54 protein-coding genes and 2 tRNA genes (2 of these 56 only partly in view) are annotated in these 56,629 nt (G+C 62.9%); 26 read left to right on the top strand and 30 right to left on the bottom strand.

Translation table 11 applies throughout. From position 1 onward, the window contains the following. Nucleotides 1-365, top strand: partial view of an Lrp/AsnC family transcriptional regulator gene (locus tag CK222_RS13885; RefSeq protein ID WP_067319982.1) — the 3' portion only. It extends 127 nt beyond the left edge of the window; 365 of the gene's 492 nt are visible here — the last part of the coding sequence; its start codon lies beyond the left edge, outside the window; the stop codon is at nt 363-365. Nucleotides 366-407: 42 nt separating this feature from the next. Here CK222_RS13885 and CK222_RS13880 read toward each other — a convergent pair whose 3' ends face one another. From CK222_RS13880 to moaA, 12 genes are all read right to left on the bottom strand, one after another. After that, nucleotides 408-980, bottom strand: a complete 573-nt coding sequence (locus tag CK222_RS13880) for a DUF3299 domain-containing protein (RefSeq protein ID WP_066992741.1) — start codon at nt 978-980, stop codon at nt 408-410. 67 nt (nt 981-1,047) lie between these two features. Continuing rightward, nucleotides 1,048-1,752: a DNA alkylation repair protein gene (locus CK222_RS13875; RefSeq protein ID WP_067319986.1), complete on the bottom strand. Its 705-nt coding sequence runs from the start codon at nt 1,750-1,752 to the stop codon at nt 1,048-1,050. Between the two features lie 6 nt (nt 1,753-1,758). Next, nucleotides 1,759-2,628: an NAD(P)-dependent oxidoreductase gene (locus tag CK222_RS13870; protein ID WP_095800736.1), complete on the bottom strand. Its 870-nt coding sequence runs from the start codon at nt 2,626-2,628 to the stop codon at nt 1,759-1,761. Nucleotides 2,629-2,741: 113 nt separating this feature from the next. Then, complete coding sequence (locus CK222_RS13865) at nt 2,742-3,566, bottom strand: ABC transporter permease (protein ID WP_067319992.1); 825 nt, start codon at nt 3,564-3,566, stop codon at nt 2,742-2,744. Next, nucleotides 3,563-4,279: an ABC transporter permease gene (locus CK222_RS13860; protein ID WP_066992752.1), complete on the bottom strand. Its 717-nt coding sequence runs from the start codon at nt 4,277-4,279 to the stop codon at nt 3,563-3,565. Before CK222_RS13860 ends, CK222_RS13865 begins: the two co-directional genes overlap by 4 nt. A gap of 79 nt (nt 4,280-4,358) precedes the next feature. Beyond that, nucleotides 4,359-5,144 (bottom strand): ABC transporter substrate-binding protein, encoded by a 786-nt coding sequence (locus CK222_RS13855; RefSeq protein WP_067319995.1) that lies wholly within the window; start codon nt 5,142-5,144, stop codon nt 4,359-4,361. 152 nt (nt 5,145-5,296) lie between these two features. After that, on the bottom strand, nt 5,297-5,812 hold the full coding sequence (gene mobB / locus CK222_RS13850; RefSeq protein ID WP_067319999.1) for a molybdopterin-guanine dinucleotide biosynthesis protein B: 516 nt from the start codon (nt 5,810-5,812) through the stop codon (nt 5,297-5,299). After that, nucleotides 5,809-6,441: a molybdenum cofactor guanylyltransferase MobA gene (gene mobA, locus CK222_RS13845; RefSeq protein WP_067320002.1), complete on the bottom strand. Its 633-nt coding sequence runs from the start codon at nt 6,439-6,441 to the stop codon at nt 5,809-5,811. The genes mobB and mobA overlap by 4 nt, the downstream gene beginning before the upstream one ends. A 5-nt stretch (nt 6,442-6,446) precedes the next feature. Continuing rightward, complete coding sequence (locus tag CK222_RS13840; RefSeq protein WP_095800735.1) at nt 6,447-7,367, bottom strand: DMT family transporter; 921 nt, start codon at nt 7,365-7,367, stop codon at nt 6,447-6,449. A 121-nt stretch (nt 7,368-7,488) separates the two neighbouring features. Next, nucleotides 7,489-7,845 carry a hypothetical protein gene (locus CK222_RS13835; protein WP_067320009.1) on the bottom strand — a complete coding sequence of 119 codons (357 nt, stop codon included), beginning with the start codon at nt 7,843-7,845 and terminating at the stop codon, nt 7,489-7,491. 112 nt (nt 7,846-7,957) lie between these two features. After that, complete coding sequence (locus CK222_RS13830; RefSeq protein WP_245433033.1) at nt 7,958-8,350, bottom strand: hypothetical protein; 393 nt, start codon at nt 8,348-8,350, stop codon at nt 7,958-7,960. 157 nt (nt 8,351-8,507) lie between these two features. Next, entirely contained in the window at nt 8,508-9,503 is a 996-nt protein-coding gene (gene moaA / locus CK222_RS13825; RefSeq protein WP_095800734.1) for a GTP 3',8-cyclase MoaA, read from the bottom strand. Nucleotides 9,504-9,696: 193 nt separating this feature from the next. Here moaA and CK222_RS13820 point away from each other — a divergent pair, with 193 nt between their 5' ends. Both CK222_RS13820 and CK222_RS13815 read left to right on the top strand, forming a co-directional pair. After that, nucleotides 9,697-10,050, top strand: coding sequence for a DUF971 domain-containing protein (locus CK222_RS13820; RefSeq protein ID WP_066989863.1), 354 nt, complete (start codon nt 9,697-9,699; stop codon nt 10,048-10,050). An 83-nt stretch (nt 10,051-10,133) separates the two neighbouring features. Further along, entirely contained in the window at nt 10,134-10,745 is a 612-nt protein-coding gene (locus tag CK222_RS13815) for a pyridoxamine 5'-phosphate oxidase family protein (RefSeq protein WP_067320176.1), read from the top strand. 18 nt (nt 10,746-10,763) lie between these two features. Here CK222_RS13815 and CK222_RS13810 read toward each other — a convergent pair whose 3' ends face one another. Next, nucleotides 10,764-11,216 carry a MarR family transcriptional regulator gene (locus CK222_RS13810; RefSeq protein WP_067320018.1) on the bottom strand — a complete coding sequence of 151 codons (453 nt, stop codon included), beginning with the start codon at nt 11,214-11,216 and terminating at the stop codon, nt 10,764-10,766. Between the two features lie 47 nt (nt 11,217-11,263). Between CK222_RS13810 and CK222_RS13805 the strand changes: the two genes are divergently transcribed. Beyond that, nucleotides 11,264-12,172: an alpha/beta hydrolase gene (locus tag CK222_RS13805; RefSeq protein WP_095800733.1), complete on the top strand. Its 909-nt coding sequence runs from the start codon at nt 11,264-11,266 to the stop codon at nt 12,170-12,172. 53 nt (nt 12,173-12,225) lie between these two features. On the opposite strand, the gene CK222_RS13800 is transcribed toward CK222_RS13805, so the two are convergent. Then, on the bottom strand, nt 12,226-12,627 hold the full coding sequence (locus tag CK222_RS13800) for a rhodanese-like domain-containing protein (protein ID WP_066989852.1): 402 nt from the start codon (nt 12,625-12,627) through the stop codon (nt 12,226-12,228). A gap of 344 nt (nt 12,628-12,971) precedes the next feature. Between CK222_RS13800 and CK222_RS13795 the strand changes: the two genes are divergently transcribed. Continuing rightward, nucleotides 12,972-14,846 (top strand): murein L,D-transpeptidase, encoded by a 1,875-nt coding sequence (locus CK222_RS13795; protein WP_095800732.1) that lies wholly within the window; start codon nt 12,972-12,974, stop codon nt 14,844-14,846. Here the strand turns inward: CK222_RS13795 and CK222_RS13790 are convergent. Continuing rightward, nucleotides 14,838-15,302, bottom strand: coding sequence for a hypothetical protein (locus CK222_RS13790; protein WP_095800731.1), 465 nt, complete (start codon nt 15,300-15,302; stop codon nt 14,838-14,840). The two genes, CK222_RS13795 and CK222_RS13790, sit on opposite strands and share 9 nt — an antisense overlap. Before the next feature lie 112 nt (nt 15,303-15,414). Beyond that, complete coding sequence (locus CK222_RS32885) at nt 15,415-15,906, bottom strand: PepSY domain-containing protein (protein ID WP_245433031.1); 492 nt, start codon at nt 15,904-15,906, stop codon at nt 15,415-15,417. A 167-nt stretch (nt 15,907-16,073) separates the two neighbouring features. Between CK222_RS32885 and CK222_RS13780 the strand changes: the two genes are divergently transcribed. Together CK222_RS13780 and CK222_RS13775 are read left to right on the top strand one after the other, a co-directional pair. Continuing rightward, entirely contained in the window at nt 16,074-17,858 is a 1,785-nt protein-coding gene (locus CK222_RS13780; RefSeq protein WP_095800730.1) for an adenylate/guanylate cyclase domain-containing protein, read from the top strand. Nucleotides 17,859-17,977: 119 nt separating this feature from the next. Next, entirely contained in the window at nt 17,978-22,252 is a 4,275-nt protein-coding gene (locus CK222_RS13775; protein ID WP_095800729.1) for a cytochrome P450, read from the top strand. Between the two features lie 16 nt (nt 22,253-22,268). On the opposite strand, the gene CK222_RS13770 is transcribed toward CK222_RS13775, so the two are convergent. After that, nucleotides 22,269-22,955, bottom strand: a complete 687-nt coding sequence (locus tag CK222_RS13770) for a Crp/Fnr family transcriptional regulator (protein WP_067320180.1) — start codon at nt 22,953-22,955, stop codon at nt 22,269-22,271. A 351-nt stretch (nt 22,956-23,306) separates the two neighbouring features. On the opposite strand from CK222_RS13770, the gene CK222_RS13765 reads away from it, so the two are divergent. After that, the gene (locus tag CK222_RS13765; protein WP_095800728.1) at nt 23,307-23,558 is read left to right on the top strand and encodes a hypothetical protein; all 252 of its coding nucleotides are present in this window, start codon (nt 23,307-23,309) and stop codon (nt 23,556-23,558) included. 42 nt (nt 23,559-23,600) lie between these two features. Then, nucleotides 23,601-23,771, top strand: a complete 171-nt coding sequence (locus CK222_RS32270; protein WP_164746760.1) for a hypothetical protein — start codon at nt 23,601-23,603, stop codon at nt 23,769-23,771. Nucleotides 23,772-23,856: 85 nt separating this feature from the next. Here CK222_RS32270 and CK222_RS13760 read toward each other — a convergent pair. Next, nucleotides 23,857-23,931: transfer RNA gene (locus CK222_RS13760), tRNA-Val, on the bottom strand. 126 nt (nt 23,932-24,057) lie between these two features. Continuing rightward, nucleotides 24,058-24,738: a phosphoglycolate phosphatase gene (locus CK222_RS13755; protein ID WP_095800727.1), complete on the bottom strand. Its 681-nt coding sequence runs from the start codon at nt 24,736-24,738 to the stop codon at nt 24,058-24,060. A gap of 153 nt (nt 24,739-24,891) precedes the next feature. Between CK222_RS13755 and rpiA the strand changes: the two genes are divergently transcribed. From rpiA to gor, 3 genes are all read left to right on the top strand, one after another. Then, a complete protein-coding gene (gene rpiA, locus CK222_RS13750; RefSeq protein WP_095800869.1) occupies nt 24,892-25,623 on the top strand; it encodes a ribose-5-phosphate isomerase RpiA in 732 nt (243 codons plus the stop codon). After that, nucleotides 25,610-26,245 carry a DUF2059 domain-containing protein gene (locus CK222_RS13745; protein ID WP_095777683.1) on the top strand — a complete coding sequence of 212 codons (636 nt, stop codon included), beginning with the start codon at nt 25,610-25,612 and terminating at the stop codon, nt 26,243-26,245. The genes rpiA and CK222_RS13745 overlap by 14 nt, the downstream gene beginning before the upstream one ends. A 115-nt stretch (nt 26,246-26,360) precedes the next feature. Then, nucleotides 26,361-27,749 carry a glutathione-disulfide reductase gene (gene gor / locus CK222_RS13740; protein ID WP_067320039.1) on the top strand — a complete coding sequence of 463 codons (1,389 nt, stop codon included), beginning with the start codon at nt 26,361-26,363 and terminating at the stop codon, nt 27,747-27,749. 52 nt (nt 27,750-27,801) lie between these two features. Here gor and mgtE read toward each other — a convergent pair whose 3' ends face one another. The 4 genes from mgtE to CK222_RS13720 form a co-directional block, all read right to left on the bottom strand. Continuing rightward, the gene (gene mgtE, locus CK222_RS13735; protein ID WP_095800726.1) at nt 27,802-29,166 is read right to left on the bottom strand and encodes a magnesium transporter; all 1,365 of its coding nucleotides are present in this window, start codon (nt 29,164-29,166) and stop codon (nt 27,802-27,804) included. A 376-nt stretch (nt 29,167-29,542) separates the two neighbouring features. Further along, the gene (locus tag CK222_RS13730) at nt 29,543-31,432 is read right to left on the bottom strand and encodes an ABC transporter ATP-binding protein/permease (RefSeq protein ID WP_164746761.1); all 1,890 of its coding nucleotides are present in this window, start codon (nt 31,430-31,432) and stop codon (nt 29,543-29,545) included. Nucleotides 31,433-31,927: 495 nt separating this feature from the next. Next, on the bottom strand, nt 31,928-32,608 hold the full coding sequence (locus tag CK222_RS13725; RefSeq protein ID WP_095800724.1) for a DsbA family protein: 681 nt from the start codon (nt 32,606-32,608) through the stop codon (nt 31,928-31,930). Between the two features lie 41 nt (nt 32,609-32,649). Beyond that, nucleotides 32,650-34,470 carry an extracellular solute-binding protein gene (locus CK222_RS13720; protein WP_095800723.1) on the bottom strand — a complete coding sequence of 607 codons (1,821 nt, stop codon included), beginning with the start codon at nt 34,468-34,470 and terminating at the stop codon, nt 32,650-32,652. A gap of 285 nt (nt 34,471-34,755) precedes the next feature. Here CK222_RS13720 and CK222_RS13715 point away from each other — a divergent pair, with 285 nt between their 5' ends. Next, on the top strand, nt 34,756-35,385 hold the full coding sequence (locus tag CK222_RS13715; RefSeq protein WP_095777677.1) for an invasion associated locus B family protein: 630 nt from the start codon (nt 34,756-34,758) through the stop codon (nt 35,383-35,385). Nucleotides 35,386-35,463: 78 nt separating this feature from the next. On the opposite strand, the gene hspQ is transcribed toward CK222_RS13715, so the two are convergent. Both hspQ and CK222_RS13705 read right to left on the bottom strand, forming a co-directional pair. Beyond that, a complete protein-coding gene (hspQ, locus tag CK222_RS13710; RefSeq protein ID WP_066989816.1) occupies nt 35,464-35,787 on the bottom strand; it encodes a heat shock protein HspQ in 324 nt (107 codons plus the stop codon). Nucleotides 35,788-36,012: 225 nt separating this feature from the next. Then, nucleotides 36,013-37,224: a UbiH/UbiF family hydroxylase gene (locus CK222_RS13705; RefSeq protein WP_245322432.1), complete on the bottom strand. Its 1,212-nt coding sequence runs from the start codon at nt 37,222-37,224 to the stop codon at nt 36,013-36,015. A 98-nt stretch (nt 37,225-37,322) separates the two neighbouring features. Here CK222_RS13705 and CK222_RS13700 point away from each other — a divergent pair, with 98 nt between their 5' ends. The 8 genes from CK222_RS13700 to CK222_RS13665 all read left to right on the top strand — a co-directional run bounded on the left by CK222_RS13700 (nt 37,323) and on the right by CK222_RS13665 (nt 45,612). Continuing rightward, entirely contained in the window at nt 37,323-38,210 is an 888-nt protein-coding gene (locus CK222_RS13700) for a DUF2182 domain-containing protein (protein ID WP_095800721.1), read from the top strand. Between the two features lie 11 nt (nt 38,211-38,221). After that, nucleotides 38,222-38,836 carry a DUF1326 domain-containing protein gene (locus CK222_RS13695; RefSeq protein ID WP_095800720.1) on the top strand — a complete coding sequence of 205 codons (615 nt, stop codon included), beginning with the start codon at nt 38,222-38,224 and terminating at the stop codon, nt 38,834-38,836. Beyond that, nucleotides 38,833-39,651, top strand: coding sequence for a phosphatidylcholine synthase (pcsA, locus tag CK222_RS13690; RefSeq protein ID WP_066989933.1), 819 nt, complete (start codon nt 38,833-38,835; stop codon nt 39,649-39,651). Before CK222_RS13695 ends, pcsA begins: the two co-directional genes overlap by 4 nt. A 41-nt stretch (nt 39,652-39,692) precedes the next feature. Then, the gene (locus CK222_RS13685) at nt 39,693-40,670 is read left to right on the top strand and encodes a quinone oxidoreductase (protein ID WP_095800719.1); all 978 of its coding nucleotides are present in this window, start codon (nt 39,693-39,695) and stop codon (nt 40,668-40,670) included. Between the two features lie 216 nt (nt 40,671-40,886). Then, the gene (locus CK222_RS13680; protein WP_176477636.1) at nt 40,887-42,464 is read left to right on the top strand and encodes an ABC transporter ATP-binding protein; all 1,578 of its coding nucleotides are present in this window, start codon (nt 40,887-40,889) and stop codon (nt 42,462-42,464) included. Further along, nucleotides 42,461-43,573: an ABC transporter permease gene (locus tag CK222_RS13675; protein WP_067320065.1), complete on the top strand. Its 1,113-nt coding sequence runs from the start codon at nt 42,461-42,463 to the stop codon at nt 43,571-43,573. The genes CK222_RS13680 and CK222_RS13675 overlap by 4 nt, the downstream gene beginning before the upstream one ends. Continuing rightward, a complete protein-coding gene (locus CK222_RS13670; protein ID WP_095800718.1) occupies nt 43,573-44,493 on the top strand; it encodes an ABC transporter permease in 921 nt (306 codons plus the stop codon). The genes CK222_RS13675 and CK222_RS13670 overlap by 1 nt, the downstream gene beginning before the upstream one ends. A 51-nt stretch (nt 44,494-44,544) precedes the next feature. Then, entirely contained in the window at nt 44,545-45,612 is a 1,068-nt protein-coding gene (locus tag CK222_RS13665; protein ID WP_066989795.1) for a BMP family ABC transporter substrate-binding protein, read from the top strand. Between the two features lie 70 nt (nt 45,613-45,682). On the opposite strand, the gene rimO is transcribed toward CK222_RS13665, so the two are convergent. The 5 genes from rimO to CK222_RS13640 all read right to left on the bottom strand — a co-directional run bounded on the left by rimO (nt 45,683) and on the right by CK222_RS13640 (nt 50,767). Further along, the gene (gene rimO, locus CK222_RS13660) at nt 45,683-46,996 is read right to left on the bottom strand and encodes a 30S ribosomal protein S12 methylthiotransferase RimO (RefSeq protein WP_095800867.1); all 1,314 of its coding nucleotides are present in this window, start codon (nt 46,994-46,996) and stop codon (nt 45,683-45,685) included. 139 nt (nt 46,997-47,135) lie between these two features. After that, a complete protein-coding gene (locus tag CK222_RS13655) occupies nt 47,136-47,795 on the bottom strand; it encodes a TerC family protein (RefSeq protein WP_067320072.1) in 660 nt (219 codons plus the stop codon). 275 nt (nt 47,796-48,070) lie between these two features. Continuing rightward, nucleotides 48,071-48,478 (bottom strand): DUF930 domain-containing protein, encoded by a 408-nt coding sequence (locus CK222_RS13650; protein WP_066989790.1) that lies wholly within the window; start codon nt 48,476-48,478, stop codon nt 48,071-48,073. A gap of 1,642 nt (nt 48,479-50,120) precedes the next feature. After that, nucleotides 50,121-50,519 (bottom strand): hypothetical protein, encoded by a 399-nt coding sequence (locus CK222_RS13645; RefSeq protein ID WP_095800717.1) that lies wholly within the window; start codon nt 50,517-50,519, stop codon nt 50,121-50,123. A gap of 158 nt (nt 50,520-50,677) precedes the next feature. Next, nucleotides 50,678-50,767, bottom strand: a tRNA-Ser gene (locus CK222_RS13640). Between the two features lie 779 nt (nt 50,768-51,546). Here CK222_RS13640 and CK222_RS13635 point away from each other — a divergent pair. From CK222_RS13635 to metG, 5 genes are all read left to right on the top strand, one after another. Continuing rightward, nucleotides 51,547-52,815 carry a septal ring lytic transglycosylase RlpA family protein gene (locus CK222_RS13635; protein ID WP_095800716.1) on the top strand — a complete coding sequence of 423 codons (1,269 nt, stop codon included), beginning with the start codon at nt 51,547-51,549 and terminating at the stop codon, nt 52,813-52,815. 83 nt (nt 52,816-52,898) lie between these two features. After that, nucleotides 52,899-54,077 (top strand): D-alanyl-D-alanine carboxypeptidase family protein, encoded by a 1,179-nt coding sequence (locus CK222_RS13630; RefSeq protein WP_095800866.1) that lies wholly within the window; start codon nt 52,899-52,901, stop codon nt 54,075-54,077. A gap of 72 nt (nt 54,078-54,149) precedes the next feature. After that, nucleotides 54,150-54,824, top strand: coding sequence for a dTMP kinase (tmk, locus tag CK222_RS13625; protein ID WP_095800715.1), 675 nt, complete (start codon nt 54,150-54,152; stop codon nt 54,822-54,824). Then, nucleotides 54,821-55,876 (top strand): DNA polymerase III subunit delta', encoded by a 1,056-nt coding sequence (locus CK222_RS13620; RefSeq protein WP_095800714.1) that lies wholly within the window; start codon nt 54,821-54,823, stop codon nt 55,874-55,876. Before tmk ends, CK222_RS13620 begins: the two co-directional genes overlap by 4 nt. A gap of 134 nt (nt 55,877-56,010) precedes the next feature. Beyond that, nucleotides 56,011-56,629, top strand: the start of a protein-coding gene (gene metG, locus CK222_RS13615; protein WP_095800713.1) for a methionine--tRNA ligase. Its footprint extends 929 nt past the window's final position; only the first 619 of its 1,548 coding nucleotides appear in the window; it begins with the start codon at nt 56,011-56,013; the stop codon falls past the right edge of the window.

The following is a 56,629-nucleotide window of genomic DNA, read 5'->3' as shown; positions in this document are numbered from 1 at the left end:
AAGAGGGCGTCATCCAGCGGCGCGTGGCCATTCTCGACCATGAGAAGGTCAATGTGCGCGTCACCGTCTTCGTTTCGATCCGCACCAATTCGCACAGCCATGAATGGCTGCGGCGCTTCTCCGAGGTCATCCAGGAATTTCCGGAGGTGGTCGAGTTCTACCGCATGAGCGGCGACGTCGATTACCTCTTGCGCGTCGTGGTGCCCGACATTGCCGCCTACGACGCCTTCTACAAGCGGCTGATCGCCAAGATCGAGATCCGCGACGTGTCGTCCTCGTTTGCCATGGAGCAGATCAAGTACACGACCGAGATCCCGCTCGACTACATGATCCTGGACAAGGAGTCGGGGGCCAACGCGGCCTGAGCACGGCGCTCGCGCTTCCCGCTATGCGCGAAGTTGCGAGACCTAGTTCTTCTTTTTGTTGAGGAAATTCCACGGCGAGTTGACCGGGAGCGTGACGGCGTCCGGCACGCTGTCGACATCAGCCACCTCGGCCTTGCGCACGGTATAGCCGGACTGCACGATCAAGACGCCGTCCAGGATGAAGAGTTGGCTCTTCTCCATGCCGGGCTTCAGCACGCCGGTGACGGAGACCGGCTGGTATGCCTCCGCCATCCTGTAAGGATGCGCCGGCGTTACCAGCACGATCTGGTTCGGCGGCGGCGTCGGCATGTGGCTGCAGGCGCCGGTCCAAGGCACCAGCAGGAACTGGTAGACGAGGTCGCCCTCGCGATCGACCGGCAAGGCGTAGCCGGACAATTGAACGGTCTTGTCCTGCAGATTGAGCGACAGTGTCTCACCGTGATCGGGCAGTTTTGCCGCGATCATCGGCAGGTTGGCGTCCTCGGCGACCGCCTGCGTCGCCGGGCGCAAGTCTTTCCAGAAGATATGCGCGACGTCGGCCGCGGCGTCGGCTCTCGCGGTGGCGAGCATAAGCACGATCGCCAGCGTCGCGCTTGATCTGAAACGCCTGCTCATGGTGGTCATCCTCCGCCAGTCCCATTTCGGAAGCGAGTAAAAGCGTCGTGAGCTTACTTCGCTGAGATCACAGTCGTGTGGTCGCGAGCCGTTCGAGCTGTTTGACGTCGGAAAGCTCCTTCACCGCGTCCTTGCCGATCCAGCGTGCCGTCTTGTCGGACGACGCCGCCAGTTTCTCGGCCAGCGCAAGGGCAGGGGCGTGCAGCGCCCTCGACCGCTTGCCGATCTGCCGCAGTGCCCAGTTCACCGCCTTGCGCACGAAGTTGCGCGGATCGCCCGCATGCCTCTCGATCAGCGGCAGAGCAGCGAGGAAGCTCGCGTCCGGCTCCTTCTTCAGATGCACCGCCGCCCAGGCCAGCATGGCAAAGGCGGTGCGGCGGACAAACTCGCGCTCGTCCTTGGCGAATTCCTCGACCAGCTCACGCCAGAACGGTGTTTCGGCGAACAGGTCGGCAACGGTATCGACAATCTCCCAACTGTCGAAATCGGCGGCCCAGCGCCGGCATTGACCGATGTCGAGCTTCTTCGGCTCGCCGGTGAAAGCGGCCATCAATCGCGCTTCGCGAATGTCGGTGTCCCACAAGAGCAGCGACCGTTCCTGGTTCTTCTTCAGCTTGCGCGCCAGCGGCCGCAGATCGGAATTGCCGACGCCCAGCGCGGTTCTCGTGTTGATGCCGAATCGCGCCATGCCGGCGCGGTTTTTCTCGCTGCCGATCGAACGCAGATGGGCGACGATCTCGTCGGCGCTCCAGCTCGGATCGGGCAGGACCATCGCCGTCTATTTTTCCAGGCGGGCGAGCAGCGAGGACGTGTCCCAGCGCCTGCCGCCCATGTCCTGCACGTCCTTGTAGAACTGGTCGACCAGCGCGGTCACTGGCAGCTTGGCGCCGTTGCGGTTGGCCTCGGCGAGGCAGATGCCGAGATCCTTGCGCATCCAGTCGACGGCGAAGCCGAAATCATATTTTCCGGCGTTCATCGTCTTGTGGCGGTTCTCCATCTGCCAGGAGCCGGCAGCGCCCTTGGAGATCACCTCGATGACCTTCTCAATGTCGAGCCCGGCCTTCTTGCCGAAATGGATGCCTTCGGCCAGCCCTTGGACGAGGCCGGCAATGGCAATCTGGTTGATCATCTTGGTGAGCTGGCCGGCGCCCGCGGGTCCCATCAGCCCGACCATGCGGGCATAGGCATCGATGACTGGCCTGGCCTTGTCGAAGGCGGCCTGCTCGCCGCCAACCATGACGGTCAGCACGCCATTCTCGGCGCCCGCCTGGCCGCCCGACACCGGCGCGTCGAGGAAGGAAAAGCCGGCCTTTCCGGCGGCTTCGGCCAGTTCGCGCGCGACTTCGGCCGAGGCTGTCGTGTTGTCGATGAAGACCGAGCCCTTCTTCATCGCGGCGAAGGCGCCGCTGGCGCCGGTCGTCACCGAGCGCAGGTCGTCGTCATTGCCGACGCAGGAGAAGACGAAATCCTTGCCTTCGGCCGCCTCGGCCGGTGTCAGCGCCAGGCTGCCGCCATGCTGGGCGACCCATTGCTCTGCCTTGGCGGTCGTGCGGTTATAGACGGTGATGTCGTGGTGGCCCTTGTTCCTGAGGTGCCCGGCCATCGGATAGCCCATGACGCCAAGACCGAGAAATGCAACCGATGCCATAAGCCTGCCTTCCAACAAGAGACTTCAGTGGCGGAAGGTCTAGGCTATGCGAAAAATTCGTCAAGGCGCGCAAAGCCGCATCGACTGGTGCAGGCCCGTCCGCTGACGACGCTCTATCGTTTGAGGTGAATGGTGATCCGGCGTTCGATCCATTCGACGCCGTGACGCAGGATCTCGACCAGCACTAGGTAGACGATCGCCACCCAGATATAGGCCTGGATGTCGAAAGATTTTGCGTAGGCGAGCTTCGCGTTGCCCATCAGGTCGTAGACGGTGATGATGGCGACAATCGCGGAAGCCTTGATCATCAGGATGAGCTCGTTGCCGTAAGGCCGCAGCGCCACGATGATCGCCTGCGGCATGATCACCTTGCGCAGCGTCTGCAGCTTGTGCAGGCCGAGCGAGGCCGCGCCTTCCCACTGGCCCCGCGGAACGCTTTCGATGGCGCCGCGCAGGATCTCTGCCTGATAGGCGGCGGTGTTGAGCGAAAAGGCAAAGACGCCGCAGTAGAACGCCTCGCGGAAGAACCACCATAGTCCGACGGTTTGCAGCTCGGGGCGGAACGAGCCGATGCCGTAATAGACGAGGTAGGTCTGCACGAGCAGCGGGGTGCCGCGGAAGAAGTAGACGTAGCAATAAGCCAATCCGGAAAGGATGCGGTTCTTGGACATCCGGCCGTAGGCAACCGGCAACGAGAGAATAGCGCCCGCCACCATCGAAACGGAGACCAGCGACAGGGTGGTTGCGAGCCCCTGCAGATAGGCCGGCGCGTATCTGGCGAAGAAATCGGCGTTCCAGGCGTGGACCAGATAGGCCACGATGCCGATGCCGAAAAGGCCCCAGAGGCAGACCAGCGCGTAGCCTATGATGCGCACGCGCGGCCAGCCGCGAGCCCGGGGCGGTGGCCTGTCAACCGCAATAGCCTGGCTGACGCTCATCGAGCCTCCCTCCGCCCGAGCGAGCGCTGGATATAGCCGGTGGCGACCGAGGACAGGATGGCCAGCACAAGGAAGACCAGCGCCGCGACACTGTAAAAGAGGAAGGAATGCTTGGTGACGCGCGCCGCGACACCGGCATTGCGCAGGGTTTCCGCTAGGTTGACGACGGACACCAGCGAGGTGTCCTTGAGCAGGCTGAGCCAGCAATTCTCCAGACCGGGGAAGGCGATGCGCAGCAGTTGCGGCAGGATCACCAGGCGCATCGTCTGCCATTTCGAAAGGCCAATGGCGTAGCCGCCCTCATACTGGCCCTTGGGAATGGCGCGAAAGGCGGAGAGAAAGACTTCGCTGGCGTAGGAGGAGAAGATCAGCGCCAGCACGATCATGCCGGCAATGAAGCTGTTCACGTCAATTGTCGCCTCGGGCTCGAACAGGCGGACGACATATTGCAGCAGCAGCGGCATGCCGAAGAAGAACAGGAACAGCGTCACCAGCTCGGGCAGGCCGCGAAAAACAGTGGTGTAGATGTTGGCTGCGAGCCGGAGCGCGGGCTCTTCGTGTTGCTTGGCGAAGGCGACGAAGAACCCGATCGCCAGGCCTATCGGCAATGTCGCAAGCGCCAGCGCGACCGTGACCAGCACACCAGACGCAATGTCGTCACTCCAGCCATCCGGTCCCCAACTGAGAAGTGTCCAAATGCTTTGGGCTGGCATTGGCGGGGCGTGTCTCCGTGGCGATCCCGGAATGGAGGCAGGGCGGCGAGGTGATCCTCACCGCCCTGGGCGCAAATGATCAGGACTCGGCGCCGTAGACGTCGAACTTGAAGTACTTGTCGTTGATTTCCTTGTACTTTCCGCTCTTGCGGATAGCGTCGATAGCGGAATTCAGCTTGTTGACCAGGTCGGTCTCGCCCTTGCGCACGGCAATGCCGGCGCCCGGTCCGAAGATCTCGACCGGCTGCGGCGAGGGCTGGCCGAGGATCTTGCAGCAGGCGCCGTCGGGCGAATCCAGCCACTGCTGCAGCACGACGATGTCGTCCTCGATGGCGTCGAGACGGCCATTGGCGAGATCGGCCTGTTCCTCGGGGCTGCTCGGATAGCCCTTGATCGTGCTGTCGGTGTAGGTCTTCGAGGCATAGTTGAAGTGGGTTGTCGTGGTGGCGACGCCGATCGTCTTGCCGGCGAGGTCCTCCTTGGTGACGCCCTTGAGCGGCGAATCCTTCGGCACGGCGATCGCCGACGGCGTGTTGTAATATTTGTGGGTGAAGTCGACCTTTTCCTGGCGCTCTGGCGTGATCGACATGGAAGCGACGATGGCGTCGAACTTGCCGGCCTGGAGCGCCGGGATGATGCCGTCCCAATCCTGCGCGACGAAGGTGCACTTCACCTTCATTTCGTCGCAGAGGGCCTTGGCGATGTCGATGTCGAAGCCGACCAGCTGGCCGTCCGAGGTCAGGTTGTTGAAGGGCGGGTACGCGCCTTCGGTGCCGATCCTCAGGGTCTTTTCCTGAGCCTGGGCAACGCCAAGTGTCAGCAGCGCGGCCGAAGCGGCAAGCGCGATACGCAGTGCAATACGCATGATAATCCTCTCATATTGTCATGGCCGCTGTCCCGTGCGGCTCTTGTGGGCGGAGCCTTTTTGACCGCCCGCTGCGCGGGATACTCCCACTCTTTGCAAGAAAAAAGCAACTGCAAAACAACAGCAAACGGCAATCGCCGTGTGCCGCTGCGTTACTTGGCTGGACTGACGAGACCGGTCGCGCGCTCGATAAAATCGGCTATCGATTTCGTATCGTCGAGGTTGAAGACGGGCAGCTTTTCGCCTTCGACCGGAAAGTCGGCGGCGACAGCCACGATGTTCGGGTCGTTGATCGAAAGCGGCGTCCGGTCCTTGGCCTCCAGCCGTCTCGCTTCGATCTTTTGGTGTGCTTCGCGCTTGTAGCCTTCGACCAGCACGATGTCCGAGGGCGCCAGCCGCGCCAGGATGTCGTCCAGCGTCGGCTCGTCCTCGTTGCGCAGTTCGTGCATCAATGCCCAGCGCCGGCCGGAGACGACCGCGACCTCCATCGCGCCGGCCTGGCGGTGGCGGAAACTGTCTGTGCCGGGCTTGTCGATGTCGAAGTCATGATGGGCATGCTTGACCGTCGAGACCGTCCAGCCGCGCCGAACCAGTTCGGCGACCAGCTTCTCGGTCAGGGTCGTCTTGCCGGAGTTCTTCCAGCCGGTGATGCCGAACACGCGTCTCATGGCTCAAGTCTTTGCAACAGACGCTCGGCCTCCGCAAGATCGTCGGGCGTGTTGATATTGAAGAACGGGTCGATCCGCTCGCCTCCGGCTTCGAGCATCGGAAACTCCACCTCGACAAAACCATGCCGATCCATGAAGGCCGAGACCCGTCGATTGTCCTCCTCAACCAGGAAATGGCGCAGGGCATCGCGCAGGCCGAGCGGCCAGAGTGCGAAGGTCGGGTGCCACCTGCCGTCGGAACTGGCGACCGCGATCGCGCCCGGCCGTGCCCGAGCGGCAACGGCCAATCGCTCGACGAGATCACCAGGGAAGAACGGCGTGTCGCCGGCCGCGCTGACCAGCGACCGGTAGCCCGTGTCCGCTGCCGCCCATTCGAGGCCGGTGAGGATGCCGGCGAGCGGGCCGGCATGGTCCTCTATCGTATCGGCAAGCACCGGAAGGTTGGTGCCGGCAAACCGTGCCGGATCGCCGTTGGCGTTGAGCACCAGCGTGGCGACCTGCAGTGTGAGACGCGCGGCGACATGCTCGATCAGCCTGACCTTGCCCAGCGAAAGCAGCGTCTTGTCGCCGCCGCCCATGCGGCGCGATTGGCCTCCCGCCAGGATGATGCCTGCAACGCTTCGATCCATCGGGCCTATATGCCGTCCGGCGCCATGTCGGGTCCAGCGCTTTCGGCGGCAGGCTGGCGCCTGCCGACGAGGCGCTCGCGGTAGAGCGCGTAGAGGCCGGAGCCGATGATGATCGCGGCGCCGACGATCATCGGCAGGTCGGGGATATCGCCGAAGATGACGAGGCCGAGCACTATCGACCACAGCAGCGCCGTATAGCGGAAGGGCGCGATGAAGGAGATGTCGCCCGAGCGCATCGCCATGATGATGAACTGATAGCCGATGAGCACGAGCACGGCGGCCAGCGCCAGCAGCGCCGTCGCCTTGGCGGTCATGGGCGTCCAGCCGCCCATCGGCGGGAGCAGCAGCGCACCCAGGATCGTCATGGCCAGCGCAGTCGCGGTCGATACCAGCATGGTCGGGATCGCTTGCGGGATGCGCTTGGTGGCGAGATCGCGCACCGCGCAGCAGCCGACGCTCGCCAGCGCCAGCAACGAATAGGCGCTGAAACCCTCGAAGCCCGGCCGCACGATGATCAGCACGCCGGCAAAGCCGACGGCAATGGCGAGCCAGCGGCGCCAGCCGACGCCCTCGCCGAAGAACAGTGCGGCGCCCATCGTCACGGCCAGCGGCAGCGCCTGCAGAACGGCGGAGACGTTGGCGATCGGCAAATGGGCAAGGGCGATCAGGAACGACACGGTCGCGCCGGCTTCGCCGGCGACACGCAGCGCGACCATCGGCTGCAGCATGGCGCGCGGATCAGCAAGCGCGCCGCGCCGCCAGGCGAGCAGACCGACGAAGAGCGAGGCGAAGGCGCCACGCACCAGCATGACCTGCGCCATGTTCATCGATTCGGAGGAGAATTTGGTGATCGCGTCGTTCAAGGTGAAGCCGATCATGGCCACGACCATGAACAGTGCGCCGCGAAGATTTGGCGAAAGAGGCAAGGGCGCTTCCGGTTATGTTCTCTCGCAAGCGTCTAACAGCCAGCGGCAAGACAGCAACGTCAAAGAAATGGGCCACAGGAGGTTCCTGCGGCCCTCAAGATCGGCTGCGTTACTGGAGCGATTATTTCGGCGTCAGCGTCTCGGTGCCGTTGCCGTTCTGGCCGGCGATGGTCCACAGGCCGTGCAACGAGCCGTCCTTCTCCACTTTGTAGACGACGAGGCCGATTTCCTTGCCCATGACGTAGCCGGCGGAAAAGGCATCGTCATTGCGCATGCAGATGCCGTCGGAGGACGAGCCGCCGGTTTCCCAATGGATCGTGCAGGTTGTGTCGCTGGTCAGCGTGATGGTTGCCTCGCCGCCATATTTCGATCCGTCGAAATTGGTGCCGGCGACAGTGTAGGTGCCACCGATCGACTGAGCGGCCGCAGGCACCAAGGCAATCCCGAGCATTGCAAGCGAAGCCAAGAATTTGCGCATGAGAATTCCCCCTGAATGCGAAAATCGCTTCATGAGGCTAGGCCGGAACAAGTCGGCGGTAAATCGGGTGGAAGTCGGCGCGGTGGTTTATTTCCAGTGCGCCGAGCGCAGCTCAAGGGCCGCGCAGGCTGGCGGCGATCGCCCCGGTCAGCGGATCGTATTTCGCCTTAAGCGAGGAAGGATACTCGATCCAGACGGTGCGGATGACACCATCCTTTCCGAACAGGCGCCGTTCGTAGAAGACCTTGTCGCCCTTGATGCCGGAAACCACCGCCCAATTCTTCCCGGTCTTGCTGTAAGTGATCTTGTAGCCCGGCCCGGTGTTTGCCTTTTCGTCGGCGACGAAGCCCTTCGGAGTGTCGCTGTCGATGTTATAATTGCCCGAGCAGGTCAGGCTGGCGCCGTCGGGCACGCTCCATTGCTGCCCATCGCCGTTTTCTGGCTCGGGCAAGCGGTCGCTGAAAATCTCGTCGGGAAAGGTGCAGGACGTGCCGAAGGCGCGCATTGACGTAGGTGAACGGCTTTGCGATTGCCGCTGTCGTCGCAATCGTCAGCAACGAGAAGGCGATCACCAAAGGCGCGCCCTGGACGAGATGAACACACTTCATGATGCCCCCAAGGTCCGTGACCGAGGGTGATCCTGCACCAAATCGGAGAAAAAATCAGCCGCCGGTGACGCTCATATGGCGCGATACCGAGGGTCGGCTGGTGCGGCGGTCGATGACGAAATCATGGCCCTTCGGCTTGCGCCCGATCGCCTCGTCTATGGCCTCGCCGAGCAGCTCATTGCCTTCGGAGGCGCGCAGCGGCGCTCTCAGGTCGGCGGCGTCCTCCTGGCCGAGGCACATATAGAGCGTGCCGGTGCAAGTCAGCCGGACGCGGTTGCAGCTTTCGCAGAAATTATGCGTCATCGGGGTGATGAAACCGAGCCGACCGCCGGTCTCGGCGACCTGGACATAGCGGGCAGGGCCGCCGGTCTTATAAGGAATGTCGGTCAGCGTGAACTGGCGCTCAAGCGAGTCGCGCAGCAGCGACAGCGGCAGATACTGGTCCGTGCGGTCGGCGTCGATCTCGCCCATCGGCATGGTCTCGATGACCGTCAGATCCATGCCGCGACCATGCGCCCAGCGCAGCATCTCCGGTATTTCAGCGTCGTTGAAGTCGCGCAGCGCCACGGCATTGAGCTTGACCTTCAGGCCTGCCGCTTGCGCGGCGTCGATGCCTTCCATGACCTTGCCGAGATTGCCCCAGCGGGTGATCTGGCGGAATTTGTCGGCATCGAGCGTGTCGAGCGAGACATTGATGCGCTTCACGCCGCAGTCGGCGAGCTCGGCGGCAAAGCGCGACAGCTGCGAGCCGTTGGTGGTGAGCGTCAGCTCTTCCAGCGCGCCGCTCTCAAGATGCCGCGACAGCTGGCGAACCAGATGCATGATGTTCTTGCGCACCAGCGGCTCGCCGCCGGTGAGCCTGAGTTTCCTGACGCCCTTTTCGATGAAGACGCTGCAGAGCCGGTCGAGCTCCTCGAGCGAGAGCAGATCCTTCTTGGGCAAAAAGGTCATGTCCTCGGCCATGCAATAGGTGCAACGGAAATCGCAGCGGTCGGTAACCGACACGCGCAGATAGCTGATCGTGCGACCGAAAGGGTCGATCATGTCCATTGCAAGCGCTTCCGTGGCCTGAGCAGCGTCGTTATATACGGCTATGTGATACGATCCAACCGCGCATTCAAGATAGAAGCTCTCGATCTTTGGTAACATTCCCCGACCGACATTCTCTGTCGGCTGCCTTCTATAACCTTTTCGCACTGCGCGAACCGGCGTAGGGAAGGGCGCAACGCATATAGGAAGAAACATGACGGCGCCGAAGGAACTCAGGGTCTCGAAGGACCGCAAGCTGCTCACCGTCACCTTTGCCGGGCATCAGCCGTTCGAACTGCCGGCGGAGTTCTTGCGCGTGGCCTCGCCTTCTGCCGAGGTGCAGGGCCATTCGCCGGATCAGCGCGTGACTGTGCCCGGCAAGCGCAATGTCGCGATTCTTAAGATCGAGCCGGTCGGCAATTACGCGGTGCGCATCACCTTCGACGATTTCCACGACACCGGCATCTTCACCTGGAACTATCTTCACACGCTCGGGCATGAAAAGGACGAGCGCTGGAACGCCTACCTCGCCGAGCTGGCCGAGAAGGGGCTCAGCCGCGACCGCTAGCCTGGCGCCAAGACGTTTGACTGGGTGTCGTCAAAGCGTCATGGACATAGAGTAGCGCCGGCAAAAGGTCAGGAGGCGAAAAGATGTCGCTCATCACATCGGTCGAACAGCTCGAAGCCCTCTACGGCCTGCCTGGCGAGGCCTCGGTCGTCAAGGAGCTCGACCATGTGATCCCCGAATATGCAGCCTTCATTGAAGCCTCGCCTTTCGTGGCGCTGGCGACCTGCGGGCCGGAGGGGCTGGACTGCTCGCCGCGCGGCGATCTCGCCGGCTTCGTGCGCCTCCTGGACGAAAAAACGCTGATGATGCCCGACAGGCGCGGCAACAACCGCGCCGATTCGCTGAAGAACATTATTCGCGATCCGCGCGTCGGGCTGCTCTTCCTTGTGCCGGGCTCCGGCACGACGCTGCGCGTCAACGGCCGCGCCCATATCACAGCCGATGCCGAGCTTTGCGCGTCCTTCATGGTCGATGGCAAGCCGGCACGGTCGATCACCGTTGTCGCGGTCGACGCGGTCTATTTCCAGTGCGCACGCGCCATCGTGCGCTCGGAGCTCTGGAACCCGGCAAAGCATGCCGACCCGAAGTCGCTGCCGACGCCCGGCCAGATCCTCGAGCTCACCAGCCGCAGGAATATCAATGGCGCCGCATATGACAAGGAATGGCCGGAGCGGGCAAAGAAGACCATGTGGTAGCGGCATCGAGAGCGCCGGTCAGGCCTCCTTCAGGACATCGGCGATCTTGCGCATCTGCTCGCCGATCATGTCGCACTGCTCCGGCGTCGACTGGCTCATCGCCTTCTCGATGAGCGCCATATGTACTTTCAGCGCCCGCATCAGCAGGGCCTCGCCGGCTTCGGTGAGGTTCAACCGCAGCACGCGTTTGTCCTTTTCGTCGCCTTCGCGCCGCAACAGGCCGCGGGCTTCCAGTTGCGGCAACAGCATCGTGATGTTCGAGCGGCCGACCAAGAGCTTGCGGGCAAGGTCGTGCTGCGACATCCCGGGATGACGGTAGAGGTTCATCAGCACGTCGAGCTGCGCCGGTTTGAGATCGAGCGGCGCGAGCTTCACCGCCAGCGTGCGCTCCAGCACATGGCAGGCGCGCGCCACCGCAACCCAGTTGCGGAAGCGCGGATTGTCCCAGGGCAGCTCTTGCTTAATGTTCATGTTTGAACTATTATGTTCATGCTTGAACGAATGGTTGGACCGACACTATGGCATCATTTGGATTGAAGGTCATCCGAGGCGTCTTCGGCGCGGCCGAGCATGTCGCGCCGCGTCTCAGTGGCCGCGCCGCGTTCGAATTGTTCTGCCGGACGCCAAACGTCAAGGCCTTGAGCGATGGCGAGCGCCGCGCAGTCGAGCGCGCTGCGGGTTTCATGGCCGAGGCGCGCCATCACCGGCTGAAGACGAAGGCGGATTGCGTTGCGGTGCATGAGTTCCGGCCGGGGCCGAGCAGGGGCTCCCGCGGCACCGTGCTTGTCATCCATGGCTGGCGCTCGCGCACCGAATATATGCGAACTCTGATCGATGGGTTTCGCGACGCCGGCTACAAGGTGGTCTCGCTTGACCTGCCGGGCCACGGCCATTCGCTCGGGCGACATCTCAATATGGTGACCGCGGTCGACGCCGTGCGAGTCGCAGGCGAATGGTTCGGCCCGTTTGCCGCCGCCGTCGGCCATTCCTTCGGCGGCGCCGTCGCCGCCAATGCGGTTGCCGCTTCGGTGAAAGGCATGCCGCCGCTTGCGGCCGAGAAACTGGTTCTAATCGCAGCGCCGAGCTCGCTGCCGGCGATCTTCGACGATTTCAGCCACCGGCTCAATGTCGGGCCGCGCTCCCGGGTCGCCATGGCGGATCGGGTGAAGCATTTGTCGGGACGGCCGCTCAGCGATTTCACGGGCGACCGCCAGCTCGCCGAGGCTCCGGTGCCGACGCTGATCATCCATGCGCCGGACGACCGCGAAGTCCATGCCGATCACGCAAAACGATATGCGGGAGCCGGCGATCATGTGAGCTTGCATTGGGCCGAAGGGCTTGGCCACCGCCGCATCCTTGCCGACAAGGATGTCGTCGCGCGCGCCGTGGGCTTCGTCGCCGAGGAACGGCAACCGGCGCTGCATTGAAAATGACTGCGGGAGACGCCTGCTGGCGTCTTCCGTCCGTAGTTGCGAATGGCTCAGTCGGCCTTCTTCTTCTGCCCTGGCTCGACCGGCAGGCCGGCAGCCTTCCAGGCTGTGTAGCCGCCAAGGATGTGTTTGACCGGGGCGAGACCCATGTCCTGCGCCGTCTTGGTCGCCAGCGCCGACCGCCAGCCGCCGGCGCAGAAGAAGACGAAGGTCTTGCCGGAGGCGAAGAACGGCTTGTGGTAAGGGCTTTCGGGGTCGATCCAGAATTCGAGCATACCGCGCGTCACATGCTTGGCGCCGGGAATCTTGCCGTCGCGCTCGACCTCGCGGGGGTCACGTAGGTCGACGAAGATGGTGCCGTCATCCTCCAGCAGCCCGGCAGCTTCCTCAGGCGAAACCACCTCGATCTCGGCATTCGCTTCGTCGAGAAGTTCGCGATATCCCTTCTTCACTGCGCATCCTCCAGGCCATGGCTCGCGCCCGCCGGAATTTCGATCACAAAGACTGCTGTTTGTCACGGGCCGATGTTTGTCAGGAGGGAAGGTCGGCCATGGTCGCCAAGGCCGCACAGCGCCAACGCCTGATTGTTACCGAGGCGTCTGAAACCGGGAGCCGCCCTGCCGCATTGTGTCTCACACGGATGTGAAACTGTTCTGCAACACGGTCGCGAAAATTTATGGAAGCTTAACGGAATCAGTATGAATCGGTACAGTCGCGCATTACATCCGCCATGCGGAGGGCGGGACCGTCTAGCGGCGCGGAACGGGAAACCGGTTTCAACCGGTGCGGGTGAAGCATGAAAATCCTCGGGAACAAAATGGCCGTCATGCCGATCGCGATCGCGACGGCGCTTGCCTTCGGCCAGCAGCCGGCGAGCGCGCAGGGGCTGTTCGACATGCTGTTCGGCGGCGGCATCCGGCACAATTCCCAAGGAGAATTTCCGCCGCCGCCGAAGCCGCGCAAGGTGCAGCCTGGCACAGGCGGTAGCGTCAGGATCAGCAGCCCGACCTACAATACCTACAGGGCCGACAAGCTTGTGCGCGTCGACTTCAAGTCGCTGCTGCCCGCTCCGCCGCCCGCGACCGCGCAAGATGCTGCCTTTGTGCCCTCCGTAACCGGAAGCGCGTTCCGCGACGCGCTGGCGGGCCTGAGCGATTATGAACTCTTTGCCGAGCCCGATATCGCCAAGGCGCTCATCGCCTACTATTCGGCCAATCCGGATTTCATCTGGGTGACAGGGGATGCACCCAACAGCAGGGCGCAGGATGCCGTGCGGGTGCTTGGCGGAGCGGCGAGCTATGGCCTGACGCCTGCCGATTATTCCGTCGATGTTCCTGCGGCGGCCACGAATGCCGCCTTGCCCGAAGCGCGGACCAAGGAACTGGTTCGCTTCGAGATGGCGCTATCGGCGCGCGTGCTGCGCTACGCCCATGACGCCCAGAGCGGCCGAGTCGATCCGAACCGCATGACCGGCTATTACGATTTTCCGGGCAAGCCGCTCGATCTCGAAGGCGTGCTGAAGACGCTGGCGCACACGCGAGAGGTGCGCACCTATCTCGAATCGCGGCACCCGCAGAACCCTGAATATCAGGCGCTGCGCGTCGAGTTGGAGTCGCTCCAGGCAAGCGAGGAGAACGAGATCGTCGTCGATCCGAAGCTGCTCCTGAAGCCCGGTGAAAGCAGCCCGGAACTGCCCAAGCTTTTGACTTTGATCGCGCGCAACCTCGATGACGAGATGGGCGGTGACTTTGGCGAGACCCTCGCCCGGCTCGGCAAGAGCGAGGTTTACGATCCTGAACTGGTGCCAGTGATCAAGGCGGTGCAGAAGCGGGCCGGCATGAAGGGCGACGGCGTCATCGGCCCGCGCACCGTCGCCTCGCTCGCCGGAACGTCCAAGGCCGACAAGGTCGAGAAGGTCATGGCGGCGCTTGAAGAGCTGCGCTGGCTCCCCTCCGATCTTGGCAGCCCGCGCGTCTTCATCAACCAGCCGGCCTTCACCGCAAGCTACATCGACAACGGCGAGGAGAAGCTGAAGACCCGCGTGGTCATCGGCAAGGTCACCAACCAGACCGCATTTTTCTACAACCAGATCAAGCAGGTCGACTTCCACCCCTATTGGGGCGTGCCGCAGTCGATCATCGTCAACGAGATGCTGCCGAGGCTGCGCAGCGATCCGGGCTATCTGGACCGCGCCGGCTATGAGGTGACGGATTCCAGCGGCAGGCGAGTTCCCTCTGCGGCGGTGGACTGGGGCGCCTACGGTGCCAAAATCCCGTTCAGCGTGCGCCAGCAGCCGAGCGAGGCCAATGCGCTTGGCGAGTTGAAGATCCTCTTCCCCAACAAGCACGCCATCTACATGCACGACACGCCGCAGAAGTCGTTCTTCGGGCGCGACATGCGCGCGCTGAGCCATGGCTGCATACGCCTGCAGGATCCGCGCGGCATGGCGGCCGCTGTGCTCGGCACGTCGGTCGACGACATCGCCGAGAAGCTGAAGCATGGTCATTCGACCGAGAATGTCACGCGCGTCATCCCGGTCTATGTCGCCTATTTCACCGCTTGGCCGGACATGTCCGGCAAGGTCGAATATTTCGACGACGTCTACGATCGCGATTCGAAGCTGATGCAGGCGCTGGATGCGACCGAAGCGGTGCGCGCACCGTCAACCTAAGCGCTGCGGCCGCCTGAAACCGGCATCACGTCCGGCAATGAGCCAATAAACGAAACCGGCCACCAGCCCGGCCGCGACGATGATGCCAAGGTCGGCCCAGCGTTCCGGATCGTGCGGCGCGCCCGGCGAGAGCAGCATGAAACCGGCGGCCGCAACCACGCCGCCGAACAGCATATGCAGCCAGAAGCTCCGCAACGAGAAGACCTCGGCAATAAGCGCAAAGATCAGAGTCTGCATGCCGGTCGCCACGATCGTCAGGAAATAGACGAACATGCCAAGCGGCGGCACGACCAGCACGGCGACGGGCGTGAACTGCATCAGCTCGAAATAGCTTGGGGCGTTGGGCAGCGAGCTCAGCGCTGCATAGATCGCGACCAACGCGACCAATCCGACGAGCACCGCGATCAGATAGCCGGCGAGCACCATCAGGATGCGCTTTAGAACGTAGCCAACCATTCCCATGCACCCCCGTGCCCGCAATCATGGGCGCAGTCAGCCATCAAACGTGCATCGACGCAAGTCTCGGATAGGGAGGCGCCGGCCCAGCTGCGGGCGGCCGTATCAGGCGTTACTTCGGTTCGCCGGTGACCGGATCGTAGGTGATTTCGACCTTGGCCTTGTCGGTCGTGTAATAGGTAACGGTATAGCCGTCGCTGCTCCAGCCGACCTCCTTGATATATTGGAAGTCGCTCCGCTTCTCGACCTTGGTCAGGATTTCCGAGAGCTTCTTGGCATTTTGCGGCGGCAGCGCTTGCGCTTCGGCCGCGAAAGCCGACCCGCCGACAAGGAAAAACGCGATACCGCTTGCCAAAAGAACACCGCGCATGACTGCCCTCAATCTCTCGTGGTGGCATGAACGCGCTGACAACTCGAATCCGGGCCCGTTGGTTCCGCCAACGGGCCGCAACGCCTTGCTCCACAGTTGGTCCGTCACGGCCGGCGCGACCTCTATTCGCGAAAGCTTAAATAAGTAAAACGGCGTGAATCCAACAAGTAAGGAGGCTTCTGCAACATCGGACTTCAGGTAACGACCATGGCTTGCGCCGAAACCGCCTTCCATTAGCTGTTCGTGGTAGAGCTTTTGGCCAGACCCTGTTAGAGTCCCGGACCAACAGGGTGGCAACGGCGCGCCGAGCCTGCCGGGGATCTTCCATCGGCAAACGGCGAAGTTTTTTTGGAGCGGAAGTCGCCTGTTCTGAACCGAAAACAGGGACCGGGGGCTCAACCATGGCTGAACGGAACTATACCCGTCAGCTTGCGACAATCATTTCTATCGACGCCGTTGGTTTTTCGCGGCTGATGGGCATCGACGACGAGCGCGCCGTCGCGGCCTTCGAGGAAAGGCGCGATATCATCACCGACAGTTGCGGCGCCTTTGGCGGCCGCACGTTTGGCGTTGCCGGCGACAGCATCATGGCCGAATTCGGCAATCCAATCGAAGCCTTGCGCGCGGCGTTCGATTTCCAGGACCGGATCATGGCGCTCAATGCCTCGGCCGCGGATGAGATGCGCATGCCGTTCCGGGCCGGGATCAACACCGGAGACGTCATCGTCCGCGAGGGCCGCCTCTATGGCGACGACGTCAACATTGCCGCGCGCCTGCAGGAATTCGCTCCACATGACGGTCTAGCCATCTCAGAGACGACCTGGCACCACGTGAAGGACAAGACGGCCGCGGTTTTCACCGACCTTGGCGAGTTCATGCTCAAGAACATCGCCCTGCCTGTACGTGTGCTGATCGCCGGACGCGGCGGCAACGGCGCGGCGATTGCTGCGCCCCTGGCCGCCATCCCTACCGCTCCCGTCCATGACAGACTCGCATCGAAGGGCCCGCCGGCAATCGCGGTGCTGCCGTTTCACGGCAGCAACGGAGGCGAGCCTGACGTCGGCTACATGGCCGACGGCATTGCGGAAGACATCATCTACGGCCTGTCCAACACCCGCTGGCTCTCGGTGATCGCGAAGGGCTCCAGCTTCCAGTTTCGCGACGACCAGCTCGGAACCAGGCTCATCGGCAATGCGCTTGGCGCGCGCTACATCGTCGGCGGCACGCTGGCGCGCCACAGCGGGCAGATACGCCTCAACGCCTCGCTGACCGACACGTCGAACGGGCGCCTGGTCTGGTCGCAGCGCTTCGACCGCGACCTCATCGACATCTTCAGGCTGCGCGACCAGATCGGCAGCGAGATCGTTTCGATCCTCGACAAGGAGGTCGACCGAGCCGAGCAGGTGCGCACCTTCCAGGTGCCGTGGGAAAGCCTCGAGACCTGGCAGCTGGTGCGGCGGGGCCGCTGGCACATGAACAGGCGCACGCGCAAAGACACCGAGATCGCGCTCGAATTCTTCGAGAAGGCTTACCAGGAAGATCCGAATTCCAGCGCCGTGCTGAACGAGCTGGCATGGTGGTATTTCTGGCGCGCATGGCTGCGCTTCGGCGACAGCGACGACCTGGCCAAGGTCGAAGAATTTGCGCGCAAGTCGCTCTTGATGGACAGCCTCGACGCGCGGCCGCACGCCTATCTCGGGGCTGCCGACATCATGCGCGGCCAGCCGGCATCTGCGGCGGAGCATCTGGCCGAGGCGATCCACATCAATCCGAGCTTTGCCTTCGCCCGCTCGGCAATGGGCAGCGCGCGGCTGCTGCTTGGCGATGCCGCCGGCGCGATCCCGTCCTTCCTGGATACCGAGCGGCTGAGCCCGTTCGACCTCTACCGCTTTCACAATCTGGGCGAGCTGGCTGCCGCATACTGTTTGGTCGAGGACTGGCCGGCCGCAATTGCGGTTGCCGATCGCTCGCTCAACCTTTCGCCGGGCTATTTCTACGCCAGGTTCCTCAAAATCGGCGCCTTGATGCGGAGCGGCCGTCTTGAGGAGGCCGAACGCGAACGCGCCATTCTGGCAACCAGGCATCCCGATTTTTCCGAGCAGCGGATTCGCTGGATACCGTTCGTCGATCCTGCGAAGAACAACTTCCTGATCGCGAATTTCGGCCAGGCCAAGTCCATCGCATGATTGCCGGAACCGAACACCGATGATTGTGAAAAAAATCACATACGCCGGACCGAACCAAACCTAGGCCAGACAATAGCCGGCATCGCAGTGACGTGGACAGCCGGGGGGCTCGAACGCGCATGATCAAGTTGAAGTATTTCGCTGCTGTCCGCGCTGCCCAGAAGAGCCAGCGCCCTGTCGCCGAAATGCCGCCCTTCGATATCGACCGGCTCCGCGCCAAGGGGCTTGCGTCCCGTATCGCCGGCTTCCTTTTCAACGACCCGCGCTGGCTGCTGGCGCTGCTGCGCCGCTTCTGGCCGAACCTGGCCTTCGGCAATTTCCTGCTTGTCACCAAAGGCGTCGATGTGCGCGACATTTTGGAGCGCGGCGACGAGTTCGAGACGCCGTACGGGCCGGAAATGGCGGAACTGGCCAGGGGATCGAACTTCATCCTCGGCATGCAGGACGGGGCCGCCTACCGGCAAATGAAATCGGCCGTGCTGAGCGCCTTTCCGCCGGCGGAAGTCGAAGCCGCCGTCAGGCCGATCGCTGAGCGTCATTCGCGCGACATCATGACCCGGGCCAGCCCCGGCTTCGACGCCATCGGCGGGCTGATGAAGATCGTTCCGGTACGCATCTGTCGCGACTATTTCGGCCTCGAGATCGACGATGAAACCGAATTCGCCGACTGGTCGATCGCGCTCAGCGCGCTGTTCTTTTCCGATCCGACAGCGAGCCCAACGACACGTCAGCTCGCGATCGTCGGCGGCGATCGTCTGATCAAGGTCATCGACCGCTCGATTGCCGCGATCAGGGACAGGGGAGGGAAGGACGAACGGCCGCTGGCGCGCCTCGTCGCGCTCATGGATCAAGGGCGCCTATCGCAGCCCGACATCCATTCGATCATGCTCGGCATGATTGCCGGCTTCGTTCCGACCAATGTGCTTGCCGGCGGCAATTGCCTGGACGTCATCCTGTCGCGGTCAGATGCAAGGCAGGCTGTCGACGCAGCCATTGCAGCGGGCGGTACCGGCAAACTCGATCGGGCGATCCTGGAAGCCATGCGCTTCAAGCCGATCTGGGTCGGTCCGTGGCGCTACACCGCCCGTGACGCGGTCATCGGCCAAGGCACGCGGCGAGAGCGCCTTGTGAAGGCCGGAACGGTCGTCATGCCGGCGACGCTTTCCGCCATGTTCGATCCGGAAATCGTGCAAAGGCCAAACGAATTCGACACCTCGCGGCCTTATCGCGATTACATGGTGTTCGGCCACGGCATTCATCTGTGCATCGGGGCCGAGATGGCCCGCATTCAGATCGGCGAATGCGTTCGCGCCCTGTTCAGCAAGCCCAAGCTCCGCCGCGCGCGCGGCAGAGCCGGCAAGATGGTCAATGTCGGCGCCTATCCGGCCAGCCTCAAGGTCGATTTCGAGCGCTCGCCGCTTTGCCGCACAGTCGACCAGTCGATGGTCACCGTGGTTTGCCCGATCAGGCGTGCGGTGCCGCTGGATGCCGTGCGCGACAAGGTCGGCGCACTTGGCAACCCGGCGATCGACGAGGTGGGCAATGCGCTCGACAATGTCGGCACGGTCCACTTCGCCAGCCTGGCTGTCGCCGCCACCGGCAGGGACGAGAAATTGGACCTCGAGACGGGCGCGCTCGTCCTCGAAATCTCCGGCGACGGCAGCACCGACGATGTCATCGGTGCCATCACGCAGGCCATAGGCCACCGGCTGCGGCCGATCTTCAGGGCCGTATGCGGTCTGCCCGACGACGCTTCGCTGCAGGACTTCCTGAAGAAGCATCACATCGAGATCTCGCCGTCCTTCGGCAGCACGGCAGGGCTGGTTTTTTCCGGAACGCCTGGCCATTCGGTGCGCCGCATCCTTGCCGAGGCAGAGCTCGCCGACAGCGTGCGCGAGATCGTCGAAAAGCCGCGCGCGGGTACAGGCAACGCCCTTGCTGTGCTCACCGAGGCGCGCCGGCATGCCCAGTCGCTAGGGCAATTCGGCTGGGCCTTCGAGCCGGCTGAGAGCCTGCTGGAGCGGCCCCCGGGCCGCTGGTGGCGGGCCTTGACGACGACACTGCTTGCGCCGGCCGTGCTCGCCACCGTCGCGATCGTCATCCTTGCCTGCTGGCGCATGACCTATGTGCTCGTGTTCGGCAATCCGCACGGTGTCACCTTCACCAACGTCGCAATTGCCGGCACCGCGCTTCTGCTGGCGGTGCTGGGGCTGCTCGCGATAGCCCTGCTGTTCATCGGCTTGTGCTTCCTCAGCCTGCGGCGCCTCGAGGACAAGGACCGGCCGCAGAACACGCCGATCGATCTCGGCGCGCTGGACAGGATACTCGCCAATGAGGACCACTGCGCGCAAAACCATCTCACCGCGATATCGACGATGAAGGCCGGCACCTTGCGGCGGCTGGCGCTGAGGCTTTCCTTCTACCTGATCTCGATATCGGCGCAGAAGGTGTTCAAGCCGGGGTTCCTCGCCACCATAAACACCATTCACTTCGCCCGCTGGGTGCTGCTGCCGGGCACCGACAAGCTGATGTTCTTCTCCAACTATGGCGGCAGCTGGGAAAGCTATCTCGAGGACTTCATCGCCAAGGCCTCAGAGGGCCTGACCGGCGTATGGAGCAACACGGAAGGCTACCCGCGCACGCGTTGGCTCTTCCTCGACGGCGCGCGCGACGGGGACCGCTTCAAGCGCTGGGCGCGGCGTCAGCAGGTGTCGACGCTGTTCTGGTACTCTGCCTATCCGCATCTCAACACCGCGCGCATCCGTATCAACTCGAAGATCCGGCGCGGCATTGCTTCCGCCACCGGCAGCGAGGCCCGCAACTGGGTGAGCCTGTTCGGCTCGCTGCAGCGGCCGCAGGCAAGGCCGGCTGCAACCGTCGGCCGTGAACCGGCGCCTTCGCCCGTGGAAGAACTGGAAGCCGGCGAGATCCAATCCATTTTCTTCGGCCCGTTCGGCGCGCTTGGCCACGCGCATATGCTGGCGATCCGGGTGCCGGAAGAACTGCCGGCCATGCAACGCAGAGCGTGGCTGGACTTCGTCATCGACAAGACCAGTTTCGGCGACGGCGTGCCGGCCGGACGCGCCATGACGGTGGCCTTCGGTCCCGACGGTTTGCGCCGTCTTGGGCTGAAGGGCGGCGTCGACGACGATCCGCTGGACACATTCCCAGCTGCCTTTCGCCACGGCATGGGCAATCCAGAGCGCAGCCGCATCCTCGACGACACCGGCCCCGATGCGCCTGACAAATGGCAGTGGGGTTCGGCCACGGCGCCGGTCGACGCAGTCGTCATCTGCTACGCCGCGGAGCCGGCGGTACTGAAGGGGGAGGTTGCGGCCGCGAAGCGAAAGACGACGGGCGCGGGGATGAAGATCGTTGCCGAATTGCCGCTTGTCGTGAACCGCGAGCCAAAGAAGGACGGTGGGACAACGCAACATGCCGGCAACGACGGCAAGCCGGAGCGCGCCCGCGCCTACGAGCATTTCGGCTTTGCCGACGGCGTCTCGCAGCCGATCGTCAGGGGTACGTCGCGCGCCAGCAAGGGTGCCGCGCCGATGCACCTGGTCGCGCCGGGCGAGTTCCTGTTCGGCTATCGCGACGAGCATGGGTTCTATCCAGCCTCGCCCTCCGTCCGGGCAGCACAGGATCGGACCGGCATCCTGTCTCAGGTGCGGCGCAACCGGCAGATCCCCGGTCAGCCCCCGCCGCCGCGCGATTTCGGCCGCAACGGCTCGTTCCTGGTCGTGCGCCAGTTCGAGCAGCATGTCGAGTTATTCGATGACTATTGCAAGCATGCCGCCGCGCGGGCTGCGCGCGAGACCGGCGACAACGCCATCACGCCGCGCTGGGTCGCGGCCAAGATGCTCGGCCGCTGGCAGGACGGCAGTTCGCTGGTGCGCAACCCCGATGGCCGCCCGGGTCGTGGCGTCGACAACGACTTCGCGCTCGGCGCCGAGGACCCGCAGGGGCATCGCTGTCCGCTCGGCTCGCACATACGCCGTTCCAATCCGCGCGACTCGCTTGGCGAGGATCGCGAGACGCAGATCAGGATCGGCAAGCGCCACCGCATCCTGCGCGTCGGCCGCACCTATGAGAAGAAGGACCGCAGCGGGAAGGTCGAGAAGGGGCTTCTCTTCATGTGCCTCAACGCCGACATCGAACGCCAATACGAGTTCATTCAGCAGACCTGGGTCTCGTCGAGCTCGTTCCAAGGCCTTGTCGGCGAAAAGGATCCGACGATCGGCGCGCGCGACGGCGGCGGCCGATTCTCGATTCCGTCCTGGGAAAAGGTGACGGTGCTCAGGGACATGCCGCAATTCGTCACCACGAAAGGCGGCGGCTACTTCTTCATGCCGAGCCGGTCCGCGCTGCGCTACCTGATTTCGCGGCTCTGATTCGGGTCAGAATCGTTCAGTCGTCGTCCTGCGAAGCGGCGATGTGGTTCAGCGCGGCGGCATTTGTGATGCGCAGCCCGCCGCGTTTGATGTCGATCATGTGCCGGTTGCGCCAGTCGTTGAGCGTCTTGTTGACCGACTCGCGCGTCGCGCCGAGGAATTCGCCGAGTTCCGATTGCGAAATCGGGATCCAGCCGGCGGGGTCGGCCATGACGCCGCTGAGGAACACCAGCCGTTTCGCCAGCCGGGCCTCGATGCCGAAGAAGGCCTGGTCGCCAAGCTCGCCGCTGACCCAGCGCAGCCGCGTGCACAGCAGCTCGATCATGGCGCGCGCTAGCGGTGGATTTTTTTCAATGCGATCAAAGAGTTGCGTGCGACTGAGAGAAACCAGCTCGCATGCGGTGAGGCAAATGGCGGTTGCCGTGCGCGGGCGTCCGTCGAGCGCGCCGATCTCGCCGATCAGGCTGCGCGACAGCTCGATATTGGCCACCAGCTTCTGCCCGCCCGGTGAATAGAGCGAAATCTCGACCGTGCCGCTCATCACGCCGTAGATGCGGTCGGATGCGTCCTCCTGGACGAACAGGTGCTGACCGGCGGCATAACGTTCGACCTTGCAGCCGCCGAACAGCAGATCGAACTGGCGCGGATCGATCCGCGCCAGACGCGGCAGGGTGCTCCTGTCGTCTGCGCTGGCTGTGGACATGATGCGGTTCCGCCTCTCGTTGAGCGGAAATTGTATGACAAGTGCATGCTCGATCAAGGCCTGTCTCCTTTCGTGCGATTGCGGCAACACACGACGGCCTTTGTAGATCGGGCGCCAGTCGTGCGCTGCCGGCACTCAAATTGGCCGGCAACTGTCCCTTGCAGCGGGAAACCGGAGCGCGCTGGCGGACGCGAACCGAACCACGAAACGCCGTTCGCGCGCGTGGCGGGAGGTGACCGACGCGCGCGAACAGCAAATCTGAAAATGGCTAGGTGATCGAAACTCCCTGCCGAGCTTTCAGGCCCGGAGGCCGTTGGAGCCCATGCATCAGTGCCACCCGGTGCGATATCTGTGCGCGACGCCTCCGCGGCGTATGTGAAGGCGATCACAGAAGCGTCGCCTGTCCAGCAGCGGCTTGCCGCCGCCCTGCATGGACCAGTCCGACCGACCCCGACCGACGAACTCAGCGCCTTCGAACGAAATGTCGGCGACAAGGGCAGCGGCCCGGTTGTCGGCACCCGCCGCAGCAGGCACCATATTGCGGCAGTGCTTCAAAAGGCAATTGCGGAAAAGCGAAAACCGATCTATGGAGCGCGCGGCTGATTGAGGGCGGCCATCATCCTATTTGCATAGGTTCGCTGCCCCATGCCCGATAACTTCTCGCGTGTAATCGCATTTCTTGCCGTGGTTATGGCCCTGCTGTTTGCCGGGCTGCATTTCCATCAGGGCAACATCATAGCCACGCTCTACTTCATGACTGGCGCCATTCTGGTGACGGGAGTAACGCATTTGAATGTGCGCCGAGGCCTGATCTAAGCGTCCTCCCGGACGCGAGCTGTCCCGCTGCACGAAATTGAAGAGGTTCATCGCGGCCGGATCATCCAACTTTCAGGAAGTTGGATGGTGGGCGATGCAGGGATTGAACCTGCGACCCCACCCGTGTGAAGGGTGTGCTCTCCCGCTGAGCTAATCGCCCGCTCGTTGCCCGAAGGCTGAAGCGAGCCGCGATATAAGGGAGGCGGGTGCGCGAAGTCAAGGCAATGTGCCGTCGTTATCCTGCGGATCGATTTCAGGTTCCTGCCGGCTCGATCTGGGCAGGCGCTCAGCGCGCCGCAGCGATCAGACGCTGGGCCAATTCCGGCGTCAGCGTGTCGAAATGCGAGATCACCAGCGTCGGTTCGAACTCGCGCACATGACGATCCGTATAGCCGAAATCGACCGCCACCACCGGAATACCGGCCGCCTTGGCGGTGTCGATGTCGGTCTGCGAATCGCCGACCATCAGGGCGTTGTGCGGATCGCCGCCAGCCAGTTTGATGGTTTCGGTCAGATGGCGCGGGTCGGGTTTGCGGAAGGCAAAAGTGTCCTGGCCGCAGATCGCGGCAAAGTATTTGTCGAGACCGAGCGCGCCGATCAGCGTCGCCGAATTCGCTTCATACTTGTTGGTGCAAACCGCCATCAGATAACCGGCGGCCTGGAAGCGATCGAGGGCTGCGACGACGCCGGGATACGGGCAGGACTTGCCAGGGATGTTGATCGTATAGTGGTCGAGGAAAAGCTTCAGCAGCCGGTCGTGCTCTTCCGCCATCAGCGCCTTGTTTTGCGCCGCATGCGCGCGTTCGATCATGACGCGGCCGCCATGGCCGACGTAGCGTTTGAAGCCGGCTTGGTCGACCGCGGCAAGCTCCGCGGCCGCCAGGCTGTGGTTGAGGCTGTCGAGCAGATCCGGCGCGGTGTCGATGAGCGTCCCGTCGAGGTCGAACACGATGATCGGTCGGGTCATGGCCAGTCCTGAATGATTGAGGTTCCGCAGCCGATACAAGCTGCGCGGTGGTCAAGCAAGCCGCCTCCGTCGGTCCACAGGCAGAGCCTTTGACGGGAAAGGCAAAAATGCTAGGAGGCGCGCCAAACCATGGAAACCGGGGACAGGAGCGGCATGGACGCAAGGCAGTTGAAGGTCGAGGCCGCGCGTGCGGCGCTCGCCCATGTCAGCAGCGGCATGCGGCTCGGCATCGGCACGGGCACGACCGCCGACGAGTTCGTCCGGCTGCTCGCCGAAAAGGTCGCGACCGGCCTCAGCGTCATCGGCGTGCCCACATCCGAGCGCACCGAGGCACTCTGCCGCGAGCTTGGCGTGCCGCTGTCGACGCTCGAGGAAACGCCGGAGCTCGACCTCACCATTGACGGCGCCGACGAGATCGATCCCGCGCTAACGTTGATCAAGGGCGGCGGCGGGGCGCTGCTGCGCGAAAAGATCGTCGCGGCGGCGTCGCAGCGCATGATCGTGATTGCCGACCGGTCCAAGATGGTCGAGACGCTCGGCCGTTTCCCGCTGCCGATCGAGGTCAACAAGTTCGGCCTGCGCGCCACCGAGATCGCGGTCGGCGCGGCGGCGGCAAGCCTCGGCCTTGCCGGCCCGGTGACATTGAGGATGACGGGGGGGCAGCCATTTGTTACAGACGGCGGCCACTTTATCCTCGATGCATCTTTTGGCCGCATTCCGGATACAAGAGCGCTTTCGAATGCTCTCTTCGCCATTCCAGGCGTTGTCGAGCACGGTCTATTCATCGGGCTGGCGTCAACCGCCGTCATCGCCGGCGGCGACGGCATCCAAACCGTCCATGCCGCCCGAAAACCAGGGAGTTCTATCGACCATGATGTTGCATAAACGGGTTCGCCGCCTTTCGACCATTCTGGCGGCCTCAGCGGTGCTTGCGCTGTCCTCGCCGGCGTTTTCGCAGGATATCAGCGAATCGCATCTGAAGGCCGCACGGGCCGCAGTTGCGGCTATCCACGCTACCGACCCGTTCGACAATATCCTGCCGCAGGCGGCGGCCGCGCTTGAGAACCAGCTGATCCAGAAGAACCCCGACATGCAGGAACTGATCGGCAAGACGGTCACCGAAAAGGCCATGGGCTTGGCGGCGCGCCGCGCCGACCTGGAGAAGGAGGCGGCGCTCGCCTACGCCAAGGTGTTTTCCGAAAAGGACCTCAACGATATCGCCACTTTCTACAGCTCGGAAGCCGGCAAGAAGCTGCTCGACAGCGGCCCGGCGGTCACGCGCGACCTGGTGAAGGCGGCAGACATTTGGCAGAACGGGGTCGCCCGCGACCTCGCCCAGCAGGTCGGCGAAACGCTCGCCGCCGCCGCAAAGGCCGCGGCTCCTGCCAAGCCTGCGAAGGATGCGGCCGCTCCTGCCGACGGCTCCGCTCCTGCCGATAATTCGGCGCCTGCAGACGACCAGGCTCCTGCCGACAACTCGGCTCCTGCCGACAATTCGCAGAACTGATCCGTTTCAAGCGGCCGACGGCCGACTTGACCAGAAGAGCCCGGATTTCCGGGCTTTTCTTTTGCCTGCTGTCCGCCTACCTGTGACACACTTCCATTGCGCAGGAGTCCTTTCGATGGCCGGTTACGACTATGATCTCTTCGTCATCGGCGGCGGCTCCGGCGGGGTGAGGGCGGCCCGTGTGGCCGCCTCGCTCGGCAAGCGCGTCGCCATTGCCGAGGAGTATCGCTATGGCGGTACTTGCGTCATCCGCGGCTGCGTGCCGAAGAAACTTTATGTCTATGCCTCGCAATTCCCCGAACATTTCGCCGATGCCGCCGGCTATGGCTGGATGGTGCCCGAGGCAAGCTTCGACTGGCCGACGCTGGTCGCCAACAAGGACAAGGAGATCGCCAGGCTGGAGGCGATCTACAAGAGGAATGTCGAAGGTGCGGGCGGCGAGGCCTTCCACTCGCGCGCCGTGCTGGTCGATCCACATTCCGTCTATCTCACTGCCGAAGACCGCACCGTCAGCGCCGACCAGATCCTGATCGCCACGGGCGGCCGTCCGGCTCCGCACCCGGCGCTTTCCGGCCACGAATATTGCATCTTCTCCAACGAAGCCTTCGATCTCAAGGAATTGCCGAAGGCGATCATGATCGAGGGCGGCGGCTATATCGCCGTCGAATTCGCCAACATCTTTCATGGACTGGGCGTCGACACCACGCTGGTCTACCGTGGCCAAGAAATTCTTTCGCGCTTCGATATGGACCTTCGCCGCTCGCTGCACGAGACAATGGAGAAGAAGGGGATCAGGATCCTCTGCCGTTCGATCTCGGAATGGGTGCGCAAGACCGCTGAAGGCAGACTGGACGTGCTGCTCTCCAGTGGTCAGACGCTGACCGTCGACCAGGTCATGCTGGCGATCGGCCGCATCCCGAACACGGAGAATATGGGCCTCGAAGGCGTCGGCGTTGAGCTCGGCAAGACCGGCGCGATCATCGTCGATGAATTTTCCCGCACCAGCATCGACAATATCTGGGCGATCGGCGACGTCACCCACCGCGTGCAACTGACGCCGGTCGCCATCCACGAAGCGATGTGTTTCATCGAGACAGCCTTCAAAGGCAATCCGACAGCGCCAGACCATGATACCATTCCGACGGCCGTGTTTTCGCAGCCCGAGATCGGCACCGTCGGCTTGTCCGAGGACGAGGCGGTCAAGCGCTTCCCGGACATCGAGATCTATCGCGCGTCTTTCCGTCCCATGCGGCACACGCTGTCGGGCCGCGACGAAAAGATGCTGATGAAGCTGGTGGTCGACGGCGCGTCGCGGAAAGTGCTCGGCGCCCATATCCTGGGACCTGACGCCGGCGAGATGGCGCAGCTGCTCGGCATTCCGCTGAAAGCGGGGCTGAGCAAGGACGATTTCGACCGCACCATGGCCGTTCACCCGACAGCGGCGGAGGAGCTGGTCACCATGTACAAGCCGACCTATCGCGTGAAGAACGGCGAGCGCGTTTGAAGCCAAGCCGGGAAGGCGCCGCCGGCCATGCCGGCGGCGCGAAGCTTCTTGGCTAGAGGAGCGTGCCGCGCAGGATCACCAGAGCCACTGAGAAATAGATCACCAGCCCGGTGACATCGACCAGCGTGGCGACGAACGGTGCCGAGGCGCTTGCCGGATCGAAGCCGATGCGCTTCAGCGCGAAAGGCAGCATCGATCCCGACAGCGAGCCGAAGGTCACGATGCCGACCAGCGCCGCGCCCACCGTTGCCGCGATCAGCATCCAATGCGGGCCATAGTCGTAGAAGCCGAAATACTGCCAGAGCGCGATGCGGCAGATGCCGACTATGCCGAGGATCGAGCCGAGCACCAAACCGGTCGGCAGCTCGCGCAAGGCGACACGCCACCAGTCGCGAAGGCCGATCTCGCGCAGCGCCAGCGCGCGGATGACGAGCGAGGTCGCCTGCGAGCCGGAATTGCCGCCCGAGCTCATAATGAGCGGGATGAAGAGGGTGAGCACGATCGCCTTCTCCAACTCGCCCTCGTAGCTCTGCATGGCGTTCGCCGTGAGCATCTCGCTGAGGAACAGCGCGCAGAGCCAGCCGGCCCGCTTCTGGATCATGGCGAGAAAGCCCATCTTCATATAGGGCTCGTCCAGCGCCTCCATGCCGCCGAAACGATGAGCGTCTTCGGTCGTTTCCTCGACCATGGTGTCGATGATGTCGTCAACGGTGACGATGCCGAGGATCTTGCCGTGATCCACGACCGGCAGGGCGAGCAGATCGTATTTGGAGATCGTCTGCGCCAGCGTTTCGCGATCGGTCAGTGGCGTGACCGTGACCGGCATGCGATCCGGCGCCACCGACAGGATCGAGTCCTGAGGCTCGCCGGTGATCAGCCGGCGCAAGCCCGTCGCCCGCAGCAGGAGCTGCGTGGCCTTGTCGGTGATGTAGATCGCATAGACGGTCTCGCGCGTGCGCTCGACTTTGCGGATATAGTCGAGCGTGCGGCCGACGGTCCAGTCCGAAGGCACGCTGACGAACTCGGTCGTCATGATCGAGGCGGCGCTGCCCTCGGGATAACCGAGAATCGAAAGCAGCGTCGCGCGCAGCGGTGGGGCAAGCGCGCCAAGCAGTTCCGAGCGCGCAGGCTCATCGAGCTCGCGCAGGATGTCGGCTGCGCGGTCGACCGACATGGCGGTGAGCAGCTTGCCTGCTTTCGCGCGCGGCAGGGCTGCGGCGAGTTCCGGCGCGCTTTCGAGCTCCGGCTGGTCGAAGATTTCGACCAACCGCTCGAACGGCACCGCGCAGAGCAGCTCGATGGCCGTCTCGCGAGGTTCGCGGTTGAGGGCTTCGACGACGTCCGCGACGTGGTCGTTGGCAAGAACACGGGCGACGGCGACCGCTTCGTCGTCCAATACGGATGCGAATTCATTCATGGCTCACTCCTTGCCGTCCGGCAGGACGTGAGCCGTCAGGTCACGTCAAGGCGGACGGCGGTTGCGTTCGACTGTGACTGTCGCCAGGCATGGCGGGTTTGACCTTTCTGCTCGCGGGGTAGCGCATGACTCCCCGAAAAATCGGCTCCGATTTTCGAAAGGATCATGCGCAATTCTAAGATTCTACAGCGTCCCTTACGCGTCCGAAGGGCGCGTGGCGCTGTAGGTTTCAAATCTGCGAGCGGGCGCAACATAGGAGCGCGTTTTGCCGAGTCAATCGCGACGAGCGCTGAAAATGAGCGAAGCATTGCCGGATCGCGAGACTGTGATCGACAGTGGCCGCTGCCGAGGCGACGGACCAGGGCTGGACTGATTGCTATTTCTGCTTGAGCCGCCGGAAGCGCAACCATTTGTCCTCGGCCGGCCGGGGCTGCGCGAGGATCGTCGTGAGCTCGCGCGGCAGAGCGGGAGCGAGCGGCTTCTTGGTCGCGACGCCATCGGAGATCGCCACGACGCTATGATAGAATTCCTCTCCGGAAAGCGACCGCGGCGGAACGGCCTCGTGCATCACGCTGATCACGGTTACATCCGGGCAATTGACCTTGATCGCTTCGTGGAAGGCGATCTTGCCTTCGGGGTCGAGAGCGCCGGTCGCTTCGTCGAGGAAGAGCAGTCCCGGCTGCTGCAGGATGATGCGGGCTACCACCAGCTTCTGCTTCTGCCCGCCTGACAGAACCTGATCCCAGAGCTTGCCTTCGCGGCTCTCATCGGCCAGGTGCCCAATGAATTCGCCGAGGCCGGCCTTGTGCAGGGCGGCCGCTACCAGCACGTCGGTGTGATCGTTTTCCGAACCCGGCAGACAGACGAGCTGCTTCAGCGAGACCTGCTGCAGCTTGACCTCCTGGGCGGCATAGAAGCTCGTTACCCCTTCCGGGAACACGATGGTGCCGCGGCCATAGGGCCACAGACCATTGATTGCCTTGATCAGCGAGGTCTTGCCGCAGCCGGACTCACCCTTGAGGAATGTCCACTCGGCGCGGCGGAAGCGCAGGTTGGCGGCGCTCAGGAAGGGCGTTGCGTCCTCGCCCTGATGCGCCAGCTCCAGCTTCTGGATGGTCAGGCCGAAGACGGGATTTTGCGTGGCATAGCTGAAGTCCGAGCGGCCGGTCTGGCGATAGAACTCCTGCGGCTGCTGGACGTTCTCGATGGCGCTGGCGAGCTCGGTCACACGCTGGCTGTTGGCCCTAAGCGTGGCGATCGCGGGCATGACATGGATGAACCACGAACACTGGCTGATCAGCTGCGCGACCATTTCAGAGCCGGTTATGTAGCCCTTGAGATCGAAGCCATTGTGAATGAACGGCACGAGACCGGGTCCGTAGGAAACGATGCGGGCGCCGATGAAATTGTAGATCAGCTCGAACGACATGTAGCTGGTGTTGACGACGTTCAGCCGCCCCCAGGTCTTGTCGATGTCGACATAGAGCTTGTCGTGCATCGTCTTCTGCACATCCTCGCCGTGTGAGGCGGCGACGTGGAAGCTGCGGCGCAGGAAGGTCGTCAATTCGCTGCGATAACTGCCTTCGGCCTGTTGCATGCGGATGTTGAGACGTTCGAGCAGGCCGCCGAGCTTCACCGCAATCCAGGTGTTGAGCGGCACGTAGGTCGCGACCGCCAGAAAGGCCAGCACGGCACTGCCGTAGCTGCCGAGGAACTCCAGCCCTTTGACCTCCACCGAGGCCCCGATCAAATTCTCGCCGACGAAGTAAAGCGAGGTCGCCACGCCCAGCACGCCCATGGCGAGGCCGATGGCGCCGCCCGTCATGTCCTTGATCGATTCCTGGATGCGCTGGTCGATGTTGTCGGGAGCGACGATACCGCCGGCAACCGAGCCATGCTGGGCATGGAAATGGGTATGGTTGCCGTCGAGCAGCGCCCGGTTGAATTGGCTGTTCAGCCAGCCCCGCCATTTGCGATGCAAGGTTGCGGAAACGAGATTTCGCACTCCGGTGAAGCCGGCGTCCTTGAGCACGACCAACAGCACCAATATGCCGGCATTGGTAAGAAGCGTCTGGAGCGGATTGATATTGGCGGCGTCGTGGAAGAAGGCGATCGAATTCACCAGCTCGCCCGATGCCATGGCAAACCACACGCCAGCCTTGCTGGAGAGCGCTGTCAGCAGCGCGATGACGAGGGTGAGGGTCCAGGCTTCCTTCCACCGGTCGGAGAACCAGTAGGCTCGCATCAGCCCCCAGAATGTGCGCATCGACGATACCGGCGTCAGGGGCGAGGGCCTTGCCGCCTCGCTGGATGTTTGCTCCGGTACTGTACGTCGCGGTCTACCGACCCGAATCACGATCCCGCCCGAACCTTTCCTGTTTTGTTACACATGGTAACACCAATTGATCATTTTCCATTAATTTTCTTCCTCCGAATGGGAACAGGGTTACCGGCCGTGGCATGAAGGCAACAGAAAAGCTTTGCCGGCTGATATCTATCGGAGCGGAATTCGTGTTTTGGTTCAGCCGGTTGGGAACAGAGTTTCGGCTGGAAAGGACTTTCCCCAGGGGAAGCCAAAAACACGGTTTTGTGAAGGAATATTCAGCCCGATGCGCGGCCGGTCCATGGTTGAAGGGCTCGAAAAGTCCCTTCAGGAGACCTGGGGTTACCTCGAATCAACCGCCGTAGACCGCGGGAATCTCTCTCAGCAGTCATCACGGGCTTCCGCGTCGGCTGGACGGAGGGGTGATGCGAACTTGGTCTAGCCCGCCGTTTCGAGCTCACCGCGCGCCTTGGCCGCAGCGACCTGGCGGATAGCATCGGCCAGCGTGGCGGCGTCCTGCGCGCCCATAACGGCATATTTGGCTTCGAGCAGGAAACAGGGCACGCCGGTGATGCCCATGCGCGAGGCGGTGGCGATTTCGTTGCGCACCGCCTCGACATCGGCATCCGTCGGCAGCAGCGTCTGGACCACGGAGCCGTCCATGCCGGCTTCGCGGGCGGCTTCGGTTAGGACGGCATGGTCGCCGAGATTGGCGCCTTCCTCGAAATTCAGCTGGAAGAGGCGTCGCACCAACCGGTTCTGCACGTCCTCGCCGGCAGGCCCCGCCCAACGGATAACGCGGTGGGCGTCCAGCGTGTTGGGAGCGACCTTGATGGCGCCGAAGGCGAAATGGATCCCTTCCGCCTCGCCGAGCGGCTCAATGCGCGCATGGATCTGATGGATGCGTTCCTCGCTGCCGAATTTGCCCAGCATGTATTCGCGGCGACCCATGCCGCCTTGCGGAATGGTCGGATCGAGCTGGAACGGCCGCCAGCGCACGTGCACGTCGATATCGCCGGCAGCGGCGATCGCCCTGTCCAGCCGCTTCTGGCCGATGAAGCACCAGGGACAGACGACATCCGACACCACATCGATGGTGATCGAGTTCTCCGCGCTCATGCTCGTCTCCTTGCTTGGTCGGTGTCAGGCGGGGGATCGCGTCAGTTGGGCTTTCGCCACCATGTCGGCAGCTGATAGCCGAATATGGGCGTCTTTTGCGGATGTTCCAGGTAGCTCCAGTAAGCCAGCCACTGCTGCGTGTTGTATTGCATGGGCACCATGTAGTTGCCCGATATCAGCAGCCGATCGAGAACGCGCACCGCAGCGACATAGTCTTCCTTCGTGCGGGCATTCAGCATCGCGTTGATCGCCGCGTCGACCGCGGGATCGGCGACGCCGGCCAGGTTGAATGAACCCTCCTGCTTGGCGGCGACGGATCCCCAGCGCCCCACCTGCTCGCTGCCGGGCGAGAGCGAATTGTTGAATCCGCTTGTGCCGATCAGCACCTCGAAGTCGAAGCGCTGCTTGCGCGACTGGATTTGATCGCCGTCGAGGCCGCGGATGGTTACATCGATGCCGATCTTCTCCAGCGTGCGCTGATAGAGAGCCGCAAGCCGCTCCTCGTCCTGCGATGACGTCATGATCTCGAAGCCGAAGGGATTGCCTTCAGGGTCGACCATCCGGCCGTCCTCTACGTGATAGCCAGCGCTTTTCAGGAGCTCGAAAGCCGCTCGCAGCACCTTGCGGTCCTGGCCGGAGCCGTCGGTGACCGGCGGCCGCCAGGTTCCGTCCATCACCTCGGCAGGGACGCGGCCGGGGTAGGGGGCAAGCAGCGCCTTCTCTCTCTCGTCGGCGGGATGGCCGAGCGCGGACAATTCCGAGTTCTGCCAGAAGCTCATGGTTCGATTGAACTTGCCGGCGAACAGGTTTTTGTTGGCCCATTCGAAGTCGTAGAGCATGCCGAGCGCACGCCGCACGACCGGATTGGAAAACTTCGGCAGCCTGGTGTTGAACAGGAAGCCCGTCACCACCGGCGGAATACCGGTGTCGAAATATTCCTGCTTCACATCACCCTTGCGAAAGGCCGGGAAGTCGATATCGCGGTCGCGCTTGACCGGATCGGTCTCGTCGTCGAGGGCACAGATGCCTTTCTTGAACGCTTCCGTCTTGGCGTTGGCGTTGAGGAAATACTCGATGGTGATCTGGTCGAAATTGTCGAAGCCGCGCTTCGATGGGATGTCCTTGCCCCAATAATTGGGATTGCGCTTGAACACGATGCGCTGTCCAGGCTGCACCTTGTCCACGGTATAGGGGCCGCTGCCGATCAGCGGCTTCAGCGAGGTCTTGTCGAAGGTCTCCTTCTCGAAGGCGTGCTTGGGGATGATCGGCGTCAGCGCGACGATCAGCGGAAATTCGCGATTGGCCTTTTCGTTGAAGGTGAACTTCACGCTGTGGTCGCCGGTCTTCTCCAGCCTGGCGATCATGCTCATGCGATCGCTGTAAGGCGGGCGGCCCTTGTCCTTGAACACATCGTAGGTGAACAGCACGTCCTCCGGCGTCACCGGCTGGCCGTCCGACCATTTGGCATTGGGATCGAGGTGGAACTCGATGCTCTTGCGATCCGGGTCCATGTCGGCGCTGTCGGCGAGCAGGCCGTAGAGGCTGAAGGGCTCGTTGTAGTTGCGCTGCATCAACGGCTCGAAGACCAGGTTGCCGTAGACCGTGTCGATCATGCCGCGCGCGGTGGTGCGCAGGCTCTTCAGGATGAAGGGGTTGAGATTGTCGAAACTGCCGACGACGCAATAGGTGACGCTGCCGCCCTTCGGCGGGTCGGGATTGACGTAGTCGAAATGCGTATAGTCCGCAGGCAGCGCCGGCTCGCCCTGCATGGCGATGCCGTGCTTCGGTTCCGACAAAGCCGGAAGCAGCGAGAGGGCCAGAAACGAGGTCGCGGCGATCAGCCGAACGAGAACGCGGTCCATGACCGTCTCCTTGCCGGGCAGCTTGGTGATTCGACATGCACCCTAGAGCATTTCGCTCCCCGATTGAATCGGCGCGCGCCGGTCGCTTGGGTTCAGTCGACGCATCGCCGATGAGGCTCGTCCAGGGCAGGAGAACGCGGCAAGAAAACGCGGAAACCGGGCTGGATTCGGCGCCGCTGGCAGTGTAACACGCGCTCCGAAGTCATGCTGTTGCCTCATTTGGGCAACAGGTAGCGGGACCACACGGCAGGAAGAAGCCGGTCCCCGGGATCATTTGAGAGGAAAGTGCACCATATGACGAGCAACGCGTATCGCCTTTCGGTGCTGGCCGCAGGCGTGGTCGGCGTTCTGGGCGCCGGGCTTTTCACCGCTTCCGCGCAGCAGCCGCCGCAGATTCCGCAGGGCTGGTTCAAGGCCTGCACCAAGCAGGAAGACGTCGATATCTGCAACGTGCAGAACATCGTCACAGCCGGCAATGGCCAGCTCGTCACCGGCGTCAGCCTGATCGAGCTCAAGGGCAAAGTGAACCGTAAGGTGTTCCAGGTGACGGTGCCGACCGGCCGTCTCGTTCCTCCGGGCATCGGCCTGCAAATCGATTCCGGCAAGGCGCAGAAGCTCGACTATGTGATCTGCTTCCCGGATCGCTGCGTGGCCGAAGTGCCGCTGACCGACCAGCTTGTCGCGTCCTTCAAGAAGGGCCAGCAGATCACGCTCACCTCGGTCAATTTCCAGAACCAGCCGAACCCGATCAAGGTTGCGCTGACGGGCTTCAGCGGCGCCTATGACGGCCCGCCGCTGCAGCAGTCGGACATCGAGGACCGCCAAAAGAAGCTGCAGGACTTCGTCGCCAAGAACAACCAGGACTTCGCCAAGAAGCTTAAGGAAGAGCAGGACAAGGCGAAGACCGCCAACTGATTGTTGGAGCGTTTCTCCAGCATGCTAAAAAGCGAGCGGGGCAGGCGCCCCGCTTTTTTATTGTCGCTTGTTCAGCCCTCAGTGTTTCGAGTGACCTTTCGGCTCGTAGCGCCCGTCGGGCAGCTTGTCGAACATCTCGCCGATCTGCGGGTGCCGCACCGGCTCGCCCGACCGGTCCTCGAGCAGGTTCTGCTCGGATACATAAGCGATGTACTCTGTCTCGGAGTTCTCGGCGAGAAGGTGATAGAAAGGCTGGTCCTTGCTTGGACGCATGTCCGCCGGGATCGCTTCATACCATTCTTCGGTGTTGGCGAATTGCGGATCGACGTCGAAGATCACGCCACGGAACGGAAACAGCCGGTGGCGAACAACTTGTCCGATCGCGAATTTGGCCGTCTTCATCGCACTCACCACTTCGGTCCCGAGGCGCCGCAGCGGCTTGCGCGCACAGGGCGCCTAAGGTCTTGAATCTACACGTCACGCGCTCAAAAATCGACCCCGACTTTCGGCTTGGTACGATTTGGCGCAGACGTTGCTCCAATGCAATGCTTTACCGACGCCCTGGCCACCAAGCTACCTATCGGCAGGCGCAATGCTCGGCCGAAAGCGGTAGTTTGCAAATGTGCCTCAGCGCGCGGCCTGTTTCCTGAAGCCGCCGGCGAGCGCCCGAAAACCGCTTCCCGGCCGCAGGCCTTCGCGCATGAAGAAGGCGCGCAGCGGCGCGAAGCTGCCCAGCACGTTGAGGCCGGCGCTGCGCGCAAGCTGCGCCGGGAGCATGTCGGACAGCAGTGACATGTTGAGCAAGTTCACCGCACTGCTGCGCGCCAGGATGTCCGGACGGCGCCGCGTGTCGTAGGCGGCAAGGCTCAGCCTCGACCCGGGATCGTCGCGATTTTCGCTGGCGATTCCAATTAGATCGTCGATATCCCTGATGCCGAGATTGAGGCCTTGTGCCCCGATCGGCGGGAAGACATGAGCAGCCTCGCCGACAAGCGCCACACGGTTTTGCGCGAACCGACCAGGCGAGGCCGCCGAAAGCGGGTAGACTTGGCGGCCGGGCTCGACCGAGACCCGGCCGAGCATGGACTGCATTTGCTCTTCGACCCGAACAGACAGCATGGCATCGTCGAGCGCGGCCAGTTCCTGTGCCGTTTCCGGCTTCACCACCCAGACGAGACTGGAGCGCTTGCCCGGCAGCGGCACCTGCGTGAACGGCCCGGTCTCGGTATGGAATTCAGTTGAGATGAAGCCATGCTCGCTGCGATGGCTGAAATTGAGAACGAGCGCCGACTGAGGATAGGGTCGGGCGGAGGCCCTGATGCCGGCGGCCTCGCGCGCCGGCGACAGGCGCCCGTCGGCGGCAACCGCCAGCGATGCCGAGACCTCACTGCCATCGGCGAGGCTCGCATGTGCGTGGTCGGCGTCGAGCCGCCAGGCATCGACCATCGACTTTCGCCACTCAATGCCGGGATTTGCGGCGACCTTCTTGGCAAGCACCGGGATCAGGATTTTGTTCGGCAGGTTGAGCCCGAACTGCTCCTCGCCGATTTCGCTGGCGCGGAAGGTGACGGTCGGGCTGCGGATCAGCCGGCGCGTTGCGTCGACGATGCGCATCATTTTCAGCGGCGCCGCCTGCGGTCTGAGTTCGTCCAGCACACCCAGCCGGTCGAGCACCTTGAGAGCAGGGTTCATAAGGGCGGTGGTGCGGCCATCGCCGCCGGCGGCCTCGGGGCCAGCCAACGTTACGGCAAAGCCTGCCTCGGCAAAGCCGAGTGTCGCGATCAGGCCGGCCGGGCCGCTGCCGGCGATCAATATGCGAACTTTGTCACTCTGCTCCACGCCAGGCTTCCATGTTGATGGCGGCCCGTCGGCCTGCATGCGGTATAGGGCAGATCGGCGGGCTTGATCAACGCGGCGATTCGGCCCATTCGATTGGCATGAGCGCCCAGGAGCACGATTTCCGCCATCTCGACCGCGCCGGCCGCGCCACGGCGGGACTGGCGCGCAGCCCCCGCCTTGCCGTGATGCTCACTATCGGTGCGGGCGTCGTGCTTGCCTGGTGGATCCTCGCTGCCATGGCTATTCGCGGCGCCGAAAGCCGCGTTGCCGGCGGCGCTCCGGGCGATGCGCTGCTGAAGAACCTGCCGCCATTGCCGCTGCCGGATTTCCTCGACCGGTTCTTCGCTTTGTGCCTTGCGCCGGCGCCGCTTTCAGGCTCGTTGGCGGCGTCGGCGCTCGTCCTGATGTGGTTCGTAATGGCGGTGGCGACGATGCTGCCCTCGGCGGCGCCGATGATCCGCACCTATTGCGAGATTGCCGATACCGCTCGGATCAAGGGAGAGCCCGTCGCCCATCCGCTGGTTCTGGTGATGGGATTTCTCGCGACTTGGCTTGCCGCCTCAGTGGCGTTCGCCGCGCTGACGCTCATAATCTATGGCTTTGTCGCCGCGGGACAGGTGCTCGATCCTGTCGTCGGGGTTGCCGGGGCCGCCGCCTTGGCGACTGCCGGCCTCTATCAGTTCAGCGGCTTGAAGCAGGCGTGCCTCAAGAGGTGCCGCAACCCGTTCTCGATCCTGTTCGCCAACTGGAGCGCGAAGCCGGGGCGTGTCTTTCGCATGGGGGTGGAGCAGGGCGTCTGGTGTCTCGGCTGTTGCTGGGCGCTGATGCTGGTCATGTTCGCCGTGGGCGCGATGAACATCTTCTGGATGGCGCTGATCAGCCTGTTCGCTCTGATCGAAAAACAGACCGCAGGCAGGGTGGCCAGCCAGGTTTCCGGTGCGATACTGCTTGTGTGGGCCGCCGCCCTGCTATTAGTTTCCGCGTGAGGGAGATTTCGATGGCCGATCAGAGCTGGGCGATGAAGGGAGAGCTGGTACTCTCCTGCAATTGCACGGTTTTCTGCCCCTGCGTTCTGTCGCTCGGCAGCCATCCGCCGACCGAAGGCTATTGCCAGACGTGGGCCGGGTTCCGCATCGACGCCGGCCATTTCGGCGAGGTCGATCTTTCCGGCCTTAATCTTGGTCTGGTCATGGAAATCCCGGGCTATATGAGCCGCGGCAACTGGAGCGCCGGCCTGTTCATCGACAAGCGCGCCTCCATCTATGCCGTGAAAGCCCTGACAAAAATCTTCACCGGCAAGGCGGGCGGGACCACCTCGCTGCTGTCGATTCTTGTTGGAAACTTCCTTGGCGTGGAACAGGTGCCGATCACCTATGAGACGCGTGACAGGACGCGCGTTTTCCAGATACCGCGGATTATCGACGGCGCGGTGACGCCGTTACCCGGCAAGGACCGCGAGAAGGACACCGTCATTACCAATTCCGAATACTGGATCGCACCGGAAATCATCGTGGCGCAGTCCGACAAGAGCAAGATGCGCGCCTTCGGCCGCAATTGGAATTTCGCCGGCCGTTCGGCCGAGATATGCAAGCTGGATTGGCGAGGCCCGTGAGCAAGAACACAGCGGCCCGGAATGCGGCCAAGAAAATCGCGGAGCGGATTCCGCGGCCGAAGAAGAAAGTGACGTGGCCCCAGGCGCGCGCTTTTTCCGTGCACCTGCTGACTGCGTCCGGCTCGTTCCTCGCCTTCCTGTCGCTGGTGGCGGCGAGCGAGGGGCGCTGGACGGCAATGTTCTGGTGGCTGGGGCTCGCGCTCTTCGTCGACGGCATCGACGGCCCGATCGCCAGGAAGCTCGAAGTCAAGGAGATCCTGCCGACATGGTCGGGCGAGCTCCTCGACAACATCATCGACTACGTGACCTACGTGCTTATTCCGGCCTTCGCGCTCTACCAGCGCGGCTTGATGGGCGAGAACCTGTCGTTCCTGTCGGCGGCGATCATCGTCGTCTCCAGCGCGATCTACTACGCCGACACCGGCATGAAGACGAAGGAGAACTTCTTCAAGGGGTTCCCGGTCGTCTGGAACATGGTGGTGTTCACGCTCTTTGTCATCGAGCCGGGGCAGTGGGTTTCCTTCGCCGTGGTCGTGGTCGCCGGTATTCTCACCTTCCTGCCGATCAACTTCATCCATCCGGTACGGGTGGTGCGGCTCAGGCCGATCAATCTCGGCATGACGCTGTTATGGTGCGCCTTCGGCGCGCTTGCATTGGCACAAGCCGCACTTGCCTCGTTCTATGACAAGATCGGGGTTCTGAGCGAGCAGGTCAGCATCTTCACCAAGGCCGGCATTACGGTTACCGGGCTCTATCTCGCCTGCATCGGGGGCATCATGCAGATGTTCCCCAATCTTGGCGCCAGGAAATCCTGACTCGATATCCAGCTTCCGTCCTTTTCCGAGAAAGTTGAGCAATGTCCAAAGCGATCCGCATTCACGCCCATGGCGGCCCCGAGGTCCTGACTTATGAGGAAGCAGATCCCGGCCAGCCAGGCGCCGGGCAGATTCTGATCAGGCATACCGCGATCGGGCTCAACTTCATCGACATCTACCATCGCTCGGGCCTCTACCCGCCGCCCGGCGGCTTTCCGCTGGTCCCGGGCGGCGAGGCGGCGGGCGTGGTGCTGGCCGTTGGCGCCGGCGTCGACTGGCTGCAGCCCGGCGATCGCATCGCCTATGCCGTCAATGTCGGCGCCTATTCGGAAGAACGCGTGATCGCCGCTGACCGCGTGGTCAAGGTGCCGGACGGCATCAGCGACGAGCAGGCGGCGGCCATGATGCTGAAAGGCATGACGGCCGAATATCTGCTGCGCCGCACCTATAAGGTGAAGGCGGGCGACACGATCCTATACCATGCCGCGGCAGGCGGTGTCGGCCTGATCCTGGGCCAATGGGCAAAGCATCTCGGCGCGACGGTGATCGGCACGGCGAGCTCCGTCGACAAGGTCGAGCTCGCCAAGGCACATGGCTTCGACCATGTCATCAATTACAAGGAGCAGGATTTCGTCGCCGGCGTCGCCGCCATCACCGGCGGCAAAAAGTGCGACGTCGTCTATGATTCCGTCGGCAACGACACTTTTCCCGCTTCGCTCGACTGCCTGAGGCCGCTTGGCATGTTTGTCAGCTTCGGCCAGTCGTCCGGGCCGATCCCGCCTTTCCCGATGTCGCTTCTGGCGCAGAAAGGCTCGCTCTATGCGACCCGCCCGACAATCTTCGTCTACAACGCCAAACGCGAGGACCTTGTGGCCTCGGCGCAAGCGCTGTTCGAGGTAGTGCTGAGCGGCGCCGTCGAGATCAAGATCAACCAGCGCTACGCGCTGAAGGACGCGGCACAAGCGCAGTCCGATCTCGAGGGCCGCAAGACGACGGGCACAACCATCCTCATCCCCTAAGCCGGCTGCCTTGTTTTTCAGCGCCTTGCCGCGCCTCAAGGCAGTGGTTTCCCCGACAAGCTTACTGGTTTCCCTCTTGCCCTGAACAGGCCTATCTTACCCCTTGAGTTTCCGCTGGAATTCTTGAAGCTCTTTCAAGTTGCGTGCCGCTTTCCGACCGAAGCCGGCCGCGCATACGATACCAGCGGGAACACAGAACATATCCGGGGTAACTGGATGGGAGGCACTGTGAGTGCAAATCATGACAGGGCGAACCTGCTGGAGGTTCGTGGCCTTACGAAGATTTTCGGCACGCTGACGGCGTGCAACCATATCGACCTCAACATCGCGAAGGGCGAGATCCACGCCCTGCTCGGCGAGAACGGCGCCGGCAAGTCGACGCTGGTGAAGATGCTGTTCGGCTCGCTGGAACCGAATTCGGGTGAAATTTTCTGGAACGGCCAAGCCGTCAGGATCACCAGCCCCGGCCTCGCCAAGAAGCTTGGCATCGGCATGGTGTTCCAGCATTTCTCGCTTTTCGAGGCGCTGACGGCGGCCGAGAACATCGCGCTTTCGCTGAACGACGGCTCGCCGATCAGCGCGATTGCCGCGAAGGCGCGGGCGCTCTCCTACAGCTACGGCCTGCCGCTCGATCCGGAATCGCTGGTCGGCGATCTTTCCGTCGGCGAGCGCCAGCGCATCGAGATCATCCGTTGCCTCTTACAGACGCCCCAACTCATCATCCTCGACGAGCCGACTTCGGTGCTGACGCCTCAGGAAGCCGACAAGCTGTTCGAAACGCTGGAGCGGCTTCGCGCTGAAGGCAAGTCGATCCTTTACATCTCGCACCGGCTGGAAGAGGTCAAACGCATCTGCGATCGCGCCACGGTGCTGCGCCACGGCAAGGTCGTCGGCCACTGCAACCCGCGCCAGGAGACGGCCGCGTCGCTAGCCCGCATGATGGTCGGCAATGAGGTCAAGGCAGTGGTGCGCGCGCCGGCCAAGGGCATCGAGACCGCGCCGGCATTGCTGGAGATCCGCGGGCTTACCCGCAAGCCGGCGACGCCGTTCGCCATTCCGCTCAAGAACATCAATCTTTCGGTACGTGCCGGCGAGGTGATCGGCATCGCCGGTGTCGCCGGCAACGGCCAGGGCGAGTTTTTCGAATCCGTCTCCGGTGAGGTGCTGCAGCAGGTTCCCGGTTCCGTGCGGATCCGCGGCAAGGATGCGGGCGGCGTGTCGATCACCGGCCGGCGGCTGATGGGCGCCGCCTTCGTGCCGGAGGAACGGCTCGGTCACGGCGCGGCGCCGCGGATGAAGCTTTCGGAGAACCTTTTGCTGTCGCGCCATGCCACCGACGGCAAGTCCTTCGTCGGCTCCGGCGGCATGGTCAGGAACGCTTCCGTCTACAGCGCCGCCCAGCGCATCATTGCCGCGATGGACGTGCGCAAGAGCGCTCCCGATCCGGAGGCCGCGGCGCTGTCCGGCGGCAATCTGCAGAAGTTCATCGTCGGCCGCGAGCTCGACCGCAAGCCGAGCGTGATGGTCGTCAACCAGCCGACCTGGGGCGTCGACGCCGGTGCCGCCGCCCATATCCGCCAGGCGCTGATCGAGCTTGCCCGCAGCGGCTCGGCGGTTCTGGTCATCAGCCAGGACCTCGACGAATTGTTCGAGCTGTCGGACGCGATCGCGGTCATGCACAACGGCGAATTGTCCGCGCCGCTGCCGATCGCCGAAGCCACCTTCGAGAGGATTGGCCTGTTGATGGGCGGCGCCGAGCCCGGCCACGCCGAACACAGCATGGAGACGGCATGATGCGCCTCGAACTGGTCAAACGCCCGCAGCGCTCGGCGCTGTTTTCGGTGCTCTCGCCCTTCATCGCCTTCGCGCTGACGATGATTGCCGGCGCCATCATGTTCGCGTTGCTCGGCGTCAATCCGCTCAATGCGTTCAATGTCTACTTTGTTCAGCCGATCAGCGAGGTCTGGCAACTGCATGAACTGGCCATCAAGGCGGCGCCGCTGATCCTGATCGCCGTCGGCCTGTCGGTTTGCTACAAGGCCAACATCTGGAACATCGGCGCCGAAGGTCAGTTCATTCTGGGCGGCATCTTCGGCTCGATCATCCCGGTGCTGTTCCCCGAATTCGAAGGTCCGCTGGTGCTGCCGCTGATGCTCTTGCTCGGCATGGTCGGCGGCGCCCTTTATGCGGCCATCCCGGCGCTGCTGAAAACCCGCTTCAGCACCAACGAGATCCTGACCAGCCTGATGCTGGTCTATGTGGCGCAGCTTTTCCTCGACTGGCTGGTGCGCGGACCGTGGCGCGACCCGCAGGGCCACGGCTTCCCGCAGACCATCCAGTTCGGCGACTCGGCCGTCCTGCCGGAATTGATGCCGGATGCCGGCCGCGCCAATTGGGGCTTCGTCTTCGCGCTGGTCGCCGCTGTCACGGTCTGGCTGATGATGAGCCGCATGCTGAAAGGTTTCGAGGTCCGCGTGCTGGGCTCGAGCCCGAGGGCAGGGCGCTTCGCCGGCTTCGGCCTCAGCAAGATGGTCTTCTTTACTTTCCTGCTGTCCGGTGCATTGGCTGGCCTTGCCGGTATCTCGGAAGTCTCAGGCGCCATCGGCCAGCTACAGCCGGTGATCTCGCCCGGCTATGGCTTCACCGCCATCATCGTCGCCTTCCTCGGGCGGCTCAATCCGCTCGGCATCGTCGCGGCAGGCCTGGTGCTGGCGCTGACCTATCTCGGCGGAGAGGCGGTGCAGAGCGCGCTCGGCATCTCCGACAAGGTGGCGCGCGTGTTCCAGGGCATGCTTTTGTTCTTCGTGCTCGGCTGCGACACGCTCATTCATTATCGCATTCGTCTGATCGGCTTTGCCGCGCCACGACTCGAGGCCGCGCCCAAGCTGGAGGAGGCACGCTGATGGACATCACAGTCAACATCCTTTTGACCATCGCGACCGCGGCGACGCCGCTCTTGATTGCGGCGATCGGCGAGCTGGTGGTGGAACGCTCCGGCGTGCTCAATCTCGGCGTCGAGGGCATGATGATCATGGGCGCCGTCGGCGGCTTCGGCGCGGGCTATCTTACCGGATCTCCCTGGATCGGGCTGCTTGCCGCAATCGTCGTCGGCGCGCTGTTTTCGCTGCTCTTCGCCGTCATGACGCTTTCCCTGGCGACCAACCAGGTGGCGACCGGCCTGTCGCTTACGCTGCTCGGGCTTGGCCTCTCCGGCATGATCGGCACCAGCTTCGTCGGCCAGCCTGGCGTCAGGCTGCCGAACCTCGACATCCCCGGCCTGAGCTCGATACCGGTCGTCGGCAAGCTGATCTTCGGCCAGGATCCGTTGTTCTACGTCTCGATCGGACTCACCGCCGCCGTGATGTGGTTTCTGTTCAGGACGCGCACTGGCCTCACGCTGCGCTCGATCGGCGACAGCCACGCGTCGGCGCATGCGCTCGGCATCAAGGTCATCCGCTACCGTTACCTCGCCGTGATCTTCGGCGGCGCTTGCGCCGGGCTTGCCGGCGGCCACCTGTCGCTCGTCTACACGCCGCAATGGGTCGAGAACATGAGCGCGGGACGCGGCTGGATCGCGCTGGCGCTGGTGGTCTTTGCGTCCTGGCGTCCGTGGCGGGTGCTGGCCGGCGCTTACATCTTCGGCGCGGTGTGGATCGGCCAGCTTCATGCACAGGCTTTCGGCATTCCTGTACCGTCCCAGTTTCTTTCTTCGCTGCCCTATCTGGCAACCATCGTGGTTCTCGTTCTAATCTCGCGGAACAAGCGGCTGACGATGATGAACACGCCGGCTTCGTTGGGGCAGCCATTTGTTCCGGATCGTTGACGACAACAAAAAGACGGGAAGCTCCAAGGCTTAACTCAGAGAGGTAACACGATGAAGAAACTGCTTATTGCGCTGATGACCACGGCCGCGGCCCTGTCGCTGGCGGCAACCGCCGAGGCGGCCGACAAGCTGAAGGCATGCTGGGTTTATACGGGGCCGATCGGCGACTTCGGCTATTCCTATCAGCACGACCAGGGTCGCCTCGAGGTGGAGAAAGCGCTCGGCGACAAGGTCGAGACCGCCTATCTCGAGAACGTCTCGGAAGGCCCGGACGCCGACCGCGCCTTTGAGCGCCTGGCGCGCGAGAAATGCAAGATCATCTTCGGCACATCGTTCGGCTTCATGGACGCCGAGGTTAAGGTCGCCAAGAAGTTCCCGAAGGTGATGTTCGAGCACGCCACCGGCTACAAGACGGGCGACAATCTCGGCATTTACAACGCGCGCTTCTATGAAGGCCGCTATGTGCTCGGCCAGATCGCGGCCAAGGAATCGAAGAAGGGTCTTGCCGGCTACATCGTCTCCTTCCCGATCCCGGAAGTGGTGATGGGCATCAACTCCTTCATGCTCGGCGCGCAGTCGATCAATCCGGACTTCAAGGTGAAGATCGTGTGGGTCAATACCTGGTTCGATCCGGGCAAGGAAGCCGACGCCGCCAAGGCGCTGTTCGACCAGGGCGCCGACATCATCGTCCAGCACACCGACTCGACCGCCCCCCTGCAGGTCGCCGAGGAGCGGAAGCTGCATGGGTTCGGCCAGTCGTCGGACATGATCAAATTCGCGCCGAACGCGCAGCTGACCTCGCTCACCGACGAGTGGGGCCCGTATTACATCAGCCGCGTGCAGGCTGCCCTCGACGGCACCTGGAAGCCGGACAATGTGTGGCTTGGCATCAAGGATGGCGCCGTCAAGCTCGCGCCCTTCACCAACATGCCTGACGACGTGAAGGCAATGGCGGAGGCGACCACCAAGAAGATCGCCGATGGCTGGAACCCCTTCACCGGCCCGGTGGCGAAGCAGGACGGCTCGCCTTGGCTGAAGGACGGCGAGGTCGCCGACGACGCCACGCTGCTCGGCATGAATTTCTACGTCAAGGGCATCGACGACAAGCTGCCGCAGTAAACAGCAGCCTGGCATCAAAACAAAAAGGGCGCCCCACCGGCGCCCTTTCATTTTCAGCCAATCCCGCTTGTCAAACGGCCGAGCCGTAGAGATCGTAGGCGTCGGCGCGCTCGACCTTGACCGTGACGATCTCACCGGCGCGCAGCGGCCGACGCGACTGGATATGCACGGAGCCGTCGATCTCGGGGGCGTCATATTTGGTGCGGCCCTTGGCCGAGGTGCCATGCGCCTCGTCGATCAGCACCGGCAGCCGCTTGCCGACCTTCCTGGCCAGCTGCGTCGCCGAGATCTTCTGCTGGCGCTGCATGAAGCGGTGCCAGCGGGCTTCCTTGATCTCCTGCGGCACTTGTTCCAGGCCGAGGTCGTTGGAGCGCGCGCCCTTGACCGGCTCATATTTGAAGCAGCCGGCACGATCGATCTTCGCCTCGTCCAGCCAGTCGAGCAGCATCTGGAAGTCGTCTTCCGTCTCGCCGGGGAAACCGACGATGAAGGTTGAGCGGATGGCGAGATCCGGGCAGACCTCGCGCCAACCGCGGATCCGCTCCAGCGTCTTTTCGCCATGAGCGGGACGGCGCATGTTCTTCAGCACCTGCGGCGAGGCGTGCTGGAAGGGGATGTCCAGATAGGGAAGGATCTTTCCCTCGGCCATCAGCGGAATGACGTCGGCAACATGCGGGTAGGGGTACACATAGTGCATGCGGACCCAGATGCCGAGCTTGCCGAGCTCCTCTGCAAGGTCGAGGAACTTCGCTCGCACCTCGCGGTCGCCGAACATGCTCGTCTGGTATTTGATGTCGATGCCATAGGCGCTGGTGTCCTGCGAGATGACGAGGATCTCCTTGACGCCGGCCTTGGCGAGCTTTTCGGCCTCGCGCAACACGTCGGCCGCCGGCCGCGAGACGAGATCGCCGCGCAGCGCCGGGATGATGCAGAAGGTGCAGCGATTGTTGCAGCCTTCGGAAATCTTCAGATAGGCGTAATGCCGCGGCGTCAGCTTCACGCCCTGGGGCGGCAGAAGATCGATGTAGGGATCATGGCTGGGGGGAGCCGCCTCATGCACCGCCGCCATCACGCTCTCATAGGCCTGCGGGCCGGTGATCGCCAGCACATTGGGATGCTTCTCGCGAATGACTTCCGGCTCGGCGCCGAGGCAGCCGGTGACGATGACGCGACCGTTTTCGGAAAGGGCGGAGCCGATCGCGTCGAGCGACTCGTCGCGCGCGGAGTCGAGAAAGCCGCATGTGTTGACGACAACGAGGTCGGCGCCATGATGCTTGCGGGCGATCTCGTAGCCTTCAGCGCGGAGCCGCGTGATGATGCGCTCGGAATCGACGAGCGCCTTCGGGCATCCAAGGCTGACGAAACTGACACGAGGGGCAGACATAAGCTTTTCCAGGTTTTTCGGGATCGGCGGCGCCATACCACACTAATTGCGGCATTGGTATGGGCTGGTCCTTGTTGCGGCAAAACGCAATGCGAGGCCAGATCAGTGGCCGGCCAAAGCCCGCGTCAGGTGGCGGCAGTCAGCTCACCGCGTTGTTGACATGCGGCCAGATTTCCATCGTGCCCCTGTAGACCATGTCTAGCGCGACATAGAGGATGATCAGCAGGCCGATATAGGCAATCCAACGGTAACGGTGCAGCAGCCGCGCAATGAAGCTGGCGGCAAGGCCCATCAAGCCGATCGACAGCACGAGGCCGACGATCAGCACCCAGAAATGATCACGCGCGGCGCCGGCGACGGCCAGCACGTTGTCCAGCGACATCGACACGTCTGCGACGACGATCTGCAGCGCCGCCTGGCCAAGCGTCTTGCGCGGCGCCTTGCCGGCAACCGCCTTGTCGCTGTCGAGATCGGAATTGGCGAGCGCCTCCGTCGCCTCGTGCTCGTCGGCATGGGAGGTGCGCAGCTCGCGATACATCTTCCAGCATACCCATAACAGCAGGATGCCACCGGCGAGCAACAGTCCGACGATTGCAAGCAGCTTGACGGTAACCGCCGCGAACAGGATGCGCAGCACCGTCGCTGCCACCACGCCGATCAGAATGGCCTTTTTGCGCTGCTCCGTCGGCAGGCCGGCGGCCGCCAGTCCAATGACGATGGCATTGTCGCCCGCAAGCACCAGGTCGATCGCGATGACCTGGACAAGGGCAGTCAGGCTTGCGGCGCTGAAAATATCCATCGTCTGGAGCCTTCCTGTTTGCGAAATGTCGATCTTCGAGTGTTCTAACGCCGGAGCGATTCACCGATTGATGCGATCGCGTTCTAAGTCTTTGTTTTCACGCAATTCCGGCGGGAAAAACGGCTGCGCGCCTTTCCTGGAAAGCTCTACGTGCATGGTTCCTGCACGTCAAGAGAACTCACGAAACAAGCGGTTGCCGCTCGTCTGGTTCCATTGGGTTAAAATGAGTTTGCACTCGAAAGGCCGATTTGCGCGCAACCGACCGCGGCAGTCGGTCAATCGTAAAGATTGTATTTTGCCCAGTCGGTTTCCGGGATCTCGTCACCGATCTTGTAGAGCAACTGCAGCACCTGCATGTGGTCGGGCGCAGTCTGGCACTTGAACTTCAGCCGGAACCATTGACCCTTGCTGCGAAAGGCGGCGCCGGGGCTCCTGATCGCGTCCGCGCTCATCTGCGGCGTGGCGAAGGCATAGGCCACCACACGGTCGGCCTTGAATTTGCGATCGTCGTGGCTGATCCGGTCGAGCACCTCGGCGTCGCAACGCTGTTCGAGACGAGTCTGCGGATCGAGTTTCAGCAGGCCGGCACGAAGTGCGTTGTCCATCGCCTTGGCCGGCCAGGCCAGCGCCAGAGGCGCCAGAACCATCAGGCAGAGCTTTTTCATGGGCGCGACAAGCAGCATATTCTGTCTGAGAAATCAACCAAACGCACGCGCTTGTGACATGGGTGCCGGCTCGGCCAGGCCAGCCATGCGGCACAAGCCAATCTCGGGCTTCGGCGACTGGGCTATTGCCATTGTTCCAGGGTCCGCGATGAAACGATCTCCGCTGCCGAAGAACTGTCAAGAACCTGTCAGACTTGGGTCGTATAGAGCAGGGACTGTAGAGCCTCTTTTTCTCCTCGTCGGGCGGCAGTATTGTGCTTTCAAAGTGCTGGAGCACAATCCTGCCCGGTTTCGCAGGCTCAGCCGCCGAACAGATTTGCGTTGGAATACTAAAACGAAGAACCGTCAGTGATGAGGTTTACCTGCTTATCGGATCCGTGTGACCAATGGATGGTCTATGATGTATTTTTCGACCTTCCGGCGGAATTGTCGGGCCGACTGCTGCTTGGATTAACGCAAAGGGGCGCAGAGCATTTAACTGAGCAAGCGAACATAAAAACTGTGTCGACGTGCCTGACGATGGAAACCGGCCCCGGTGGGAAGGCCGTTAGCCCGAAAGCACTTTACCAAAAATGTTTCGCTGCAGGGTAGCGCTATAGGTTCCGTGGTTTGCAAGATGATCCCATACGGAGAAACAGGCCGTGAGTGCGGCCAGAGCAAGAATCATGCGCATTGGAACTCCCCACGGCGCCCGAAAACGTCCAATGGTAAGCTCGTGTCAGATTGGAGGCTATTGCCAATATAGTGGGTGACCCTACACCGATCGCGGTATGCTACAGCAAGCGGATAGCAGGGCGAGCTACGCGGACTTTGCGCAGCCGCCGGCATTTTCCTGGTGACTTAGCGAGCGATAGCTAGTCCGATACCGATGCCAACCCCCACGGCGACCCCTAAAAAGAGCTTGCTGGCGAAGTCCAGGGCGAACGCGCGCACAGCCGTATAAATATCTGTTCGGGGCTGCCTGACAGCAGCCGCAAGGTCATCGAACATCGCTTCCATAGGTTGCCACCCGCGATTTCTTCGACCTGCAAGACTAGATCAGTTCTGGTGAGATGGGAATCCTCCGATCCATCAAAATTTAACGATCACGAAAGCTCGTTGGTAGGCACGTGTGGTAACGGTTGATTCAACCATCGCTGGTACAAAGCAAAGTCAGGTGGCGGCCCCGACAGAGGGCGGGGGGTGCTGGGCCTGCCGGAGCCGCCGGCGCGGGAGTGGGCGCTACCCGCGCTGTCCCAGAATAGGACAGCGCGGGTCTACAATTAGTTAAAGCTAATAGAATTTTGCCGGCGTGCCGCCGCTTTGTGTCGGCTGTCCTCCAGCGGTGTGTCCGCTGCCCGCCGGCAACGTGCGGCTGAGGGGCGCAAGCCGCCGACCGTGAGGTCATGAGTCTGGTGCGCTCCTGAGATCGGTGTTCTCCACTGGACAAGAAACCTTGACGCCATTGCCTGACGCCGGGCGGCCCGGCAGGCTGACGGGGTAGGCCAGCAAACGCCGGGCCTGACCGGTGGGCTCGGGGGCGAGACACAGCACCGGCTGCCGATAAACATACGCTTGTGCTGATGTGGCCGGTACATATCAAGAAGTTGATGGCGTAGTAGCCTAAAGGGGCCTCAGCGCACGAAAGGACGCGGCAGAGCCGCCAACCTGCCGGAGCCAGCTAGTGAAGCTTGCCCCTCGGAGGCTTGGCGGTCAGCCACTTCAATTTGACGCTGTTAAGCTCTTGTTCGAGCTCCAGCGCGAGCCGGACGATGGGGTCCGGAATGGAAATCGCGTCTCTCCCGCCCTCTGCCACCTGCGTCTTCGCCGAAAGCTCCGAGACTACTTTGGATCCGGCCGATTTCGACAGCAGTCGGGACAGGTGCTCCCGCTGCAAAGCGTGAACCTCTTCCAACAGGCTCAGGAACCTCAACGCATCCACTGTCGGCAGCCTGTTGGTTCTCAAGCGGGCAATCCGCTCGTGCTGACGCGCAATGTGCCGCTCGCCATGTCGAACATGACGCTGCGCCATGCTGATGTGGTCTTCGAGAGACATGGCGCACAACGCGAAAACAGCCATCTCGTTCCGTCAGCTGAATCTGGCAGGACAATCGAGTGGGTACGGCACGCAACCAAAGCTCGCCGGACCAATAACGCAAAGCAGGATTGGGGCAGATGGCCGTCTGCAGCGAAACGGTGGCCATGCAGGAGATGATATGCGGATTCGGTTGGGAATTGTGGCGGAGGGAGTGGGATTCGAACCCACGGTGAGCTTGCGCCCACGCCGGTTTTCAAGACCGGTGCCTTAAACCGCTCGGCCATCCCTCCAGCATGGTCTTTCAACCACTTACGATCGTCGCTATCGGTCAATTTTCAATGGTCGGCGCAAAATTGACGCCGAGGCATTTGCGACCGGTTAGCGCTTCATTGCTGTAGTGCGGCGGTCAGGGCTGCGTCAACCACCGCGACGTGCCTTCCTGCGGTCGGGACAGACGATGCATTGCCCGGCTGCCCGGTTGGCCGGGCACTTTTATGCCTGTGGCGAAAATGTCACGCAACCAGAATATGCGGCGGCTCAACCCTGGCGCGCTTATTATCCAGTCAAACGAGGCGTACCGTCCTTTGCGGGCAAGGGGACGACCCAGACCGCAAGCGTCTCATTTCCTCCCGAACTAGCGCCCGCTACGGAGAACGTGGTGGGCGTCTTCTTGTCCAGCCCGACGGCAACGCGCGAAAGCGTCTCGAACTTGGCCGTGAAACGTTGCTCATATGGATGAACCGAGTTCATCCGTTCGATCTAGGCAGGCCTTGCGGACGCCCATGCTAAACTCCTGGTTGGCGCGGGCAATTCCAGCGCTGTGAGCGCCGGTTGGAAATGGAAGTCCCCCTCCAAAAAGCTGCCCCTCCATCCGGCGCTCATCCACGCAAGGCTCATCCTCGCCGGCAGTTTTTTCCCCGCCATAATCTCGCCCGGTTCCGGCCATAATCGATTAACATCGTAATAAACATTTCCTGTGCACAAAGATATTGGGGATCAAGGTGTTGCTGCATTCGGGGGCGCTTGGCTCCGATTGATGGCGGCGAGACTGTAGGGGACAATCGAAAACATGCAGACTTCGGCGCGCCCGCGTCTTCGTCGCGCTCCTGCCTTCGTGCTCTGCGCCCTCTCGGTGGCGCTGCTTGCCGGCTGTACGTCCACGCCGCAACCGAAAGGCATGGTCGACAAGCGGCCGCGTTCCAAGGAGTATTTCGCCGAATCCGAATATGGCGTGAAGGCGAGCCCGCGCGTTGCCTTCATGCGGCGCGGCGGCGGCCGCGACCAACTCGGCAAGCCGTACCAGGTGCGCGGCAAGTGGTACTATCCCAAGGAGGATAAGAAATATGCCAAGGTTGGCCTGGCTTCCTGGTATGGCGATGCCTTCCACGGCCGGCTGACCGCCAACGGCGAAGTCTATGACACGATGCAACTGACGGCGGCGCACCCGACCATGCCGCTGCCGAGCTATGCCCGCGTCACCAATCTCGAGACTGGCAGTTCGATCATCGTGCGCGTCAACGACCGCGGCCCATACCATGAGGGCCGCATCATCGACGTCTCGGAACGTGCCGCGCAAATGCTCGACTATGGCAAGGTCGGCACGGCAAGGGTGAAGGTCGAATATGTCGGCCGGGCGCCTCTCGACGGCAATGACGACCAGTATCTGATGGCTTCCTACCGTCCCGGCAGCAGGCGGCCCGATCCGTCCGACGGCCTGCCGACGGGCGTGATGGTGGCCATGAACGGCCCGTCGCCCAGCCTGTCGATGAGCGATGCACCTCCAGCGGCCGTGCCGTTTCCCGGCCAGCTGACCAGTTCTGGGCAGGCTTTTGCCACGCAGTCGGGTCTGTCGGAGCAGCCTGCCGCGCAACCGGCGATGTCAAGGCAGGCGCAGGGCGCCAGCGAAGTCGTGCTGCCGGATTTCGGGCCGATCGTGCCGGAGCGGCCGCAGTTCAGGCTGCCGCCGAACTCGCCCTTTGCCATGGCGTCGCTGTCCTACGCGGATGAGCGCGTCAATAGCGCCGACGTCTTTGCCGCCCTCGACGGCAGCGGCATGTCGCCGGCCGACATGCTGCAGTCGTGGAAGAAGTCGAACGGCCAGGAACAGACGCCGGCCTCCGATTATGTGGCCGCCGGCTCCTTTGACAATGCGGCGCAGGCAAACCGCGTGGCGGCGGCGCTCGAGCCGTTCGGCAGGACTGAAATCCAGCGCACCGAGCTCGACGGCAACGACTGGTACGCGGTCAACGTCTATCCGGATGGCCATAGCAGCATCGACGACCTGCTGCAGGCGGCCTGGTCGCACGGCGCGCCGGACGCATTGGTTGTGCGAAACTGATCAATTTCGCGCGCGCCGTTGATCCGGCGGAAAGAACCCTGATAACTTATCGACGCCAGCACGGCTAAATGGGTCGATATTTCATGCAGTTCCGCATCTTTCAGCCTTTCGCCGGATTGCTAGGCCTGGCGGTGATACTGCTTTGGGCAGCCCCGGCCGGCGCGCAGCTTTTCGAGACCAAGGCGGCCCAGGCCTTCATGATCGACGCCGATACCGGCACGGTGCTTTTCGCCAAGGATGCCGACAAGCCGATCCCGCCGGCTTCGATGGCCAAGCTGATGACGATGGAGGTGGTCTTCAACGCCATCAAATCGAAGCGGATCACGCTCGACGATACTTTCGTAGTCAGCGAAAACGCCTGGCGCACCGGCGGCGCGCCGTCGGGCACCTCGACGATGTTTGCCAAGCTCAAATCGGCGGTCCGTGTCGAGGATCTGATCCAGGGCGTGACCGTGCAGGCCGCCAATGACGGCTGCATCGTGCTTGCCGAAGGCATGGCAGGCTCGGAGGCGAATTTCGCCGCGCAGATGACGGAGCGTGCCCGCGAGCTTGGTCTCTCGAAATCGACCTTCGTCAATTCGACCGGGTTGCCGGCAGATGGCCAGCAGACGACAGTACGGGAACTCACGATGCTGGCGCTGCACATCTGGCGCGACTATCCCGAGTTCTTCCACTATTACGGCCAGCCCGACTTCACCTGGAACAAGATCTCCCAGCGGAACCGCAATCCGCTTTTGGCCATGGGGATCGATGCCGACGGCTTCGTGGCCGGGGCGAGCGAGTCCGCCGGCTTCGGCATTGTCGGCACGGTCAGCCACAACGGCATTCGTGTGATCGCGGCGCTGAGCGGTCTGGCGAGCGACCGGGAACGCTCCGAGGAGGCGCGCAAGCTGCTAGACTGGGGGTCGCGCTCCTTCCAGAAGACGGAGATTTTCGCCAAGGACGAGGTCGTGGGCGAAGCCGAAGTCTTCGGCGGCGCCAAATCCGGCGTGGCCTTGAAAGCCAGGGGCCCGGTGGACATCTTTCTGCCGATAACCAACCGCGACAAGCTGACCGCCAGGATTGTCTATGACGGCCCGGTGGCGGCACCGGTGGAGGAGGGGCAACCGGTCGGGGAGCTGCGCGTTTGGATAGGCGACACGCTCAGCCAGCGAACGCCGCTTTTCGCCGCCGAGGCGGTGAAGGTCGGGACGTTGCCGCAGCGTGCGCTTGACGCCGCCAAGGAACTGGCTGTCGGCTGGCTGCGTCAGAAACATTTGTGATCGGGCAGGCTCGTGGACCTTTTGCCGGACGGGAGCTATGACAGCGGCCAGCACGGGCGAAGGCATTCACGATTGGCGAGCGGATTTTTCATCACCTTCGAAGGCGGCGAAGGAGCCGGCAAGTCGACGCAGATCGAGCGGCTGGCACGGCGCATGCGCGCCAAGAAATACGAGGTTCTGGTGACACGCGAGCCAGGCGGCTCGCCGGGCGCCGAGGCGGTGAGACATGTGCTTCTGTCCGGGGCCGCCGAGCCCTTCGGCCCGAAGATGGAGGCGATCCTCTTCGCCGCCGCACGCTCCGACCATGTCGAGCAAGTGATCCGGCCGGCGGTCGAGCGCGGCACGATCGTGCTTTGCGACCGTTTCATCGATTCCTCGCGCGTCTATCAGGGGGTTACCGGCGGGCTCGATCCGCATTTCATGGAAGCGCTGGAGGCGGTCGCCATCAACGGCATGGTCCCCGACATGACTCTGATCTTCGACATTGATCCGGCCGAAGGTCTGAAGCGCGCGGCGGCACGCCGTGGCGCCGGCGACAGCGCCGATCGCTTCGAGAAGGAGACTGTGGCCATCCACCAGCGACGGCGGGAGGCTTTCCTGGCGATCGCCGAGGCGGAGCCGGATCGCTGCATAGTGATCGATGCGTCGGCCGATCCCGAAACGGTGGAAAACGTCGTCACCGCGGCCGTGTTCGCGGTGCTGGAAAAGCGGATGCCGGTGCAAAGGAAGCAGACGGCGCCTGCATGATCTTCGAACGCATCGCCCCCGAACAGCACGACACGTTGGACGGCGTTCCCGAGCCATCGGAAACTTCGCGGCTGATCGGCCACGCGCAGACGGCGGGCATGCTTGCCACCGCTTACCGCGCCGGCAAGCTGCCGCATGCGCTGATCCTCGCCGGGCCGCACGGCATCGGCAAGGCCACACTCGCCTTCCACCTGGCGCACCACCTTCTTAGACATCCCAATTTTGCGGCTGCGCCCGAAGCGCTGGCCGTTCCAGACCCGGCCTCGTCGCTGTTTCGCCAGATCGCTACCGGCGCGCATCCTTCGGTGCTGCATCTCACCCGTCCGGCCAACGACAAGACCAAAAGCTTCAAGACGGTGCTAACCGTCGACGAGATACGCAAGGTCAGCCGCTTCCTGTCGATGACCTCGCATGACGGCAGCTACCGCGTCGTCATCGTCGATCCGGCCGACGACATGAACACCAATGCCGCCAATGCCTTGCTCAAGAATCTTGAAGAGCCTCCGGCGCGCACCCTGTTCATCCTCATCGTCCATGCGCCGGGCAGCCTCTTGCCGACGATCCGGTCGCGGTGTCAGATGGTGCGGCTGACGCCGCTTGCGCCGGACGAATTGATGGGTGTGCTGGAAGGCATCGAGCCGCCGCCGCCGGTCGATCCGTCGGCGCGCGCGGCTTTGGCCGAGCGGGCAGGGGGCAGCGCGCGCAACGCAATCCTGCTTACCCAGTATGGCGGGCTGGAAATCGCCGGTGCGCTCGACGCGCTGGTGGCGGCGCAAAAGCCGGACATTGCCGCTGCCCACCGGCTTGCCGAAGCCGTTGCCGGCCGCGACCAGGCGATCCAATTCGATATCTTCAACCGCCGCGCGCTCGATCTGCTGTCGGCCGCCGCCAGCGAAGCGGCTTTGACTGGCGACCTCGCCAGGGCCAAAACGCTGTCCGACGCTTGGCACGAGGCCGTGAACACGATATCTGAGGCAGAGACCTACAATCTCGACAAGAAGCAGCACGCCCTGACCATGATCGACCGCCTGAATTCTGTGATGCGAATGTGACGGTTTTCTTAGTGCATGCCGCTGCCCCAAAACCGGGCACCACTTTTGGGCGGCATGCATCGGGATGGCAATCGCCATGCCGATAGTTTATCCACCGCCACAACTCACATTCAGACCTTCATGACGGTTCATTCATGTCACGCGAAAAATTCTACCTGACCACGCCGATTTTCTATCCGAATGGCAAGCCGCACATCGGCCATGCCTATACGGTCATCGCCAGCGACGCGCTGGCCCGCTTCCAGCGTCTCGACGGCAAGGATGTGTTCTTCCTCACGGGCACCGACGAGCATGGCCTCAAAATGCAGCAGACGGCCGAGAAGGAAGGCATCGCGCCGATAGAGCTCGCCGACCGCAATTCGGCAATCTTCCGCTTGATGACCGAGACAGTCGGCGGCGCAAACGACGAATTCATCCGCACGACCGAACAACGTCACTACGCATCCTGCCAAGCGATCTGGAAGGCGATGGCCGCCAATGGCGACATCTATCTTGATCGCTACAGCGGCTGGTATTCGGTCCGCCAGGAAGCCTATTTCGACGAGAGCGAAACCACGCTCGGCGACGACGGCGTGCGCCGCGAGCCGCTTGGCTCGCCGGTTGAATGGAACGAGGAGGAAAGCTACTTCTTCCGGCTTTCCGCCTATCAGGACAAATTGCTGGCACTTTATGAGAGCCGGCCCGACTTCATTGGTCCAGCGGAGCGCCGCAACGAAGTAATCAGCTTCGTCAAGTCCGGCTTGAAGGATCTGT

The organism is Mesorhizobium sp. WSM3866, assembly GCF_002294795.1.
In the GTDB taxonomy this organism is placed as follows: Bacteria; Pseudomonadota; Alphaproteobacteria; order Rhizobiales; family Rhizobiaceae; genus Mesorhizobium.
This window is presented reverse-complemented; position numbering and strand designations above follow the sequence as displayed.

Bases quoted from the DNA above. Each gene is read 5' to 3' on its own strand.
- CK222_RS13880 (WP_066992741.1), bottom strand. From the start codon at position 980: ATGAGCAGGCGTTTCAGATCAAGCGCGACGCTGGCGATCGTGCTTATG.
- CK222_RS13875 (WP_067319986.1), bottom strand. From the start codon at position 1,752: ATGGTCCTGCCCGATCCGAGCTGGAGCGCCGACGAGATCGTCGCCCAT.
- CK222_RS13870 (WP_095800736.1), bottom strand. From the start codon at position 2,628: ATGGCATCGGTTGCATTTCTCGGTCTTGGCGTCATGGGCTATCCGATG.
- CK222_RS13865 (WP_067319992.1), bottom strand. From the start codon at position 3,566: ATGAGCGTCAGCCAGGCTATTGCGGTTGACAGGCCACCGCCCCGGGCT.
- CK222_RS13860 (WP_066992752.1), bottom strand. From the start codon at position 4,279: ATGCCAGCCCAAAGCATTTGGACACTTCTCAGTTGGGGACCGGATGGC.
- CK222_RS13855 (WP_067319995.1), bottom strand. From the start codon at position 5,144: ATGCGTATTGCACTGCGTATCGCGCTTGCCGCTTCGGCCGCGCTGCTG.
- mobB (WP_067319999.1), bottom strand. From the start codon at position 5,812: ATGAGACGCGTGTTCGGCATCACCGGCTGGAAGAACTCCGGCAAGACG.
- mobA (WP_067320002.1), bottom strand. From the start codon at position 6,441: ATGGATCGAAGCGTTGCAGGCATCATCCTGGCGGGAGGCCAATCGCGC.
- CK222_RS13835 (WP_067320009.1), bottom strand. From the start codon at position 7,845: ATGCGCAAATTCTTGGCTTCGCTTGCAATGCTCGGGATTGCCTTGGTG.
- CK222_RS13830 (WP_245433033.1), bottom strand. From the start codon at position 8,350: ATGCGCGCCTTCGGCACGTCCTGCACCTTTCCCGACGAGATTTTCAGC.
- moaA (WP_095800734.1), bottom strand. From the start codon at position 9,503: ATGGACATGATCGACCCTTTCGGTCGCACGATCAGCTATCTGCGCGTG.
- CK222_RS13820 (WP_066989863.1), top strand. From the start codon at position 9,697: ATGACGGCGCCGAAGGAACTCAGGGTCTCGAAGGACCGCAAGCTGCTC.
- CK222_RS13815 (WP_067320176.1), top strand. From the start codon at position 10,134: ATGTCGCTCATCACATCGGTCGAACAGCTCGAAGCCCTCTACGGCCTG.
- CK222_RS13810 (WP_067320018.1), bottom strand. From the start codon at position 11,216: ATGAACATTAAGCAAGAGCTGCCCTGGGACAATCCGCGCTTCCGCAAC.
- CK222_RS13805 (WP_095800733.1), top strand. From the start codon at position 11,264: ATGGCATCATTTGGATTGAAGGTCATCCGAGGCGTCTTCGGCGCGGCC.
- CK222_RS13795 (WP_095800732.1), top strand. From the start codon at position 12,972: ATGAAAATCCTCGGGAACAAAATGGCCGTCATGCCGATCGCGATCGCG.
- CK222_RS13790 (WP_095800731.1), bottom strand. From the start codon at position 15,302: ATGGTTGGCTACGTTCTAAAGCGCATCCTGATGGTGCTCGCCGGCTAT.
- CK222_RS32885 (WP_245433031.1), bottom strand. From the start codon at position 15,906: ATGGAAGGCGGTTTCGGCGCAAGCCATGGTCGTTACCTGAAGTCCGAT.
- CK222_RS13780 (WP_095800730.1), top strand. From the start codon at position 16,074: ATGGCTGAACGGAACTATACCCGTCAGCTTGCGACAATCATTTCTATC.
- CK222_RS13775 (WP_095800729.1), top strand. From the start codon at position 17,978: ATGATCAAGTTGAAGTATTTCGCTGCTGTCCGCGCTGCCCAGAAGAGC.
- CK222_RS13770 (WP_067320180.1), bottom strand. From the start codon at position 22,955: ATGTCCACAGCCAGCGCAGACGACAGGAGCACCCTGCCGCGTCTGGCG.
- CK222_RS32270 (WP_164746760.1), top strand. From the start codon at position 23,601: ATGCCCGATAACTTCTCGCGTGTAATCGCATTTCTTGCCGTGGTTATG.
- CK222_RS13755 (WP_095800727.1), bottom strand. From the start codon at position 24,738: ATGACCCGACCGATCATCGTGTTCGACCTCGACGGGACGCTCATCGAC.
- rpiA (WP_095800869.1), top strand. From the start codon at position 24,892: ATGGACGCAAGGCAGTTGAAGGTCGAGGCCGCGCGTGCGGCGCTCGCC.
- CK222_RS13745 (WP_095777683.1), top strand. From the start codon at position 25,610: ATGATGTTGCATAAACGGGTTCGCCGCCTTTCGACCATTCTGGCGGCC.
- gor (WP_067320039.1), top strand. From the start codon at position 26,361: ATGGCCGGTTACGACTATGATCTCTTCGTCATCGGCGGCGGCTCCGGC.
- mgtE (WP_095800726.1), bottom strand. From the start codon at position 29,166: ATGAATGAATTCGCATCCGTATTGGACGACGAAGCGGTCGCCGTCGCC.
- CK222_RS13730 (WP_164746761.1), bottom strand. From the start codon at position 31,432: ATGCGCACATTCTGGGGGCTGATGCGAGCCTACTGGTTCTCCGACCGG.
- CK222_RS13725 (WP_095800724.1), bottom strand. From the start codon at position 32,608: ATGAGCGCGGAGAACTCGATCACCATCGATGTGGTGTCGGATGTCGTC.
- CK222_RS13720 (WP_095800723.1), bottom strand. From the start codon at position 34,470: ATGGACCGCGTTCTCGTTCGGCTGATCGCCGCGACCTCGTTTCTGGCC.
- hspQ (WP_066989816.1), bottom strand. From the start codon at position 35,787: ATGAAGACGGCCAAATTCGCGATCGGACAAGTTGTTCGCCACCGGCTG.
- CK222_RS13700 (WP_095800721.1), top strand. From the start codon at position 37,323: ATGAGCGCCCAGGAGCACGATTTCCGCCATCTCGACCGCGCCGGCCGC.
- CK222_RS13695 (WP_095800720.1), top strand. From the start codon at position 38,222: ATGGCCGATCAGAGCTGGGCGATGAAGGGAGAGCTGGTACTCTCCTGC.
- CK222_RS13685 (WP_095800719.1), top strand. From the start codon at position 39,693: ATGTCCAAAGCGATCCGCATTCACGCCCATGGCGGCCCCGAGGTCCTG.
- CK222_RS13680 (WP_176477636.1), top strand. From the start codon at position 40,887: ATGGGAGGCACTGTGAGTGCAAATCATGACAGGGCGAACCTGCTGGAG.
- CK222_RS13675 (WP_067320065.1), top strand. From the start codon at position 42,461: ATGATGCGCCTCGAACTGGTCAAACGCCCGCAGCGCTCGGCGCTGTTT.
- CK222_RS13670 (WP_095800718.1), top strand. From the start codon at position 43,573: ATGGACATCACAGTCAACATCCTTTTGACCATCGCGACCGCGGCGACG.
- CK222_RS13665 (WP_066989795.1), top strand. From the start codon at position 44,545: ATGAAGAAACTGCTTATTGCGCTGATGACCACGGCCGCGGCCCTGTCG.
- rimO (WP_095800867.1), bottom strand. From the start codon at position 46,996: ATGTCTGCCCCTCGTGTCAGTTTCGTCAGCCTTGGATGCCCGAAGGCG.
- CK222_RS13655 (WP_067320072.1), bottom strand. From the start codon at position 47,795: ATGGATATTTTCAGCGCCGCAAGCCTGACTGCCCTTGTCCAGGTCATC.
- CK222_RS13650 (WP_066989790.1), bottom strand. From the start codon at position 48,478: ATGCTGCTTGTCGCGCCCATGAAAAAGCTCTGCCTGATGGTTCTGGCG.
- CK222_RS13645 (WP_095800717.1), bottom strand. From the start codon at position 50,519: ATGGCTGTTTTCGCGTTGTGCGCCATGTCTCTCGAAGACCACATCAGC.
- CK222_RS13635 (WP_095800716.1), top strand. From the start codon at position 51,547: ATGCAGACTTCGGCGCGCCCGCGTCTTCGTCGCGCTCCTGCCTTCGTG.
- CK222_RS13630 (WP_095800866.1), top strand. From the start codon at position 52,899: ATGCAGTTCCGCATCTTTCAGCCTTTCGCCGGATTGCTAGGCCTGGCG.
- CK222_RS13620 (WP_095800714.1), top strand. From the start codon at position 54,821: ATGATCTTCGAACGCATCGCCCCCGAACAGCACGACACGTTGGACGGC.